The organism is Salipiger pentaromativorans (assembly GCF_024721115.1).
Lineage (GTDB): Bacteria > Pseudomonadota > Alphaproteobacteria > Rhodobacterales > Rhodobacteraceae > Salipiger > Salipiger pentaromativorans.
Genome location: NZ_JAMDHK010000002.1, coordinates 275352 through 329760 on the forward strand (window position 1 = coordinate 275352; position 54409 = coordinate 329760).

58 protein-coding genes and 3 tRNA genes (2 of these 61 only partly in view) are annotated in these 54409 nt (G+C 67.5%); 31 read left to right on the top strand and 30 right to left on the bottom strand.

The window, feature by feature from the left end; genetic code table 11:
* The 4 genes from M4578_RS04460 to M4578_RS04475 form a co-directional block, all read right to left on the bottom strand.
* Window positions 1-55 carry the start of a DUF3307 domain-containing protein gene (locus M4578_RS04460; RefSeq protein ID WP_258092240.1) on the bottom strand. It extends 650 nt beyond the left edge of the window, so the window shows 55 of its 705 coding nt (coding positions 1-55); its start codon is at window positions 53-55; its stop codon lies beyond the left edge, outside the window.
* A 58-nt stretch (window positions 56-113) separates the two neighbouring features.
* On the bottom strand, window positions 114-734 hold the full coding sequence (locus M4578_RS04465; RefSeq protein WP_258092241.1) for a MarR family transcriptional regulator: 621 nt from the start codon (window positions 732-734) through the stop codon (window positions 114-116).
* Between the two features lie 51 nt (window positions 735-785).
* On the bottom strand, window positions 786-1142 hold the full coding sequence (locus tag M4578_RS04470; protein WP_258092242.1) for an SUF system Fe-S cluster assembly protein: 357 nt from the start codon (window positions 1140-1142) through the stop codon (window positions 786-788).
* A gap of 75 nt (window positions 1143-1217) precedes the next feature.
* Window positions 1218-2057, bottom strand: coding sequence for a LytTR family DNA-binding domain-containing protein (locus tag M4578_RS04475; protein WP_258092243.1), 840 nt, complete (start codon window positions 2055-2057; stop codon window positions 1218-1220).
* A 566-nt stretch (window positions 2058-2623) separates the two neighbouring features.
* Between M4578_RS04475 and M4578_RS04480 the strand changes: the two genes are divergently transcribed.
* Window positions 2624-2836: a DUF3632 domain-containing protein gene (locus M4578_RS04480; RefSeq protein WP_258092244.1), complete on the top strand. Its 213-nt coding sequence runs from the start codon at window positions 2624-2626 to the stop codon at window positions 2834-2836.
* On the opposite strand, the gene M4578_RS04485 is transcribed toward M4578_RS04480, so the two are convergent.
* A complete protein-coding gene (locus tag M4578_RS04485; RefSeq protein ID WP_258092245.1) occupies window positions 2833-3591 on the bottom strand; it encodes a polysaccharide deacetylase family protein in 759 nt (252 codons plus the stop codon). The two genes, M4578_RS04480 and M4578_RS04485, sit on opposite strands and share 4 nt — an antisense overlap.
* 245 nt (window positions 3592-3836) lie before the next feature.
* Between M4578_RS04485 and M4578_RS04490 the strand changes: the two genes are divergently transcribed.
* The 5 genes from M4578_RS04490 (at window position 3837) to M4578_RS04510 (ending at window position 7893) form a co-directional block, all read left to right on the top strand.
* Window positions 3837-3913 (top strand) — tRNA-Asp (locus tag M4578_RS04490).
* Between the two features lie 33 nt (window positions 3914-3946).
* Window positions 3947-4023 (top strand) — tRNA-Asp (locus M4578_RS04495).
* 265 nt (window positions 4024-4288) lie between these two features.
* Complete coding sequence (gene obgE / locus M4578_RS04500) at window positions 4289-5320, top strand: GTPase ObgE (RefSeq protein WP_258092246.1); 1032 nt, start codon at window positions 4289-4291, stop codon at window positions 5318-5320.
* Complete coding sequence (proB, locus tag M4578_RS04505) at window positions 5308-6414, top strand: glutamate 5-kinase (RefSeq protein WP_258092247.1); 1107 nt, start codon at window positions 5308-5310, stop codon at window positions 6412-6414. The genes obgE and proB overlap by 13 nt, the downstream gene beginning before the upstream one ends.
* A gap of 213 nt (window positions 6415-6627) precedes the next feature.
* Window positions 6628-7893 carry a glutamate-5-semialdehyde dehydrogenase gene (locus tag M4578_RS04510; RefSeq protein ID WP_258092248.1) on the top strand — a complete coding sequence of 422 codons (1266 nt, stop codon included), beginning with the start codon at window positions 6628-6630 and terminating at the stop codon, window positions 7891-7893.
* Between the two features lie 12 nt (window positions 7894-7905).
* Here M4578_RS04510 and M4578_RS04515 read toward each other — a convergent pair whose 3' ends face one another.
* Window positions 7906-8508 carry a histidine phosphotransferase family protein gene (locus M4578_RS04515; RefSeq protein ID WP_258092249.1) on the bottom strand — a complete coding sequence of 201 codons (603 nt, stop codon included), beginning with the start codon at window positions 8506-8508 and terminating at the stop codon, window positions 7906-7908.
* A 27-nt stretch (window positions 8509-8535) separates the two neighbouring features.
* On the opposite strand from M4578_RS04515, the gene M4578_RS04520 reads away from it, so the two are divergent.
* From M4578_RS04520 to olsA, 3 genes are all read left to right on the top strand, one after another.
* Complete coding sequence (locus tag M4578_RS04520; RefSeq protein ID WP_258092250.1) at window positions 8536-8718, top strand: DUF3553 domain-containing protein; 183 nt, start codon at window positions 8536-8538, stop codon at window positions 8716-8718.
* 122 nt (window positions 8719-8840) lie between these two features.
* A complete protein-coding gene (olsB, locus tag M4578_RS04525) occupies window positions 8841-9599 on the top strand; it encodes an L-ornithine N(alpha)-acyltransferase (protein WP_258092251.1) in 759 nt (252 codons plus the stop codon).
* Window positions 9596-10420, top strand: coding sequence for a lyso-ornithine lipid O-acyltransferase (gene olsA, locus M4578_RS04530; RefSeq protein WP_258092252.1), 825 nt, complete (start codon window positions 9596-9598; stop codon window positions 10418-10420). Before olsB ends, olsA begins: the two co-directional genes overlap by 4 nt.
* Window positions 10421-10427: 7 nt before the next feature.
* Here the strand turns inward: olsA and M4578_RS04535 are convergent, their stop codons facing one another.
* Window positions 10428-11048, bottom strand: coding sequence for a thiamine phosphate synthase (locus M4578_RS04535; RefSeq protein WP_258092253.1), 621 nt, complete (start codon window positions 11046-11048; stop codon window positions 10428-10430).
* 62 nt (window positions 11049-11110) lie between these two features.
* Entirely contained in the window at window positions 11111-11440 is a 330-nt protein-coding gene (locus M4578_RS04540) for a TfoX/Sxy family protein (protein ID WP_258092254.1), read from the bottom strand.
* A 135-nt stretch (window positions 11441-11575) separates the two neighbouring features.
* Between M4578_RS04540 and M4578_RS04545 the strand changes: the two genes are divergently transcribed.
* The 3 genes from M4578_RS04545 (at window position 11576) to M4578_RS04555 (ending at window position 15078) form a co-directional block, all read left to right on the top strand.
* The gene (locus tag M4578_RS04545) at window positions 11576-12319 is read left to right on the top strand and encodes an RNA methyltransferase (protein WP_258092255.1); all 744 of its coding nucleotides are present in this window, start codon (window positions 11576-11578) and stop codon (window positions 12317-12319) included.
* A 141-nt stretch (window positions 12320-12460) separates the two neighbouring features.
* Window positions 12461-13606, top strand: a complete 1146-nt coding sequence (gene ctaA, locus M4578_RS04550; RefSeq protein ID WP_258092256.1) for a heme A synthase — start codon at window positions 12461-12463, stop codon at window positions 13604-13606.
* Entirely contained in the window at window positions 13603-15078 is a 1476-nt protein-coding gene (locus M4578_RS04555; protein ID WP_258092257.1) for a carboxypeptidase M32, read from the top strand. The genes ctaA and M4578_RS04555 overlap by 4 nt, the downstream gene beginning before the upstream one ends.
* 168 nt (window positions 15079-15246) lie before the next feature.
* On the opposite strand, the gene M4578_RS04560 is transcribed toward M4578_RS04555, so the two are convergent.
* From M4578_RS04560 to M4578_RS04580, 5 genes are all read right to left on the bottom strand, one after another.
* The gene (locus tag M4578_RS04560) at window positions 15247-15639 is read right to left on the bottom strand and encodes a hypothetical protein (RefSeq protein WP_258092258.1); all 393 of its coding nucleotides are present in this window, start codon (window positions 15637-15639) and stop codon (window positions 15247-15249) included.
* A gap of 99 nt (window positions 15640-15738) precedes the next feature.
* A complete protein-coding gene (locus M4578_RS04565) occupies window positions 15739-16599 on the bottom strand; it encodes a LysR family transcriptional regulator (RefSeq protein WP_258092259.1) in 861 nt (286 codons plus the stop codon).
* A gap of 332 nt (window positions 16600-16931) precedes the next feature.
* The gene (gene purL / locus M4578_RS04570; RefSeq protein ID WP_258092260.1) at window positions 16932-19091 is read right to left on the bottom strand and encodes a phosphoribosylformylglycinamidine synthase subunit PurL; all 2160 of its coding nucleotides are present in this window, start codon (window positions 19089-19091) and stop codon (window positions 16932-16934) included.
* A 94-nt stretch (window positions 19092-19185) separates the two neighbouring features.
* On the bottom strand, window positions 19186-20049 hold the full coding sequence (locus M4578_RS04575) for a class I SAM-dependent methyltransferase (RefSeq protein ID WP_258092261.1): 864 nt from the start codon (window positions 20047-20049) through the stop codon (window positions 19186-19188).
* Between the two features lie 241 nt (window positions 20050-20290).
* On the bottom strand, window positions 20291-21196 hold the full coding sequence (locus M4578_RS04580) for a LysR family transcriptional regulator (protein ID WP_258092262.1): 906 nt from the start codon (window positions 21194-21196) through the stop codon (window positions 20291-20293).
* 165 nt (window positions 21197-21361) lie between these two features.
* Here M4578_RS04580 and M4578_RS04585 point away from each other — a divergent pair, with 165 nt between their 5' ends.
* From M4578_RS04585 to ccmE, 3 genes are all read left to right on the top strand, one after another.
* Window positions 21362-24784, top strand: coding sequence for an indolepyruvate ferredoxin oxidoreductase family protein (locus M4578_RS04585; RefSeq protein ID WP_258092263.1), 3423 nt, complete (start codon window positions 21362-21364; stop codon window positions 24782-24784).
* Between the two features lie 103 nt (window positions 24785-24887).
* A complete protein-coding gene (gene murI / locus M4578_RS04590; RefSeq protein ID WP_258092264.1) occupies window positions 24888-25700 on the top strand; it encodes a glutamate racemase in 813 nt (270 codons plus the stop codon).
* Window positions 25701-25822: 122 nt separating this feature from the next.
* On the top strand, window positions 25823-26272 hold the full coding sequence (gene ccmE / locus M4578_RS04595) for a cytochrome c maturation protein CcmE (protein WP_258092265.1): 450 nt from the start codon (window positions 25823-25825) through the stop codon (window positions 26270-26272).
* A 76-nt stretch (window positions 26273-26348) separates the two neighbouring features.
* On the opposite strand, the gene M4578_RS04600 is transcribed toward ccmE, so the two are convergent.
* The 5 genes from M4578_RS04600 to xth form a co-directional block, all read right to left on the bottom strand.
* A complete protein-coding gene (locus tag M4578_RS04600) occupies window positions 26349-26852 on the bottom strand; it encodes a GNAT family N-acetyltransferase (protein WP_258092266.1) in 504 nt (167 codons plus the stop codon).
* Window positions 26853-26944: 92 nt separating this feature from the next.
* Entirely contained in the window at window positions 26945-27307 is a 363-nt protein-coding gene (grxD, locus tag M4578_RS04605) for a Grx4 family monothiol glutaredoxin (RefSeq protein ID WP_258092267.1), read from the bottom strand.
* A 30-nt stretch (window positions 27308-27337) separates the two neighbouring features.
* Window positions 27338-27517, bottom strand: a complete 180-nt coding sequence (locus M4578_RS04610; protein WP_258092268.1) for a hypothetical protein — start codon at window positions 27515-27517, stop codon at window positions 27338-27340.
* Window position 27518: 1 nt separating this feature from the next.
* Window positions 27519-27761 carry a BolA family transcriptional regulator gene (locus tag M4578_RS04615; RefSeq protein ID WP_258092269.1) on the bottom strand — a complete coding sequence of 81 codons (243 nt, stop codon included), beginning with the start codon at window positions 27759-27761 and terminating at the stop codon, window positions 27519-27521.
* A gap of 78 nt (window positions 27762-27839) precedes the next feature.
* The gene (xth, locus tag M4578_RS04620) at window positions 27840-28622 is read right to left on the bottom strand and encodes an exodeoxyribonuclease III (protein ID WP_258092270.1); all 783 of its coding nucleotides are present in this window, start codon (window positions 28620-28622) and stop codon (window positions 27840-27842) included.
* Window positions 28623-28939: 317 nt separating this feature from the next.
* Here xth and M4578_RS04625 point away from each other — a divergent pair, with 317 nt between their 5' ends.
* From M4578_RS04625 to M4578_RS04640, 4 genes are all read left to right on the top strand, one after another.
* Complete coding sequence (locus tag M4578_RS04625) at window positions 28940-29527, top strand: DUF6749 family protein (RefSeq protein ID WP_258092271.1); 588 nt, start codon at window positions 28940-28942, stop codon at window positions 29525-29527.
* Window positions 29528-29599: 72 nt separating this feature from the next.
* Entirely contained in the window at window positions 29600-30661 is a 1062-nt protein-coding gene (locus M4578_RS04630; RefSeq protein WP_258092272.1) for a DUF6902 family protein, read from the top strand.
* Complete coding sequence (locus M4578_RS04635; RefSeq protein WP_258092273.1) at window positions 30658-31536, top strand: DMT family transporter; 879 nt, start codon at window positions 30658-30660, stop codon at window positions 31534-31536. Before M4578_RS04630 ends, M4578_RS04635 begins: the two co-directional genes overlap by 4 nt.
* A gap of 108 nt (window positions 31537-31644) precedes the next feature.
* Window positions 31645-32880, top strand: coding sequence for an Hsp70 family protein (locus M4578_RS04640; protein WP_258092274.1), 1236 nt, complete (start codon window positions 31645-31647; stop codon window positions 32878-32880).
* 6 nt (window positions 32881-32886) lie between these two features.
* On the opposite strand, the gene M4578_RS04645 is transcribed toward M4578_RS04640, so the two are convergent.
* Window positions 32887-33210 (bottom strand): HesB/IscA family protein, encoded by a 324-nt coding sequence (locus M4578_RS04645; RefSeq protein WP_258092275.1) that lies wholly within the window; start codon window positions 33208-33210, stop codon window positions 32887-32889.
* A 103-nt stretch (window positions 33211-33313) separates the two neighbouring features.
* On the opposite strand from M4578_RS04645, the gene M4578_RS04650 reads away from it, so the two are divergent.
* The 10 genes from M4578_RS04650 (at window position 33314) to M4578_RS04695 (ending at window position 44301) form a co-directional block, all read left to right on the top strand.
* Window positions 33314-34495 carry a deoxyguanosinetriphosphate triphosphohydrolase gene (locus M4578_RS04650; RefSeq protein ID WP_258092540.1) on the top strand — a complete coding sequence of 394 codons (1182 nt, stop codon included), beginning with the start codon at window positions 33314-33316 and terminating at the stop codon, window positions 34493-34495.
* Window positions 34496-34602: 107 nt separating this feature from the next.
* On the top strand, window positions 34603-35250 hold the full coding sequence (locus tag M4578_RS04655; protein WP_258092276.1) for a hypothetical protein: 648 nt from the start codon (window positions 34603-34605) through the stop codon (window positions 35248-35250).
* A complete protein-coding gene (locus M4578_RS04660) occupies window positions 35237-37093 on the top strand; it encodes a cation:proton antiporter (RefSeq protein WP_258092277.1) in 1857 nt (618 codons plus the stop codon). Before M4578_RS04655 ends, M4578_RS04660 begins: the two co-directional genes overlap by 14 nt.
* Before the next feature lie 157 nt (window positions 37094-37250).
* Window positions 37251-38993 carry an arginine--tRNA ligase gene (gene argS / locus M4578_RS04665; RefSeq protein ID WP_258092541.1) on the top strand — a complete coding sequence of 581 codons (1743 nt, stop codon included), beginning with the start codon at window positions 37251-37253 and terminating at the stop codon, window positions 38991-38993.
* Between the two features lie 84 nt (window positions 38994-39077).
* On the top strand, window positions 39078-40091 hold the full coding sequence (locus M4578_RS04670; protein ID WP_420854795.1) for an SPOR domain-containing protein: 1014 nt from the start codon (window positions 39078-39080) through the stop codon (window positions 40089-40091).
* Entirely contained in the window at window positions 40067-41092 is a 1026-nt protein-coding gene (locus tag M4578_RS04675; RefSeq protein WP_274705548.1) for a glycoside hydrolase family 3 N-terminal domain-containing protein, read from the top strand. Before M4578_RS04670 ends, M4578_RS04675 begins: the two co-directional genes overlap by 25 nt.
* Entirely contained in the window at window positions 41093-41890 is a 798-nt protein-coding gene (locus M4578_RS04680; RefSeq protein ID WP_258092279.1) for a segregation and condensation protein A, read from the top strand. It abuts the gene before it with no gap.
* On the top strand, window positions 41883-42566 hold the full coding sequence (gene scpB / locus M4578_RS04685) for an SMC-Scp complex subunit ScpB (protein ID WP_258092280.1): 684 nt from the start codon (window positions 41883-41885) through the stop codon (window positions 42564-42566). The genes M4578_RS04680 and scpB overlap by 8 nt, the downstream gene beginning before the upstream one ends.
* 72 nt (window positions 42567-42638) lie before the next feature.
* The gene (locus tag M4578_RS04690) at window positions 42639-42860 is read left to right on the top strand and encodes a hypothetical protein (protein WP_258092281.1); all 222 of its coding nucleotides are present in this window, start codon (window positions 42639-42641) and stop codon (window positions 42858-42860) included.
* 100 nt (window positions 42861-42960) lie between these two features.
* Window positions 42961-44301, top strand: coding sequence for a GGDEF domain-containing protein (locus tag M4578_RS04695; protein ID WP_258092282.1), 1341 nt, complete (start codon window positions 42961-42963; stop codon window positions 44299-44301).
* Window positions 44302-44385: 84 nt separating this feature from the next.
* Here the strand turns inward: M4578_RS04695 and M4578_RS04700 are convergent, their stop codons facing one another.
* From M4578_RS04700 to M4578_RS04735, 8 genes are all read right to left on the bottom strand, one after another.
* Window positions 44386-45462 carry a 2'-deoxycytidine 5'-triphosphate deaminase gene (locus tag M4578_RS04700; protein ID WP_258092283.1) on the bottom strand — a complete coding sequence of 359 codons (1077 nt, stop codon included), beginning with the start codon at window positions 45460-45462 and terminating at the stop codon, window positions 44386-44388.
* A gap of 118 nt (window positions 45463-45580) precedes the next feature.
* Window positions 45581-45657 (bottom strand) — tRNA-Pro (locus tag M4578_RS04705).
* 77 nt (window positions 45658-45734) lie between these two features.
* Complete coding sequence (locus M4578_RS04710; RefSeq protein ID WP_258092284.1) at window positions 45735-46919, bottom strand: MerR family transcriptional regulator; 1185 nt, start codon at window positions 46917-46919, stop codon at window positions 45735-45737.
* Window positions 46920-46925: 6 nt separating this feature from the next.
* Window positions 46926-47228: an integration host factor subunit alpha gene (gene ihfA, locus M4578_RS04715; protein WP_258092285.1), complete on the bottom strand. Its 303-nt coding sequence runs from the start codon at window positions 47226-47228 to the stop codon at window positions 46926-46928.
* A 107-nt stretch (window positions 47229-47335) separates the two neighbouring features.
* Window positions 47336-48307, bottom strand: coding sequence for a beta-ketoacyl-ACP synthase III (locus tag M4578_RS04720; protein WP_258092286.1), 972 nt, complete (start codon window positions 48305-48307; stop codon window positions 47336-47338).
* Window positions 48304-49422: a phosphate acyltransferase PlsX gene (plsX, locus tag M4578_RS04725; RefSeq protein WP_258092287.1), complete on the bottom strand. Its 1119-nt coding sequence runs from the start codon at window positions 49420-49422 to the stop codon at window positions 48304-48306. Before plsX ends, M4578_RS04720 begins: the two co-directional genes overlap by 4 nt.
* A gap of 24 nt (window positions 49423-49446) precedes the next feature.
* Window positions 49447-49653 carry a 50S ribosomal protein L32 gene (gene rpmF / locus M4578_RS04730; protein WP_258092288.1) on the bottom strand — a complete coding sequence of 69 codons (207 nt, stop codon included), beginning with the start codon at window positions 49651-49653 and terminating at the stop codon, window positions 49447-49449.
* Between the two features lie 169 nt (window positions 49654-49822).
* Complete coding sequence (locus tag M4578_RS04735; protein WP_258092289.1) at window positions 49823-50401, bottom strand: YceD family protein; 579 nt, start codon at window positions 50399-50401, stop codon at window positions 49823-49825.
* Between the two features lie 96 nt (window positions 50402-50497).
* Here M4578_RS04735 and M4578_RS04740 point away from each other — a divergent pair, with 96 nt between their 5' ends.
* Window positions 50498-50950, top strand: a complete 453-nt coding sequence (locus M4578_RS04740; protein ID WP_258092290.1) for an outer membrane protein assembly factor BamE — start codon at window positions 50498-50500, stop codon at window positions 50948-50950.
* A gap of 10 nt (window positions 50951-50960) precedes the next feature.
* Complete coding sequence (locus M4578_RS04745) at window positions 50961-51728, top strand: GNAT family N-acetyltransferase (RefSeq protein ID WP_258092291.1); 768 nt, start codon at window positions 50961-50963, stop codon at window positions 51726-51728.
* Window positions 51729-51737: 9 nt separating this feature from the next.
* On the opposite strand, the gene M4578_RS04750 is transcribed toward M4578_RS04745, so the two are convergent.
* The 3 genes from M4578_RS04750 to M4578_RS04760 all read right to left on the bottom strand — a co-directional run.
* Window positions 51738-52670 carry a phosphoadenosine phosphosulfate reductase gene (locus M4578_RS04750; protein ID WP_258092292.1) on the bottom strand — a complete coding sequence of 311 codons (933 nt, stop codon included), beginning with the start codon at window positions 52668-52670 and terminating at the stop codon, window positions 51738-51740.
* A 120-nt stretch (window positions 52671-52790) separates the two neighbouring features.
* Window positions 52791-53861 carry a glycosyltransferase family 2 protein gene (locus M4578_RS04755; RefSeq protein ID WP_258092293.1) on the bottom strand — a complete coding sequence of 357 codons (1071 nt, stop codon included), beginning with the start codon at window positions 53859-53861 and terminating at the stop codon, window positions 52791-52793.
* A gap of 4 nt (window positions 53862-53865) precedes the next feature.
* Window positions 53866-54409 carry the 3' portion of an FkbM family methyltransferase gene (locus M4578_RS04760; protein ID WP_258092294.1) on the bottom strand. It continues 152 nt past the right edge of the window, so only the last 544 of its 696 coding nucleotides appear in the window; its start codon lies off the right edge, out of view; its stop codon occupies window positions 53866-53868.

The window sequence follows — 54409 nt, forward strand, 5'->3', positions numbered from 1 at the left end:
GCACGAAATCCGCCAGCATATGCGCCAGCAGAAGGGCGGCGAAGCTGTGGATCATGGCGTATCTGGCAAGCCGGTTCGCTTGCTCTTGCCGAAAGAAAGCGGATCTGCCTGCGTCATGCGACGGTCTCGAGATAGGAGAGCGCCTCGTCCAGCGCCGGAAAACCCGCGCTCCAGAGCGCCTGATTGACCGCCTGCCGGGTGATTCCCAGCCGCTCCGCCGCCTCGGCCCGGGGGCCGGTACCGGGGGGCAGCATCTCGCAGAGCGCGCGGGCCTGTGCCGGGGTCCAGCCCTGGCTGATATGGTCGGCCAGCCGCAGCGCCGCCGCTTCGGCGCCACCGCTGGCATGGGCCATCAGCCGGTGGCCCGAGAGCGACTCGAGCAGGCGTCCGGAGGTGGTGAAGACGGGACCATGCGCGCTGTTGGGATCGTCGAGATCGGTCGGGGACAGGCTTCCCGCGCCGACGGCCAGCGCAATGCGCGTCGCGCGGCTGCGGTCGAGCCGCCGCAGGCTGGCCTGAAGATAAAGCGCCGCGCGCATGGCCCGTTCGGGCCGGTCGCAGGCCATCTGCCAGCCATCGCCGCCCCGCCGGGCAAAACCCGCCGCCACCGGGCCGGGCCAGGTGGAGATATCCTGTACCGCGACGCGCAGCGCGGCCATGGTCGCATCGAGCGCGCTGGCGCTCAGCTCGGACGAGTCGACGATGTCTCCGGTCAGGACGGCAATGCGCTGCATGAGAAAGTAATATCACTTTCTTTGCGAAAAAGCAAGTGAAAGCGCTTTCTCTTACATGAAGCCCAGTTCGAGCCGCGCCTCGTCGGACATCATGTCCATGCCCCAGGGCGGATCGAAGACCATATCGACATCCACGTCCTTGACCCCGGGCACCGCGCCCACCGCGTCCTGCACCCAGCCGGGCATTTCGCCGGCCACCGGGCAGCCCGGCGCGGTCAGGGTCATGATCACATTGACCAGATTCTCGGCGTCGATCTCGATCGTGTAGATCAGACCCAGATCGTAGATGTTCACCGGAATTTCCGGATCGTAGACCGAGCGGCACGCCTCGACCACCGCATCGTAAAGCGGGTGCTCGGTGCTGGAGGGCGCAATCAGCGGCGCGCCTTCGAGCGGTGCATCATCCATGGTCTGTCCTTTGCCGTCGTTTCCTGACGGAATATATAGGAAATGCGGCGGCAGGGGTAAAGGCCGCAGGCACGATCAGCCGAGATAGGTGTCGATCCAGTCCCGCACCTCGCTCAGCCGCCCGCGCGCGACGGGCACGAGGCTGTCGTCGGTGAGTTCCAGAACCGGCTTGCCGGCGTCGCGCCCGAGCCCGCGCACCGCTGCCCGCGCCACCCACCACGAGCGGTGCGGCTGGACACCGTCCTCGGGCCGGGTCTGGGCGACGATGTCGGAGAGCCGCGCGCGCTGCGTCAGCGCCCGGTCTTTGAGATGCACATGAACGTGGTGTTCGCGGGCCTCGATCATCCGGACCTCCTCCAGCCCGATCGGCTGGCCGCCGATATGCAGCAGGCGTTCGGCCCCATCCTCGGTGGCGGGCGCCGGGGCAGGGGCGGCCTCGACCGTGATGTCGGCCTCGGCCTCGGCCTCGGCGGTCCCGAGCCGTGGCAGGACAAAGCGCATGTAGATGGTCTCGAAGACGATGATCGTGATCGCCACATAGACCATCCGCTCGAACAGCAGCGGGTGCAGCGCGTCGCCGACCAGCAGGGACAGCGCGGTTTCGACCACCATCAGCGTGGGGGCGAAGCTGCACAGGCTGATGACCGGCCAGTAGACCGCCGGCCGCGCCCAGATCTGCCGCAACGCCGCCAGCGCCAGGATCAGCACGCTTTGCAGGCTGAGATAGAGCGCGAAGGCCAGAAGCCATGTCACGAAGAACAGACCGAAGGGCAATTGCCCGGCCAGCCCGCTCGGATCGGCGGCGATGAGAATCACCAGAACGAGACTCATGTAGCGCCAGGTCAGACGATGCCGGAACAGACCCAGAAACTGCTGTGCGGACAGGTCGATGGGTTCGAACAGCGTGGCGCGCAAATTGAGTTTCTGGCGAAGAAAATCGGGCAATGTGGCAGCACTCGGCTCTGACGCTCGTCCGCAACAAGTGCCTTCTATCTGCTTGGGATTCAAGAGCTTCGGTCACATATTGTGTCGGTTTGGGCGGTATTTGACGCGCATTCGCTTCAGGGTGGCAAGGGCCGATTCGTTTAAAGCTATATCCGTTTTATCAATTTTGACGTGTTGTGCTATGGTTCCAGTACCGGATCGGGTGATCCGGCCGGCACGCAGGGCGCTTTCGGGGAGGCTCCTTCGGGAACGGAAGGCGCGTTGCAGAAGGCCGGAAGACGAGTGCCGCGCCATGTATTTCCGGCGCGGAAAATCGGTTGGGACCGGCATCTTGCGGCCGCTGGACGGGGCGGGGCGCCCGGGGAACGGGGCGACGCCAAGGACCGCGCAGCCTGTGTCGGCACCACCGCAGAGGTTGGACTGGGGAATTTGTGATCCGGGTGGCCAGTGGTGAGGATTGAATAGGGGTTGGAGTAAGAATTGTGGCTCAGGGAGAGAGAGACATTCTCGCGGCATTGTTGCGCGAGATTCCAAGGGTGTCGGGCGGTGATTCCATTCCGCGCCTGTTGCGGGCGGCGGCGGTGCTGGTCGAACATGCCGGCTACGAGATCGCGCGCTCCGACACATCGGTGCGGGTAACGCAGATCATCCTGATCGCGGCGGAACTGGAGCGTCTGGGCGAGACGTTCGAACGGGCGCGGCCCCGGCCGGGGTTCTCGATGGGCCGGAGTCAGCCGGAAGGCGGTTAGCCTGCGCTGACCCGCCGGAAGCGGCGCGACTGCCAGAGCGGCCAGCCCATCATCTGCGACATGGTGCCAAAGCTCATGCCGCGCGCCGCCAGCCCGTCGAGCGTTTGCGGCATGGCCTGAACGGTGCCTTTCTGGATGTCGTGGCTGAGGATGATCGCACCGGGGCGCGAGCCCTTGAGGATTCGGCTGGCCACCACATTGGCGCCGGGCCGGCGCCAGTCCTGCGGATCGACCGACCACAGAATCGTCGGCAGGTTCCGCTGTTGGTACAGCATCATCCGCTGGCGCCGGGTGAAGGCGCCATAGGGCGGGCGGAAGGTGACCGGCGGGCGCCCGGTGACGCGGAAGATCGCATCGGTGGTGCGGTCGATCTCGTCGATGACCTGCGCGTCCGAGCGGCGCGACAGGTCGGGATGGCTCCAGGAATGGTTGCCGATCTCGTGCCCTTCGGCGACGATGCGGCGCACGATGTCGGGCCAGGTCACCACCCGGTTGCCGATGAGATAGAAGGTCGCGCGCAGCCCGCGCGCCTTCAGCAGATCGAGCAGCCGTGGCGTAAGCGTCGGGTGCGGCCCGTCGTCGAAAGTCATGGCGACCACCGGCGTGGGGGTGCGGATGGCGGTGATGGTGGCGGCGTCCCGGGTCGCGATGTCGGGCGGCAGCGCGATCACGGGGGCGGCTTGGGCCGGCCGGGCGGCGAAGGCGCAGGCGGCAGCGCCCGCGGACAGAAAGGTCCGGCGATCGAAAACGGTCATTTTACTCAGCATTCAGGCAGTGGAAATCAAGCAGACCTGCCGACAGAAGCCGCTCAGCCCCTTGTCAGGCAAGGATAATTTCCTTCGGCGGATTTTCGCGCAGCGGCAACGTGTCCTTCCGGTCACGGTTTTGCGAGGATTTCCGCGAAAATGCCGCGCGGCGGGTGCCAAAAGCGCTTGACGGGGCAAAGAGGCCCGCCTAGAAGGGCCTCCACGTTCGGGGGTGCACCCCTCGGAGGCAGTGAGCGGTTGTAGCTCAGTTGGTTAGAGTACCGGCCTGTCACGCCGGGGGTCGCGGGTTCGAGCCCCGTCAACCGCGCCACCACTGCCCCGAAGAAAGCACCCCGTGCGATGCGCGGTTGTAGCTCAGTTGGTTAGAGTACCGGCCTGTCACGCCGGGGGTCGCGGGTTCGAGCCCCGTCAACCGCGCCACTTTCTCCCTCTTCTCCGGCAGTCCGGCGGCGTCACCGTCGCGCCGTTCGCGTATTTTGCAAAGAGAAGAAGGGCAGATGGTCGGCCAAGGGGGCAGCTCCGCGACAGAGACACTCCCCCTGATCTTCTTCTCTTCGGCAAATACGCGGGGGAAGCGCGCCCCGGCGCGCGAGGGGCAACGCCCCCGCAAACCGCGCCGCTTGAGAAGCGCCGGGACTCGCTGTAAACCGCGCCGCATTGCCCTCGCGCCCAGGACCCATCCGTCATGAAATTCCTCGACCTCGCCAAAGTCTATCTTCGCTCCGGCAGCGGCGGGAATGGCTGTATCTCGTTCCGGCGGGAGAAATATATCGAATTCGGCGGACCCGACGGCGGCGATGGCGGCGATGGCGGCGATGTCTGGGCCGAGACCGTGGACGGGCTGAACACGCTCATCGACTTCCGCTATCAGCAGCATTTCTTTGCCGACAACGGCCGCCCGGGCATGGGGCGCCAGCGCACCGGCAAGGACGGTGACGACATCGTGCTGAAAGTGCCCGTGGGGACCGAGATTCTCGACGAGGACGAGGAAACGGTGATCGCCGATATGACCGAGCTGGGCGAGCGGGTGCTGCTGGCCAAGGGCGGCAATGGCGGCTGGGGCAACCTGCATTTCAAGACCGCCACCAACCAGGCGCCGCGCCGGGCCAATCCGGGTCAGCCGGGGGTGGAGCGCACGGTCTGGCTGCGGCTGAAGCTCATCGCCGATGTGGGGCTGCTGGGCCTGCCCAACGCGGGCAAGTCGACCTTCCTCGCCGCCACCTCGAACGCGCGGCCGAAGATCGCCGATTACCCGTTCACCACGTTGCACCCCAATCTCGGGGTCGTCGGCGTGGACGGGAAGGAGTTTGTCGTGGCCGATATTCCGGGGCTTATCGAGGGCGCGCATGAGGGGCGGGGTCTCGGCGACCTCTTCCTCGGCCATGTGGAGCGCTGCGCGGTGCTGCTGCATCTGGTCGATGGCAGCTCGGGCACGCTGCTGGAGGATTACGACACGATCATCACCGAGATCGAGGAATACGGCGCCGGGCTGGCGGACAAGCCGCGGATCACCGTGCTGAACAAGATCGACACGATGGATGCGGAGGAGCGCGTCTTTCTGCGCGAGGAGCTGGAGGCGCGGTCGGGCGGCAAGGTGCTGCTGATGTCGGGCGCCTCGGGCGAGGGCACCACCGAGGTGCTGCGCGCGCTGCGGGCGTTTATCGACGACAAGCGGCTGCGCGAAGCGCCCGAGGACGACACCCCATGGCGACCCTGAGCGCGGCGCGGCGTCTGGTCGTCAAGATCGGCTCGGCGCTGCTGGTAGACAAGCATACGGGCGCGTTCCGGGGCGAGTGGCTGCGCGCGATGGCCGCCGATATTGCGCGGATCCGGGCACGCGGCGTGGATGTGGTGCTGGTCTCGTCGGGCTCCATCGCGCTGGGGCGGGGGCTCTTGCATCTGCCGCCGACGACGCTGCCGCTGGAACAGTCGCAGGCCGCCGCCGCCGTGGGCCAGATCCGTCTTGCCCGCGAGTGGGAGGAGGCGCTGGCGCCGCACGGCATTACCACCGCGCAGGTGCTGGTGACGCTGGAGGACAGTGCCGACCGCCGCCGCTACCTCAATCAGCGCGCCACGATGGAGACGCTGCTGGGCTTCGGCGTGGTGCCCATCGTGAACGAGAACGACACCATCGCCACCGACGAGATCCGCTATGGCGACAACGACCGGCTGGCGGCGCAGGTGGCGGTGACGGTGGGGGCGGACCAGCTTATCCTGCTCTCGGATGTGGACGGGTTCTATTCCGCCAACCCGTCGCAGGACCCCGGCGCACACCGCTATGAGGTGATCGACGAGATCACCCCCGAGATCGAGGCGATGGCGGGCGACGCGGGCTCGGGCCTGTCGAAAGGCGGCATGAAGACCAAGCTGCTGGCGGCCAAGACGGCGACGGCGGCGGGCTGCGCCATGGCGATCACCGAAGGCTCGGTGCTGCACCCGCTTTCGGCGCTTGAGGCGGGGGCCAATGCCACCTGGTTCACCTCGCGGCTCGATCCGCACGCGGCGCGCAAGCGCTGGATCGCGGCGATGAAGCCCTGCGGGGAGGTGACGCTCGACGCGGGGGCCGCGCGGGCGCTGGCGCAGGGGCGGTCCTTGCTGCCGGTGGGGGTGACGGCGGTCGCGGGCGCGTTCGGGCGCGGCGATCCGGTGGTCATCCGCGATCCGCGCGGCGCGACGCTGGGGCAGGGGCTGACGCGCTACACCTCGGAAGAGGCGCGACAGATCCTCGGGCATCACTCCTCCGAGATCGAGGAGGTGCTGGGCTATCCCGGCCGCGCGGTGCTGATTCACCGGGACGATATGGCGCTTTAGGCGGATCGCGCCGGGGGCGGTGGGCAAATTGCCCACCCTACCTCTTCGCAAACGCCGCGCCCTTGGCGCCGCTCTTCCGGGAAAGCTCCTGTAGGGTGGGCAATTTGCCCACCGCGCACCGCCTTGAGGTCACGGCTGCATGCGCCCACTGTCCTCCGTTGCAAGGCGGCGCTATAAGGGGGCTCCTGACAACGCACCACAAGGGTGAAAGCGATGAAAGACATGAGCGATATTCCCGCGATCATGACCGAAATCGGCCGCCGCGCCAAGGCGGCCGCAGCCGAGCTCGCCTTCACCCCGCCAGCCCGCAAGACCGAAGCGCTGGAGGCTGCGGCAGACGCGGTCTGGGCGCGCCGGGCCGAGATTGTCGAGGCCAACAAGAAAGACCTCGAATTCGGTCGCGAGAAGGGGCTGACCGAGGCGATGATGGACCGGCTGCTTCTGAACGAGGAGCGGATCAAGGGCATCGTCGGCGGGCTCCGTGCCATCGCCGCGCAGAAGGATCCCGTGGGCGAGGTCATCGCCGAATGGGATCAGCCCTCGGGGCTGCATATCAAGCGCGTGCGCACGCCGCTGGGGGTCGTGGGGGTGATCTATGAATCGCGCCCCAACGTCACCGCCGATGCCGGGGCGCTCTGCCTCAAGGCGGGCAATGCGGTGATCCTGCGCGGCGGCTCGGAGAGCTTTCATTCCTCGCGCGCGATCCACGATTGCCTGATCGCGGGTCTGCAAAAGGCGGGGCTGCCGGAGGACGCGATCCAGCTCGTGCCGACGCGCGACCGTGCCGCCGTGAGCGAGCTGCTGACCATGACCGATTATGTGGACGTGATCGTGCCGCGCGGCGGCAAGGGGCTCGTTGGGCTGGTGCAGCGCGAGGCGCGGGTGCCGGTCTTCGCGCATCTCGAAGGCATCGTGCATATCTATATCGATCCGTCGGCGGATCCGGTGAAGGCGCTGAGCGTGGTGCTGAACGCCAAGACCCGCCGCACCGGCATCTGTGGCGCGGCAGAATGCCTGCTGATTCACGAGGATGCGGTCGATACCATCGGTCAGGGCGTGATCCGCGCGCTGATCGAGGCGGGGGTCGAGGTGCGCGCCGACGAGACGCTGCAAGCCATCGCCGGCACTGCCCAGGCCACCGAAGAGGACTGGGGGCGCGAGTATCTCGACAAGATCATCGCCGCCAAGGTGGTGGCGGACGAGGATGCGGCCATCGCCCATATCCGGCGCTACGGGTCCAATCACACCGACTGCATTCTGGCCGAGGACGAGGCGGCCATCGAGCGCTTTGTCGAGCGGGTGGACAGCGCCATCGTGATGGTCAACGCCTCGACGCAATTCGCCGATGGCGGCGAATTCGGGATGGGGGCCGAGATCGGCATCGCCACCGGCAAGATGCATGCGCGCGGCCCGGTGGGGGCCGAGCAGCTCACCTCGTTCAAATACGTGGTGCAGGCGGATGGCGCGCTGCGCCCGTAATGCGGGGCGCGGTCAGGCGATCTCGATCGTGACCGCCGCGTCGCCGGCATGAACCGTGAGCTTGCGCCCGCGTTCGGGCGCAAGCCGCGCCAGACAGGCGAATTGCACGCGCGCCGGGGTCAGATCGGCCCCGAGCCGCCGGCTCGAAAGCTGCTCCCACAGCGCGGGCTCGACGGCAAGCCGGGCGCCGGTGCCGCTGATCCGCCAGATCCCGGATTCTTGCGTGATCTGCACCCGCCCGCCCTGCGGCAGCGCGCTTTCGCAGCAGAGCATGGCGAGATAGGCAAGCTGCACCTCGGTGCGTTGCGAGTCGGTCTGCGGCAGCCAGTCCACCGATAGCCGGGTGCCGTTGCAATAGTTGCGCAGCACCTTCGCGGCCTCGCGCGGGCCGATCTTCTGATCGTCCGAGGCGCTGCCAAAGGCCACGCGGAAGAAACTGATCCGCGCGGCGGCCGAGGCGCAGCTCTGTTCGATGAGCGACATCTCTTCCGGGCCGGGCGTGCCGGCCAGCGCAATCAGTTCGAGCCCGTTCGAGATGGCGCCCACCGGGCTGACCAGATCGTGGCACAGGCGCGACCCTACCAGGGTGGCGATTCTGGCGGTATCGTCGGGCATCGGTGGCTCCTTCAGAACGGAACGGCAATGGAAGACCTTAACGCATTACTCGAACCCGGCATGCTGGTGTCGCATCCCGACCGTCCCGAATGGGGGATCGGGCAGGTGCAGTCCAACATTGGCGGGCGCATCACCGTCAATTTCCGCGAACAGGGCAAGGTGGTGATCGACGGCCGGCATGTCACCCTCCTGCCGGTGTTCGACGACTAACCTAGGCGCCGAGGTGTTTCGGAAAGGTTAACCCTCATCCCGCAACGAGGCGAGGACCGAAATCGGTTTCCCTCGGGCCCGGGGCGCATTATGAACCCGCGCAGGCGGGGCAAGAGGCAGGGATGGCGCTGGACGAGACGGATTTCACGGTGCGGCTTGCACGCGACGCGGCGGATATCGCGGCGGCCCAGCGGCTGCGCTACGAGGTCTTCGTCGAGGAGCTGGGCGGCAGCGGCGCGCTGGTCGATCACGAGAACCGGCTGGAGCGCGACCGGTTCGATCCGTTCTTCGATCATCTTCTGCTGACCGATGCCCGGCGCGGCGGCGCCGTGGTGGGGGTCTACCGGCTGCTGCGCGACGACCAGGCCGCGGCGGCGGGACAGTTTTATTCCGAGGACGAATACGATTTGACCCTGCTGCGCCGCTCGGGGCGGCGGCTGCTGGAGCTGGGGCGATCCTGCCTGCATCCCGATTACCGGGGCGGCACGGCGATGATGCATCTGTGGCAGGCGCTGGCCGAGTATGTGCGCGACCACGGGATCGAGCTGTTGTTCGGCACCGCCTCGTTCCACGGCACCGATGTGGCGCAACTGGCGCAGCCGCTGTCGCTGCTGCATCACCGCCATCTGGCGCCGCCGGCGCTGCGGGTGCGCTCGCGCCGGTTCCAGCGTATGGATCTGGTCCCCGAGGCCGAGATCGACCGGCGGCAGGCGATGCTCGAGGTGCCGGCGCTGATCAAGGGCTATCTGCGGCTTGGCGGCGTGGTGGGCGAGGGCGCCTATGTGGATCACGATTTCAACACCACCGACATCTGCCTGATCATGGATACCGCGCGGCTCAACGCCAAGGCGGCGGGGCTCTACACGCGGGGGCGCGGGTGAGCGGCCCGACCTGGCGCGGCGCGGCGCCGCCGGAAACGCGGCTTCGCGCTGCCGACTGGGGGCGGGTGATCTGGCGCGGCGGGTTGTTGGCGGGGGTGATCCTGCTGGGGCTGGCGCTGAAGCTGCTGCTGCGGCTCGTGGAGGCGCCGCTTTTCGGTCGGCGCCGTCCGGTGACGCCGTGGATCACCCAGGGCGTCTGCCGCGCGGCCTTTGTCATCCTGCGGATCCCGCTCGAGACGCGCGGGCCGCGTCTGGCCGGGCCGGGAGCGCTGGTGGCGAACCATTCCTCCTGGCTCGATATTTTCGCGCTGAACGCGCGGCGCAATGTCTATTTCGTTTCCAAGGCCGAGGTGGCGCGCTGGCCCCTGATCGGCTGGCTGGCGCGGGCCACGGGGACGGTGTTCATCACCCGTGACCCGCGCGAGGCCGCGGCCCAGAAGCGCGTCTTCGAGGAGCGGCTGCTGCACGGGCACCGCCTGCTGTTCTTCCCCGAGGGAACCTCGACGGACGGACAGAGGGTTCTTCCATTTAAGTCAACGCTTTTCGCGGCGTTCTTCACAGATAACTTGAAGCATGAAACGCAGCTTCAAGCGGTGACGGTGCTGTATCACGCGCCGCCGGGAGAGGATCCGCGCTACTATGGCTGGTGGGGCGATATGGATTTCGGCCCGCATCTGCTCAAGCTGCTGGGCGCGCGGCAGCGGGGCCGTGTGGAGCTGATCTATCATCCGCCGGTGCGGGTGGACGAACATCCCAACCGCAAGACTCTGGCGGCGCATCTGGAAGCGCAGGTGCGCGCGGCGCATCCCTACGGCAGCTAGCCGGGTCTCAGCCCATCGCGGCGATGAGGGTCTTCAATGCCGCCGCGGCGTCGTCCTCGGCCCAGATCTCCTCGCCGATGCCGAAGAAATCGGTGACCGGGGTGAGCGCGGTCACAAGCTCGGGGGTCAGCCCGCCCTCGGCGACCACGGGCAGTTCGATCATCTGCGACCACCACTCGAAGAGCTCGGGCGCGGCCAGCGTGCCATCGCCCAGCGAGGCGCCGCCCACGGGGCCGAAGGACACGTAATCGGCGCCGTTCTCGCCGGCGGTCATGCCGTCATGTTTCGAGGCGCCGCAGAAGGCGCCGACGATGGCATCGGCGCCCAGCTCCTTGCGCGCATGGCGCACCGAGCGCGACCCGTCGGTCAGATGCACCCCGTCGAGCCCCAGCCGCTGCGCCAGCACCACATGGGTGTCGATCACCAGCGCCACGTCATGGGCATGGGCCACCTCGCGCACCGCATCCGCCGCGCGCAGCAGCTTGTCTTCGTCGCGTGTGGCGAGCGCCAGGCGGATGCAGGCGATCTCGGCCGTGTCGAGCACCGCGGAGAGCCGCGCAGGAAAGGCGCTGAGATCGAACTCCGGCGGGGTGATGAGATAGAGCTGGGGCAGGTCGGTTTCGGCCATGGCGGGGCTCCTCGGGCGTGGTCCGGCCCCTATATCGCGTTAAACGGCGCGGTGCCAAGGGGTTACTTGGGCGGCAGGGTTGCCGTGAAATCCAGCGCCATGGTCAGAAGGCCGTCGCGGATCGCGTCGTCGGCCATGGCGTCTTTGCCGGCCTCGATAAAGCCGCCCATGCGCCGCCCGCCCATGATCGCGGGACCGACGCCGGGCAATGCCTGGGCCACGTCCTGCGCCGCCTTGCCGACCCGAAAGAGCCCGCCGGCGTTCCGGACGCCGCAGATCATATTGCCGTCGCGCAGAAAGCAGAGCGCGCCGAACATGCGTTTCTCGTCAAGCCCCGGAAGCCCGTCGAGCGCGTCGCGCAGGGTTTCGGCCAGCCCTTCGTCATAGGCCATAGGCGCTCCTGTCATCCGTTTGCACCGAGCTTAGCCGCCGGATGCCTCCGGCGGGGATATTTTCAGGCCAATGGAAGCGGGCTTGCCCTCGTTTTGCGGGGCCTTTACTCAGGCGGCGTTGATCATGGAGGGGCGATGCCCGGCGAACAGAGACAGCCTGCCTTTGTGCTGGTGCGGCCCCAGATGGGCGAGAATATCGGCGCGGCGGCGCGGGCGATGTGGAATTTCGGCCTCGACCGCATGCGGCTGGTGAGCCCGCGCGACGGCTGGCCCAACCCGTCCTCGGTGGCCATGGCCTCGGGCGCGGGGCGGTTGCTGGACGCTGCGGTGCTGAGCGAAGACGTGGCGGGCGCCCTGGGCGATTGCGATCTGGTCTTCGCCACCACGGCCCGGCAGCGCGGCATGACCAAGCCGGTCTATTCTCCGGAAGAGGCGATGCGCGAAGCGGCGGCGCGGATCGCTGCCGGAGGCCGGGTTGCGGTGATGTTCGGGCCCGAGCGCGCGGGGCTCGAAAACGCCGATGTGGCGCAGGCGAATGCGATCATCTCGGTGCCGGTGAACCCGGAATTCCCCTCGCTGAACCTTGCGCAATGCGTGCTGCTTTGCGCCTATGAGTGGCGCCGGGCGAGCACCGAGGTCGCCGCGCGGCGCGACGAGATGGCCGGGGCGGAATGGGCCAGCGGCATCGAGGTCGAGAAGCTCGCCGAGCATTACGAAGAGCGGCTGGAGGAGGCGGGGTTCTTTTTCCCCGACCACAAGGCGCCGGCGATGAAGCTGACGCTGCGCAACCTCTGGAGCCGCATGCCGCTGACGCGCGAGGATGTGCGCACGCTCCACGGGATCATGCGCCAGATGGTGCGCTGGAAGGAGCGCGGCTGAGCCTCTGGCCCCGGACCGCACTCCGGGGCGGGTTTCATCGCCGGGCCTGCGGCGATGCGGCCCCGGTGCGACGGCCGGGGCGGGGTTGAAGCGCCACGGGGGCGGCCCTATCGTCCGCCTTGGATCAAGGAGAGGGACATCATGGCCGAAAAGCGCAAGCTCTTCGAGGAGGTCGGCGCCGAGGCGCCCAGGGCACAGCCTGCGGGCGGCATGATCGACAAGGGCCGGGGCGGCGCGCGTGGCGCCATCCGGCTTTGGCTAATGGCGATCTTTGCGCTGGTCATGGCGATGATCGTGGTGGGCGGGCTGACCCGGCTCACCGATAGCGGGCTGTCGATCACCGAGTGGAAGCCCTTTACCGGGGCCCTGCCGCCGATGACCCAGACCGACTGGGAGGCGGAATTCGCGCTGTATCAGGAGATCCCGGAATTCCAGTTGCAGAACAACCAGATGACCCTGTCCGAGTTCAAGGGAATCTACTGGTGGGAATGGGGCCACCGGCAGCTTGGCCGGGTGATCGGGCTGGTCTGGGCCCTGGGCTTTTTCGGCTTTCTGGCGGCGCGCAAGATCCCCACGGGCTGGGCGGGGCGGCTGTTCGGCATCGGCGTGCTGGGCGGGGTGCAGGGCGCCATCGGCTGGTGGATGGTCTCCTCGGGGCTGCAAGGCGAGATGCTCGACGTGGCCTCTTACCGGCTGGCGACGCATCTGGGGCTCGCCTTCGTGATCCTCGGGCTCATTGCCTGGTATGTCTTCGCGCTTGGCCGCGAGGAACGCGATCTGATGCAGGCGCGGCGCGGGCGCGAGGCCAAGCTGTTCTCGATGGGCACGGGGCTGATGCATTTCGCCTTCTTGCAGATTCTGCTGGGCGCGCTGGTGGCGGGGATCGACGCCGGGCGCAGCTATACCGACTGGCCGCTGATGGCGGGCGGGGTCTTTCCGCCGCAGCCCTTCGATCTGGTGCCGCTCTGGCGCAACTTCTTCGAGGATCCGGGTCTGGTGCAGTTCATGCACCGCATGGCGGGTTATCTGCTGTTCATCTTCGGCCTCGTGACCTGGCTCAGGGCGCGCAAATCGCCCAATGCCGACACGCGGTTCCGCTTCAACGCGGTGATGGCGATGCTGGCGCTTCAAGTGGTGCTGGGCGTGGTCACCGTGCTCTATGTGGCGCAGATGCATATCGCCATCACCCACCAGATCGGCGCGATCGCGCTTTGGGTGCTGATCATCCGCGCGCGGTTCGGCGCGCAATATCCCAAGACCCAATCCATCCGGGGGAGTGTGAAATGAGTGCTTTTGATGCGTTGATGAGCTTTCAGCGGGAAACCGGCGCGCTGGCGCAGGTCGCTGGACGGCTGGGCTGGGATCAGGAGACGATGATGCCGCGCGGCGCCGCGGATCAGCGCGCCGAGGAGATGGCGGCGCTGGAATCGGTGCTGCACGCGCGCCGGACCGATCCGCGCGTGGGGCAGTGGCTGGAGGCCATCGACCCGGCGGCGCTGGACGCGGACGGGGCGGCGCAGATCCGGCACATCCGGCGGTCCTTCGAACGGGCGAACCGGGTGCCGGCCAGGCTCGCCGCCGATCTCGCGCGGCTCACCAGCCGGGCGCACCGGATCTGGGCGGAAGCCCGGGCCGACGACGATTTTGCCGCCTTCGCGCCGGTGCTCAAGGAGGTGGTGCAGCTCAAGCGCGAGGAAGGCGCGGCGCTGGCGGCGGGGGGCGATGTCTATGACGCGATGCTCGACGATTACGAGCCGGGCGCCACGGCCGCACAGCTTGAGGAGATGTTCGGGGCCCTGCGCCCGCGTCTCGTCGCGCTGCGGCAGGCGGTGCTGGAAAGGCCGCAGCCCAAGCCGCTGAGCGGGACTTTCGACGAGCAGGCGCAGATGAAGCTGGCGCGGCTGGTGGCCAAGACCTTCGGCTATGAGATGGCGCGCGGGCGGCTCGACAAATCGGTGCACCCCTTCACCTCGGGCTCTGGCGACGACGTGCGGATCACCACGCGGACCAATGCGCTCGACCCGTTCAACTGCCTGTATTCGACCATCCACGAGGTCGGCCACGGCTGTTACGAGCTGGCGATCCGCGGCGATTATCGCTTCACGCCGCTGGGGCAAGGCGTGTCCATGGGCGTGCATGAAAGCCAGAGCCGGATCTACGAGAACCAGCTTGGCCGTTCGCGCGCCTTCACCGCCTGGCTGTACGACCGGATGACCGAGCTTTTCGGCGATCTCGGTCTGGACGGGCCCGGGGCGTTCTATGCGGCGGTGAACCGGGTGCAGAACGGCTTTATCCGCACCGAGGCGGACGAGGTGCAGTACAACCTGCATGTTCTGCTGCGCTTCGATCTGGAGCGGGCGCTGATTTCGGGCGATCTCGAGGTGACCGATCTCGAAGCCGCCTGGAACGAGCGGTTCCTCAAGGATTTCGGCTTTGCGGTGGACAGGCCCTCGGACGGGGTGTTGCAGGATGTGCACTGGTCGGCGGGGCTGTTCGGCTATTTCCCGACCTACTCGCTGGGCAATGTCTATGCCGGCTGTCTGCACAAGGCGCTGCGCGCGGCGCAGCCCGATCTGGATGCGCAGATGGCGGCGGGCACGCTGTCCGGAGCGACGGACTGGCTGCGCGACCATGTGCAGCAATTCGGCGGGCTTTACGAGCCGCGCAGCGTGATCGAGATGGCTTGCGGCGAAGCGCCGACCGAGGCGCCGCTGCTCGATTATCTCGAAGAGAAGTTCGGCGCGATCTACAGCCTGTGACGGCGGTGCCCCGGCTCTTCCGGGGTGCGTCCTTTGTTCAACGCATCAGGAAGGTGGCGCAAGAGGTCATTTCAAAACAAAAAAAGGGCGGCCCAAAACACGGCCGCCCAGTCTTCGGGTGTTATCCGATTTTTGCTGCCGCGGGTGGCAGGGACGCAGATGGGGGCATCAGATCGCCCCGCGCCATCCCGCGCGCAGCATGCTGAACTTGCCGCCGCCAAAGATCACCAGAGGCAGGGCAAGCAGAACCACGAAGGCACTGTTGAGCAACGTGTCGGTGCTGGCCTGGTTCAGACCCGGGTTGACCACCTCGAGTCCGATATAGAGCGCCAGCCCCATGAGAGCGACAATGCGGGTGCGCACGCCGAACAACAGCCAGATGCTGACGGTTGCGAGAAGCGTGCAGAGCAGAGCGGTGGTCAGGCCGACATGGCGAGGAGAGATATACCAGCCGATCTGCATGGCGTCGGTGCGAAAGAATTCGCCCGCGACGGTATAGCCGAGGATCGCGGCCAACGCGACGCGCAGCGCGCACTGAAGCACGGAGAGTGTTTTGGTCATTGCCTGCTCGAATTTCTTCTTTTGGTTGTAGGCAACCTGTGCCAAAGCGTCGCAAGAGCCAAGATCGAATTCCGAAACGCTGCGCTTGCAAAAATGGAACTACTCGTTTGCGGCGCTCGCGGCGGTTGAATCCGCCAGATCCTCGAAACAGCAGACGATCCAATCCAGCGCGCGGCGGATGCCCGGATCGTTGCGGCGGCTTTCGTGGTAGAACAGCCAGAAATCCGAGATCCACGGCGCCATATCGGGGTCGAGCGGAACCATGCCGGGGATTTTCGCCGCCAGCAGATCGGGCAGCGGGCCGGGCAGGCGGGTCTCCTGCACGATTCTGGACAGGGCGACCAGGCTATCGACGCGAAGCTGGGGCGGGCAGCCAAAGGCTTCGTGTCCGAAGCGCATCTGCGGCGAGGCATCATGCGCCTCGCTGAGCCCGGCCCAGTCCGTCGTCAGTTCACGATCACGAAAGCGGTAGAAACGCGAGGCCATGCTGCCGATCTTGCGCGTGACGATCCGGCCCTGATCGGGGCGAGTTGTCTGGATCACCAGATCGTTTTCGCCCAGCCCCTCCTTGAACATCCGGTCGGAGAAGGTCAGCCGGACGCCCTCGAGCATCTTGTGATGCCGGGTCAGCCCGGGAAACAGGATGGCAGCGGTGACGACCGGCAGGCTGCCGATATTGATCGTGACCGGTTCCGAGGCGTTGTCCACCGCCTGGCTGTTCAGGGTCGCCTGAAGCTGGCCGTCGAAATGCTGGGCAAGCTGGATCAGCGACGAGACTGCGTCCGAGGGGCGCCAGCCGTCGCCGGTTTTGACGAAGGCAGGTTTGCCCAGTGTCTCCGACAGGCGGTCGATCCGGCGCGACACGGTGGCCGTGTTGGTGCCGAGGATCTTCGCGGCAGCGGTCATGGTTCCGGTTTTGGACAGCGCCACCAGAAAGCGCAGATCGTCCCAGTTGTTCATGTCTCGCGGTCGTTTTCATACGGTGAGAGGAGGCACACACAGAACACAGACCGCGCAACAGAGCGCGGCGAACGGAAAAACGCTTTTAAAGGGAGGGTCGGGGAGGGTTTTCCCCTAAAAGATGTTCCACTCGTAAACGTTTAGAGTGGGGTCGGCATTTTTGCAATCACGTTTTTTCGCATCTGCAAACAGGCGAAAACACGCCCTCGCCACGGCCTTGCGACCGGTGACTATTTTATCGGCAATGCGGGTGGCAGGAGGCAAGGGTGACGTGGCTGCCACCCCGCCGCCGCGGCGCGGGGTGTTGCAAGTCAGACCCGCCTGGTGGGATCTCAGCCGAACTGGGCGCCAAAGCTCTGGCGGTAGAGGGCCGAGAGCTCGTCAAGCGCGGCCTCGCTGCCGCCGAACTTCACCGACTGCCCGACGAAGCGCCCCACCGTCTGAAGGGTGACATCGGCCCGGCCGGCGGCGATCATCAGCGCCTCGGCGGCGTCGAAGCTGCAAGAGATCAGGTAGCGGCCCTGATCCTCGCCGAACAGCTCGGCGGTGTCGGCGCTGTCGATCTGCACGCCCACGCCCGAGGCTTCAGCCATCTCGAACGCCGCGAGCGCCAGCCCGCCGTCCGAAAGATCGGTGCAGCACTTGATCCAGTCGCGATTGGCGCGGATGAAGTCGCCGTTGCGCTTTTCCTCGGCCAGATCGACCGCGGGGGCGTCGCCTTCCTCGCGGTTGAACACCTCGGCCAGCAGGGCCGACTGGCCCAGATGGCTGCCGGTCGCGCCGAGTAGCAGCAGCACATGACCGTCGCGGGCATAGCCGAGGATCGGCTCTTCCCCGGCGGCGATGAGCCCCACCGCGCCGATGGTCGGTGTCGGCAGGATGCCCACGCCGTCGGTCTCGTTGTAAAGCGAGACGTTGCCCGAGACGATCGGCATGTCGAGTGCCTCGCAGGCCGCGCCGATGCCTTGCAACGCCTGAACGAATTGGCCCATGATCTCGGGCTTTTCGGGGTTGCCGAAGTTCAGGTTGTCGGTGGTGGCCAGCGGCAGCGCGCCCACGGCGGTCAGGTTGCGATAGGCTTCGGCCACCGCCTGCTTGCCGCCCTCGACCGGGTTCGCCTTGACGTAGCGCGGGGTCACATCCGAGGTGAAGGCCAGCTTCTTGTCGGTGCCATGCACGCGGATCACACCGGCGCCAAAGCCGGGGATGCGCATCGTGTCGGCCATGACCTGGCTATCGTATTGCTCGTAGACCCATTCGCGCGAGCAATAGTTGGGGCTCGCCAGAAGCGCCTTGAGCGCGTCGATGGGATCGACCTGCGGCACATCGGCCAGCTCTGCGGCGGGCTCGGAGGGCTCCCAGGGGCGGTCGTATTCGGGGGCGGAGGAGCTGAGGCGGGACAGCGGCACATCGGCCTTGCAGACGCCGTTGTGCATGATCAGGAAGCGGTCTTCGGCGATGGTCTCGCCGACCACCGCGAAATCCAGATCCCATTTCTCGAACACCGCGCGCGCCTCGGCCTCTTTCGAGGGGTCCAGCACCATGAGCATGCGCTCCTGGCTTTCCGAGAGCATCATCTCATAGGCGGTCATGTTGACTTCGCGCTGCGGGACCTTTTCCAGATCCAGCCGCACGCCCAGGCCGCCCTTGTCGCCCATCTCGACCGCCGAACAGGTGAGGCCAGCGGCCCCCATGTCCTGGATCGAGATCACCGCGCCGGTCATCATCAGCTCGAGCGTCGCTTCCATCAGGCGCTTTTCGGTGAACGGGTCGCCGACCTGAACGGTGGGGCGCTTTTCCTCGATGGTCTCGTCGAATTCGGCCGAGGCCATGGTGGCGCCGCCGACGCCGTCGCGGCCTGTCTTGGCGCCCAGATAGACCACCGGGCGTCCGACGCCGCTGGCCGCCGAGTAGAAGATCTTGTCCGTATCGGCGAGCCCCGCCGCGAAGGCGTTCACGAGGCAGTTGCCGTTATAGGCCGGGTGGAACCGCACCTCGCCCCCCACGGTGGGCACGCCAAAGCAGTTGCCGTAACCGCCCACACCCTCGACCACGCCATGCACCAGGCGCCGGGTCTTGGGGTGGTCCTTTTCACCGAAGCTGAGCGAGTTCATCGCCGCGATGGGCCGTGCGCCCATGGTGAAGACGTCGCGCAGGATGCCACCCACACCGGTCGCCGCGCCCTGATAGGGCTCGATGTAGGAGGGGTGGTTGTGGCTCTCCATCTTGAAGACCACCGCCTGACCGTCGCCGATATCCACCACGCCGGCGTTCTCGCCCGGGCCGCAGATCACCTGCGGGCCTTTGGTCGGCAGGTTGCGCAGATGGATCTTGGAAGATTTGTAGGAGCAGTGCTCGTTCCACATGGCCGAGAAGATGCCCAGCTCGGTGAACGAGGGCTCCCGGTTGAGAATTTGCAGGATGCGCGCGTATTCGTCCGGCTTGATGCCGTGCGCTTCGATCAGCTCTTCGGTGATGGCCGGTTCCTGCATGATCTTCCCCTCTGGCAGACTTGGCCGCTCTTTAAGCCATGGCCGGGGCAGGGGGAAGGGGGCGCGGGCGATCAGACGGCCATGGCGCCGAAGATCAGGGGCGCGTGGCGCTGAAAAGGTTCACCCGGGCGGGGATATGGCAGCCGTTTCCGTCGTCGAAGCGGCGGAACGCCTCTTTGACGCCCCGGTGAATCGCCGCGCGGTCGGCATCGGTGCCGCCCTTGTCGCGCAGATGGCGCGAGATCGGGCCGACGAACTGCGTCAGCTCCGCCGCCGCCTTATAGCCTTCGGGCACCTCCAGCGTCGTGTCGACGGTCTGTGCCGAGATATCCTTTGCCCCGGCCTCGGTCAGCAGGTCGATCACCCGGGCGGTATCGGCAAAGGCGGTGGGGCCGGGGCCGTGCGGATCGCCCGGGGCGGCCGGGCCCAGTCGCGCGACGGCAAGCTCCATGGGGATTCGGAACCAGGCGTTGTGCTCGGACGCGGCCCAGGCCGCAAAGACCAGCCGTCCGCCGGGGCGCAGATGCGCCAGGATGTTGCGGAAACCGGCGATGGGATCGGCAAAGAACATCAGACCGATGCGCGACACGCAAAGATCGAAGGGCGCGCCCTCATGCGCCCAGGTCTGGGCGTCCGCCACCAGGAAATCGGGGGCGCAGATCTGCACCGCCTCGGCGCGGTCACGCCCGACCCCGATGAGCGGCGCCGAGATGTCGAGCCCCAGCACATAGCCCGCTTCGCCCACATGCTGCCCCGCCGCGATGGCCACCGCGCCGGCCCCGCAACCGATGTCGACCACCCGCTCGCCGGGCTGCGGCTGCGCGGCCTCCAGAACGATCCGGGTGAGGTTGTCGTGCAGCGTGTCCAGCTCGCGATGAAGCCGCACCCAGTGCTGCCCGGGGCCGCTGCTCCAGAAGGCTTCCTGCGCGGCATTCGGGGCGGTGTCTGTCTCAGCCATGGCGAGTCTCCCTGTTGGCGCCAAGTCTACCCACGAATCCGGAGCCCGGCGCAAAAAAAAAGGCCGAGCACAAAGCTCGGCCGTAGTCCAACAGGGAGGTATGAAGATGATGCGCGCTAGGGCGCTTCAACCTTCATCTGCCGAATATGTTATCAGTTATGAGTCGATCAAGGACTAAGATGCCGCAACCGCAGCATTTCCGGTATGCGTGTGGCGCATGCCCCACACTTTTTGCGCGAAATCAGTCCGCGCCCATCGCCCGAAGTTGCCGGCGATGGGCAAAGATCTCGTCCTGCACGAAGTCGCGGAAGGCGGCCACGCGCTTGGAATGACGCAATTCTTCCGGGTAGGCGAGAAAGACCGGCACCTCGGTGCTTTCGACATCGGGCAGCACCCGGATCATCGAGGGGAAGTCCTCGATGATGTAATCGGGCAGCACGCCGATCCCGAGATTTGCGATCACCGACTGGAGCACACCGAAGTAATTGTTCACCGTCAGCGCGGTCTTGATGTCGTAGGTCAGCAGCTCCTGCACCAGCAGCTTGCCGGCGCTGACCTGGGCCGAGGCGGGATTCTGGCAGATCAGCCGGTGCTCCGAGAGCTCGTCCAGCGTCTGCGGCTCGCCGCGCTGCGCGATATAGTCGGGCGCGGCATACATGCGCATCTTGACCGACATCAGCCGCTTGCGGATCAGGTCCGCTTGGCTGGGTTCCTTCATGCGGATCGCCACATCGGCCTCGCGCATGGGCAGGTCGAGCACGCGCTCTTCCAGCATCAGGTCGATCTTGAGATCGGGGTATTTCTCGTAGAGCTTGGTCAGGCGGGGGGCCAGCCACAGCACGCCGAACCCGTGGGTGGTGGTGACCTTGAGCTCGCCGAACACCTCCTCCTCGCTGTCGCGGATGCGCGCGGTGGCGGCGTCGATGCGTTTGACCATGGCGGCGGTGGCGTCGAACAGCAGCTCGCCCTGTTCGGTGAGAATCAGCCCGCGGGCATGACGGTGGAACAGCGTCGTGTTGAGCGATTCCTCCAGCGAGCGGATCTGCCGTGACACGGCCGATTGCGACAGATGCAGGGCGTCGCCCGCATGGGTCAGACTGCCGGCATCGGCCACCGCGTGAAAGATTCTTAGCTTGTCCCAGTCCATAGCTTTACCAATTCCGGATTGCGGGCCCTGTATACGACACAATGCACTAATGGGAACCTATGGTTTCGTAAGCGGGCAAATTCACGAAAAATTCCCTGTTATGGTCAGCTATTTTGACCTATTCTTGCGCTATACTGCCCAAGTGATGAGCGTTGGGAGGCGCACATGACCAAGCAAGACATCTCACTCGACGACCGCTTCAACCTTGAGAAGAGCCCGGTGCTGCTGAACGGCACCCAGGCCCTGGTCCGGCTGATGTTGATCCAGAAGGCGCGCGACCGCGCGGCGGGGCTCAACACCGCGGGGTTCGTGACCGGCTATCGCGGTTCGCCGCTGGGCGCGGTGGATATCCAGATGCACCGCGCGGAAAAGTCTTTGAAGGCCAATGACATTCTCTTTCAGGAAGGGCTGAACGAGGATCTGGCGGCCACCGCGCTCTGGGGCTCGCAGCAGGCCGAGCTGCGTGGCGAAGGCAGGTTCGACGGGGTCTTCGGGCTCTGGTACGGCAAGGGGCCGGGGGTGGACCGTTCGGGCGATGTGATGCGCCACGCCAATATGGCGGGCACGTCGAAACATGGCGGCGTGCTGATGGCGATGGGCGACGACCATACCGGCGAAAGCTCGACGGTGCTGCACCAGTCGGAATGGGCGCTGGTCGATGCCTATATGCCGGTGGTCTCGCCGGCGGGCGTTCAGGAGGTGCTGGATTACGGCGTCTACGGCTATGCGCTGTCGCGGTTCGCCGGGGTCTGGGTCGGGCTGAAGACCATGAAGGACACGGTCGAGGCCACGGCGGTGGTCGATGGCCGCGCCGACCGGATGTCCCTGGTCGTGCCCGAGTTCGACATGCCGCCGGGCGGGCTGAACATCCGGCTTGGCGACACGCCGCACACGCAGGAAGCGCGGATCATCGACTACAAGCGCTTTGCGGCAGAGGCGTTTTCGCATGCCAACCGCATGGACAGGCGCGTCTGGGGCAAGCCCGGCGCCAAGATCGGCTTTGTCGCGGCGGGCAAGAACTGGCTCGATCTGCAACATGCGCTGGCGCTTCTGGGCATCGACGAGGCCGAGGCCGAGCGGCTGGGCATCACCACCTACAAGGTCGGGCAGGTCTTTCCGCTGGACATGCGCGGCTTTCACGACTGGGCCGAGGGGCTCGACCTCATCGTGGTGGTCGAGGAAAAGCGCAAGCTCATCGAGGTGCAGGTCAAGGAGGCGATCTTTGACGACCGCCGGGGCCGGCGGGTCTATGGCTGGCACAAGGGCGGCGGCGCGGGCTCGATGCACGGGCCGGAGCTGTTCCAGACCAAATCGGCGCTCGACCCGATCATGATCGCCGAGCGGCTGGGCACCATTCTCATCGAGGAAGGCCGCAGCACCGACCGCATCAAGGCGGCGATGCAATCGCTTGACGAGGCCCGGAAATCGGACAACGCCGAGGACATCGCGGCGCGGCTTCCCTATTTCTGTTCCGGCTGCCCGCACAACAGCTCGACCAAGGTGCCCGAGGGCAGCCGCGCCTATGCGGGGATCGGCTGTCACTACATGGTGCAGTGGATGGATCGCGAGACCACGGGCTTCACCCATATGGGCGGCGAAGGGGCGAACTGGATCGGCGAGGCACCGTTTTCGACCCGCAAGCATGTGTTCCAGAACCTCGGCGACGGCACGTACAACCATTCCGGCGTGCAGGCGATCCGCGCGGCGCTCGCTGCGGGCACCACCATCACCTACAAGATCCTCTTCAACGATGCCGTGGCGATGACCGGCGGACAGGCGAATGAAGGCGGGCTCACCGCCGACCGCATCGCCCATGAGCTGACCGCCATGGGGGTCAAAAACCTCGCCGTGGTCTATGACGAGAAGGAAGAGATCGACTTCGGGAAGTTCCCGCAGGGTATTGAAAAGCATGAGCGTTCCGAGATGGACGCGGTGCAGAAGCGCTTTGCCGGGATCGAGGGCGTGTCGGCCATCGTCTATATCCAGACCTGTGCCGCCGAAAAGCGCCGCCGCCGCAAGCGCGGCACCTTTCCCGACCCGGACAAGCGGGTGTTCATCAACACCGATGTCTGCGAGGGCTGCGGCGATTGCGGGGTGCAGTCGAACTGCGTCTCCATCGTGCCGGCGGAAACCGAACTGGGCCGCAAACGTGCCATCGACCAGTCGAGCTGCAACAAGGATTTCTCATGCCTGAAAGGGTTTTGCCCGTCCTTCGTCACGCTGGAGGGGGCAAAGATCCGCAAGGCGGAAACCGCGTCGCTGGATCTTCCGCACCTGCCGATGCCCAAGCTGCCGAAGATCGACGGCACCCATAACGTGGTGATCACCGGGGTCGGCGGCACCGGCGTGGTGACCATCGGTGCGGTGCTGGCGCAGGCGGCGCAGATCGCCGGCCTGGGCGCGGGCATGATGGAGATGGCGGGGCTCGCGCAGAAGGGCGGCGCGGTGCATATTCACCTGCGGCTGGCCAAACGCCCCGAGGACATCTCGGCGGTGCGCGTGGCCATCGGCGAGGCCGATGCGCTGATCGGCGGCGATCTGGTGGTGAGCGCCGGGGCCAAGACGCTGGGTCTGACCCGCGCGGGCCGCACCGGCGCGGTGGTCAACAGCCACGAGATCATCACCGGCGAGTTCACCCGCGACACCGAGTTCGCGCTGCCCTTCGACCGGCTGAAACTGGCGCTGGAGGCGCGTCTGCGCGCCCGTGTGATGCTGTTCGACGCGACCGAGCTGGCGCGCGCGACGCTGGGCGACTCGATCTTTTCCAACATGATGATCCTTGGCGCCGCCTGGCAGCGGGGGCTCGTGCCGCTGCCACATGACGCGATCACCGAGGCGGTGCGCCTCAACGGCGCGGCGGTGGAGCGCAACCTGCGCGCCTTCGAGATCGGCCGCTGGGCGGTGCTGCACCCGGAAGAGGCGGCGCGGCTGGCCGCGCCGAAACTTGTCGAGAAACCCAGGACGCTGGAGCAGAAGATCGCCTTCCGCGAGAACCATCTGATCGCCTATCAGGGCAAGCGGCTGGCAAAGCGCTATCGTCGGATGCTTGACCGGATCGAGGATCCGCGACTCCGTGAGGCCGTGGCAAAAGGCTATCACAAGCTCTTGACCTACAAGGATGAATACGAGGTCGCGCGGCTGCATCTCGCAACCCGGGAGAAGGCGCGGGCGAGTTTCGAGGACGGGTTCCGGATGTCCTTTCACCTGGCGCCGCCGCTGCTTTCGAAGACCGGCGCCGACGGGCGTCCGGTGAAAAAGCAATATGGCGAAGGGATGCTGCGGGCCTTCCGCCTTCTGGCACGGATGAAGGGGCTGCGCGGCACGCCGCTCGACCCGTTCGGACGCACCGCCGAGCGCCGGATGGAGCGGGCGCTGATCGCGCAATACGAGCGCGACATGGACGAGATCCTGCCGCATGTGACGCCGGAAACCCTCGAACCCGCCGTGGCGCTGGCGGCGCTGCCGCTGAGCATCCGGGGCTTCGGCCCGGTCAAGGAGGCCAACGAACGCGAGGCCGCCAAGCGCCGCGAAGAGCTGCTGGCGGCGATCCGCGCCGGCGGGGCGCCTCTGGCGCGCGCGGCGGAATAGACCCGCGGCGTCTGTCGGAATGGATTTTTCCGGCAAAGCCCCGTAAGAGCAGACCACGCCGCGCCCGAGTCGTGCGGCGCAACGACCGGCAGGAGGCAGGCGCATGGCGGTAGGTGTGTTCGATTCGGGGCTGGGCGGGCTCACGGTGCTGGATGCGGTGAGCAGGAAGCTCCCCGAGGTGCCCTTTGTGTATTTCGCCGACAGCGCCCATGCGCCCTATGGGGTGCGGGATGCGGATGACATCTACAACCTGACCACCGCCGCCGTCGAACGGCTGTGGGAGGCCGGCTGCGATCTGGTGATCCTCGCCTGCAACACCGCCAGCGCCGCCGCGCTGCGCCGGATGCAGGAAAGCTGGATCCCCCGTGACAAGCGCGTGCTGGGGGTCTTCGTGCCGCTGATCGAGGCGCTGACCGAACGGCAATGGGGCGACAACTCGCCCCCGCGCGAGGTGGGGGTGCAGCATGTGGCGCTGTTTGCCACGCCCGCTACCGTGCGCAGCCGCGCCTTCCAGCGCGAGCTGGCGTTCCGCGCCATCGGCGTGGATGTCGAGGCGCAGGCCTGCGGCGGTCTGGTCGATGCCATCGAGGAAGGCGACATGATCCTCGCCGAAGCGCTGGTGCGCAGCCATGTGGACGCGCTCAAGCGCAAGATGCCGGAACCCGAGGCGGCGATCCTCGGTTGCACCCATTACCCGCTGATGCAGGAGGTGTTCCAGGAGGCGCTGGGGGCCGATGTGGCGGTTTATTCGCAGGCCAATCTGGTGGCGGATTCGCTGGCCGATTACCTGGTGCGCCATCCCGACATGCTGGGCCCGGGGACGGAAAGCCGGTTTCTGACCACCGGCGATCCGCGCAGGGTCTCGGGCCATGCCACCCGGTTTCTCAAGCGCGAGATCACCTTCGAGGCGGCCTGACCGGCGGGCAGCCGCGTCAGGGCGCCGCAATGTGATCTGTTTCACTTACATCCGCGCCGGCAAATGCCATATAGTAACGAACGATAAAGCCATGCCGCAGAGTCACGTCAGGAGGAGATGACATGTCGCTCAAGTCGCTGAAAAAGCAGCGCCGCATTCAGGTGGTCGCGCTGGCTGCGGTGGCGCTGGTGGTGTCCACCGCATTGATCGGTTACGCCATGCGCGACGGCATCAACTTTTTCCGCTCGCCGAGCCAGGTGATGGAGGAGCCGCCGCAGCCGACCGAGACCTTCCGCATCGGCGGTCTGGTCGAGGAGGGCTCGCTGATCCGGGGCGACGGGCACGAGATCCGCTTCAACGTCACCGATGGCGGCGCCACGGTGCCGGTGGTCTTTGCCGGGGTGCTGCCGGACCTGTTTTCGGAAAACCAGGGCATGGTGGGCACCGGCCGCTACGAGGACGGGGTGTTCCGCGCCTCCGAGATTCTCGCCAAGCATGACGAGACCTATATGCCGAAAGAGGTCATGGACGCGCTGAAGGAGCAGGGGGTTTATAAGGATCCGAACAGCTAGGCGCGGGTTCGGACCCTCCTGAAGCGATGCGGGGCGCGCCGGTGCGGCGCGCCTTTTTGCGTTTTCCGCCCGCGGTTTACCTCAGCGGCATCTCGAAAAAGCACAGCGCCTCGGCCTCGCCCGGGGCGTAGGTCGCATAGGGGCCGCGTTCGCGGAACCCCATCGCGGCGTAAAGCGCGCGGGCGGCATGCAGCGTCTTCATCGTGTCGAGCAGGGCGCGGCTCTGGCCGCGTGCCCGGGCGCGCGTCAGAAGCTCCTGCACCAGCGCGCGGGCGGCGCCGCGCCCACGCCCCTCCGGCGCCACATAGACCCGCTTGATCTCGCAGCTTCCGTCGGCCAGCGCATGCGACATGGCGCAGCCCACGGGCCTGTCTCCGGCCAGCGCCAGAAGCACCGCGTCATGGCCTTCGGGCAGGCGGGCCAGGGTCTCGGCATAGGCGGCTTCAGGGTAGAAGCTGTCGACCAGCACACGCCCCATCGGGTCGTGTTCGGCAAGGTGCCGGCGGTAGTCCATGCACAGGGCGCGTACCGCCGCGAGCTCTTCTGCCGTATGGGCGTCGCGAATCTCGATCCTGGCCATCCGATCGTCTTTCCCTGTCGTTTCGGCTGCGCCCAAACGGAAAAAAGCAGCCCTTGGGCTGCTTTTCCCGCGCGCCGGGGGCTTGGGAGCCCTCAGGCGTTGGCTTCGCGGATCTTCTCGGCGGCGTCCTTGTTGTAGCTGACGCCGTTCTCCTCGAAGAGCTGGTCCAGCTCGCCCGACAGCGTCATCTCGGTGATGATGTCGCAGCCGCCGACAAATTCGCCCTTCACATAGAGCTGCGGGATGGTCGGCCAGTCGGAATAGTCCTTGATGCCCTGGCGGATCATGTCGTCTGCCAGCACGTTCACATCGAGGAAATCGACCCCCATGTAATTCAGCACCCCGGCAACGCGGCTCGAGAACCCGCATTGCGGCATGGTCTTGGTGCCCTTCATGTAGAGCACCACGTCATTGGCTTTCACCGTGTCTTCAATCGTCGTCTTCGCGTCGGTCATCTCTGTCTCGCTTTCATCGGAAAATCAGTCTCAATCGCCGCCGCCGTCCGAGCTGCCGCCGCCATCCGAGGCGATCCACCAACCCGGATCCCGCCCGTCCGCCGCGCTGCCACGCCGGCGGCGCGGCGCGCGGGGCCAGGAGATCCAGACCGCAAGCCCCAGGATCAGCGCGGCAATGCCGATCCCGGAAAGGAGCTCGGCGGCGGACATCTCACTCCGGCGCCTTGGTGGTCAGCGCCAGCGCGTGCAGGTCGCCGTGGTTGCCGTCCATCTTGCCCTTGAGCGCCGCATAGACGGCGCGTTGCTGCTGGACGCGGTTCTTGCCACGAAAACTCTCGTCGATCACCTCGGCGGCATAGTGATTGCCGTCGCCCGCAAGGTCGGTGATGGTGATCTTTGCATCGGGAAAGGCGGCACGGATGAGCTGCTCGATCTCCGTCGCTTCGATGGCCATGTGGCGAAACTCCGCTGTCTGTATCGTCTCAGACAGATGTAAGCCCGGTGCCGCGCAGGCGCAAGCGCGCCGCGCGGGTCAGCATGCCAGGTCGACCCAGACGGGAACGTGATCGGAGGGTTTGTCGCGGCCGCGAATGTCGCGGTCGATCTGCACATCGGTCATCAGATCGGCGGCCTGCGGCGACAGCAGGACATGGTCGATCCGGATGCCGTTGTTCCGCTGCCAGGCGCCGGCCTGGTAATCCCAGAACGAGTAATGCCCGGGGCCGGGGTGGCGGGTGCGGAACGCCTCGGTGAAGCCGAGGTTCAGGATTCGGCGAAAGGCGTCGCGGGTCTGCGGCAGGTAGAGCGCGTCCTCGGTCCAGCTTTCGGGTTTGGCGGCATCCTCGGCCTGTGGGATCACATTGTAGTCGCCGGCCATGAGAAAGGGCATCTCCTCGGCCAGCAGCGCGCGGGCACGGGCTTCCATGCGGGCCATCCAGGCGAGCTTGTAATCGTATTTCGGCCCCGGTGCCGGGTTGCCGTTGGGCAGGTAGAGCCCGCAGAGCCGCAGCGCATGGCGGTCGCCCACCACCGTCGCCTCGATCCAGCGCGCCTGTTCGTCGGTGTCGTCGCCGGGCAGCCCGCGGGTCACGTCCTCGAGCGGCAGTTTCGACAGGATGGCGACGCCGTTGAAGCCCTTCTGCCCGTGCGTCTCGACCTGATAGCCGCGCTCTTCCAGAAGCTCGCGGGGGAAAGCCTCATCGACCGACTTGATCTCTTGCAGCAGCGCCACGTCGGGCTGCGCCTCGTCGAGCCAGTCGGTCAGGGCGCCGATGCGCGCCTTGATGCCGTTGATGTTGAACGTGGCGATCTTCATGGGCCCCTCCGCTGCGCTGGCCAAGCTATCGCCCAAGCACCGCCCATGGGCAAGCCCGCAGCCCGTTTTGAGGCAGCGATTCGAGGATTTCGCGGCGCGATTCGGCAAAATCGGCAGGCCGCAAAAATTTATCCACAGAAATTATTCTTCTGTGGGTAAGCAGAATTTTGATTGTTTCAGGTCTTCTTAGCGGTGTCTTTGCATGTGGATAACTTATGTATTATTCAACCTATGGCAGAAAGCATATTGTCAGAAACAAGCATCGGCGGAAACCCTGAAGTGGCAAAGACTGCACAATCACACACAGGGGAAGCCCAATGACCGCTCAACTTAAGCACGTAATCTCTGAAGAAATTCTTGATGATCGCGGCGCCGATCTGTTCGGCGGCGACGCGGTGGAAATGTTCACCTCGGGCGCCGCGCCGATGGCACAGGGCGATGCGCTTCTGGGCGATGCGGTCGAGATGTTCACCTCCGGTGCCGCACCGATCTCCAGCGCCACAGCCCTCGGCGACGCCACGGGTCTCTTCACCTCGGGTGCCGCACCCATGAGCACCGCCGCGCTGACCGGCGACGCCGTGGAAATGTTCACCTCGGGCGCCGCACCGGTGACCTCCGATGCCTCGCGCGGCGATGCGGTGGAAATGTTCACCTCGGGTGCCGCTCCGATGACCTCCGACGCCTCGCGCGGCGATGCGGTGGAGATGTTCACCTCCGGTGCCGCTCCGATGACCTCCGATGCCTCGCGCGGCGACGCGGTGGAAATGTTCACCTCGGGTGCCGCTCCGATGACCTCCGACGCCTCGCGTGGCGATGCGGTGGAGATGTTCACCTCGGGCGCAGCCCCCAAAGGCACCCGTGCCGCCGCCGGCGAGGCCACCGGTCTCTTCACCTCGGGCGCCTGATCGTCCGATGACCAAGCTGCGGGCGTCTTGGGGATGAGACGCCCGCCTGCGCAGAGAAGGGAAAGGCCCGCCATGACCAATGTGATCGCGCTCCGCCCCAAGGCCCGTGTCGCGGCGCCCGAAACCGGCGCCGCCGCCTTGCTCTCGAGCTTTGCCGCCTGCCGCCGCCGCGAGGACGATGTCTTCTGGCTCAAGGAAAACGCCGAGCTGCTGAACATTCTCGAATGCACCGGCGCCGAGGTCGCCCCCGAAGCGCTTGCGGTGCTGCGGGGCTTTTACGACACGGTCGAGGACCGGCTGGCCTTCTTCCCGCAATACTATCGTTTCCTGATTTCGATCGCGCTCGATCTGGAAGACCTGGGCATGCCCGGCGACACCGGCGTGCGGCTGACCGAACGCGCGGCGCGCGAGGATTTCGCCGGCGCGGAGCTGTCGGACCTGCAACGCATGGAGGCGCGGCGTCTGCTGGCGCGGCGCGGGCAGGCGGGTCCGGCGGATACAGCGCTCGAGGACCGGCTGCGCGCCTTTTGCGCCCGGTCGCAGACCTTCGCTCTGCCAAACAAGAAAGCCGCCTATGAGCTGACCCATATTGTGTTCTACCTCAGCGAGTACGGGCGCCGCGACCCCGGTCTTGACGAGAAGACGGTAACCAGCCTGCATTTCGCCGGCAACCTGGCATTTCTTGATCAGAATTCGGACCTTCTGGCCGAAATCTGCATCGCGCTGTGCTATGCGGGCGAGACGCCGCCGGCGCTCTGGACCGCCTGGCTCACGCGGGAGACTCACCTGTTCTCGGTGGAACAGGGCGAGGGACTCTCGGTGGCCGACGATTATCACGACTTCCTCGTCTGCAACTGGCACGCGGCGGTGAGCGGCGCCACGCCGTTCCGCAAGCCGCTTGCGGCCGAGCGGATGCGCTTTACCCGGTCGCAACGCAGCGCGGCGCCGCTGCGCGAGCTGTCCGAGGCGCTGTTTGCCGAAGGCGCGGCGCGGCGTCCCGACTGGGCGGCGATGCGGGCGCGGATGGGCGCGCGGCTGTCGGCGCAGACGCTCGACGTGGTCGATACGCTGGCCGGGCAATCGGCCCATTTCGACGCCTTCTTCGAAGGCTTCGCCCGCGCGGGGCGGGGATGAGCGCGGCGCGCAGCGCTCTGGCCGGCGCCGGGCTGGTGGCGGTCTATACCGGCGCCATCGCCGCGGCGGACGGCATCACCAAGCTGATCGCCGGCGGCTATGCCGCGCCGCAGCTCTTTGCGCTGTCTTCGGGGCTGGTGATCCTGCTCTCGCTCGTCGCCGCGCGCAAAAGCGGCGAGGGGCTGCGCACGCGCTGCCGGGGCACGATGGCCTTGCGCAGCCTGCTGACGGTGCTGGCGGCCATCGGGTTTTTCCAGGCCTTCCGGCTGCTGCCCTTCGCCGATGTCTTCATCTTCATCGCGCTGATGCCGCTGATCGCGGCAGCGCTGTCCGGCCCCGCTCTGGGCGAGCCGGTGCGTCCGGCGGTCTGGCTGGCGCTGACGCTTGGCGCCGGCGGGCTGCTCTGCCTGATGCCGGCGGGGCATTTCGCGGTCGATCCCGGCCATCTCTGGGCGCTCTTCGCGGTCTCGACCGGGACCGGCTCGATGGTGGCCGCGCGCTATATCGCGCGGATCGAGCGGGTGCCGCTGGCCCAGGTCTTCTGGCCCAACCTTGCACTCATGCTTTGCATGGGCGTGGCACTGCCCTTTGTCTGGCAGCCCATGGGGCTGGCCGATCTGGGCTGGGTCGCGGGCTATGCGCTGTTCCTCTTCGCCGCGCGCTGGCTTTGTGCCGAGGCGCTGCGGCTGCTGCCCGCCTATGTGGCGACGCCGCTGATGAACCTGCAATTCGTCTGGATGGTCGCCATCGGCTGGTGGGGCTTTGGCGAACTGCCGGGGACGGGCACGATGCTGGGCGTGGCGCTGGTGATCGGCTCGGGCCTGTGGCTGGTCGCCGACGAGGCGCTGCCCGAGCGCCGCGCCGCCCGCGCCTGACCGCGTTTCTCTGACCACGATTCCGGCCCGGGACACCCCGGGTCGGCTCTTGCGCCCTGCGGGGCTTTGCGGTAGCTGCGGCGCCTTCCCCCGGAAAGGAGGCCGCCCATGTCCGCCACGCTCGCTGTCGATTTCGGAACCTCGAACTCCGCTGCCGCGCTGCTGGAGCGCGGAGAGGTGCGGCGCATCCCGCTCGAACCCGGGGCCGAAACCCTGCCCACGGCGGTCTTCTTCCCGGCCGAGGGCGGCGCCATGCGCATCGGCTCCGCCGCCGCCGAGGCGCTGATCGCGGGCGAGGACGGACGTTATATGCGGGCGCTGAAAAGCGTGCTGGGCACGCCGCTCTTTCACGAAAAGCGGCTGATCGCCAAGCGCCGCCGCACCCTGGCCGAGATCGTCACCGCCTTTCTGATCGAGGTGAAGACCCGCGCCGAGGCGCAGACAGGCACGCCGCTGCGCCGGGTGCTGTCGGGCCGCCCGGTGCATTTCCACACCTCCGACACCGAACGCGACGCGGCGGCGATTGCCGATCTGCGCGGCTGCTACGAGGCGGCGGGGTTCGAGGAGGTGGATTTCCTCTTCGAGCCGGAGGCGGCGGCGCGCGCCTGTCAGGAGACCGACCGCCCCGGCGAACTGGGGCTGGTGGTCGATATCGGCGGCGGCACCTCGGATTTCTCGGTCTTCCGGGCCTCCGCGCAGGGCATCGAGATCCTGGCCTCGCACGGCATCCGCCTCGGCGGCACCGATTTCGACCGTTCCGTCTCGCTTGGCCACGCGATGCCGCTGCTGGGGCTGGGCGGGCAGTTGCGCCGCCCGCTGGGCGAAGGGCTGCTGCCGGTGCCGCGGGCGCTGTTCGTCGATCTGGCGACCTGGGCGATGATCCCGTTCCTTTATACCGCCGAAACCCGGCGTTCCGCCCGCGAGATGGAGCGGCTTGCGGTCGAGCCGCAAAAGCTCGGGCGGCTGGCGACGGTGCTCGAGGACGAGCTGGGCCACGAGCTGGCCTTTGCGGTCGAGCGCGGCAAGATCGCCGCCAATGGCGGTGCGGCGGGGGCGGTCATCGACATGGGGGTGATCGAGACGGGGCTGTCCGCGCCGGTGAGCCCCGGCTCGCTGGCCTCGGTGCTGGGCGAAGCGGGCGAGCAGTTGCGCCACGCGATGTTCGAGACGCTGTTCCGTGCCCAGGTGGCGCCGGCGCAGATCGGCGCGGTGGTGCTGGTGGGCGGGTCGAGCCTCATGCATCTGGTGGCGGACGAGGCGCGCGCGGTCTGCCCCGGTGCGCGGCTGCGCCGGTCAGAGGCGTTTACGGCGGTGATCGACGGTCTGGCGCTGGCCACCGCCTGAGCGGCGTCACATCGAGAAGCTGGTGCCGCAGCCGCAGGAGCTGGTGGCGTTCGGGTTCTCGATGGTGAAGCGCGCGCCGATCAGCTCTTCGGAAAAGTCGATGGTGGCATTGGCGAGGAAGGGCAGGGAGATGGAATCCACCACCACCCGTTCGCCGGCGCCTTCCAGCACCAGATCGTCCTCGGCGGGCTCGTCGAGCTTGATCTCGTATTGAAAGCCCGAACAGCCGCCGCCCTCGACGGCCACGCGCAGGGCCTTGCCCTGGGCGCCGGCGCCGATTTCGTTCAGGCGGGCAAAGGCGCGGTCGGTGACTTTCGGAGGCAGGTTCATGGCAATGGGTCCAACGGTTTATCTTGGCTCGCAGCCGTAATATAGGAAGGGCAGGGACAGGCGGCAACCGGGCGCGACGATCCGGCCCGCAGTAGCAAAAGGCATCAGGCGCATGGCGATCTACGCTTGCGATCCGGTACAGGCGCGCCCGCGGCGCGTGATCGAAGAGGAAAGCGCGTTCCGCTCCTGTTTTCAGCGCGATCGCGACCGGATCATTCACTCTTCGGCCTTCCGGCGGCTCAAGCACAAGACCCAGGTCTTCGTGGAGCACGAGGGCGATTTTTTCCGCACCAGGCTCACCCATTCCATCGAGGTGGCGCAGGTGGCGCGCACCATGGCGAATGCGCTGGGGCTCAACACCGATCTGACCGAGGCGGTGGCGCTGGCCCATGATCTTGGGCACACGCCCTTTGGCCATACCGGCGAGGATGCGCTGCACGAGTTGATGGCGCCCTATGGCGGCTTCGATCACAACGCCCAGGCGCTGCGCATCGTCACCTCGCTGGAGCGGCATTACGCGGAATTCGACGGGCTCAACCTGACCTGGGACACGCTCGAAGGCATCGCCAAGCACAACGGCCCGCTCTTGCCTCTGGCTGAGGGCAAGGCGCTGCCGGTGACGCTGGCGGAATACAATGCCGGGCACGATCTGGAGCTGCACACCCATGCCAGCGGCGAGGCGCAGGTGGCGGCGCTGTCGGACGACATCGCCTATAACAACCACGATCTTCAGGACGGGCTGCGCGCCGGGCTTTTCACCGAGGCGGAAATCGCCGAGCTGGGGCTGATCGCCCCGGCCTATGCCGAGGTCGATGCGCTGTATCCCGGGCTCGATCCCTATCGCCGCCGGCACGAGGCGCTGCGGCGGGTCTTTGGTTACATGGTGTCGGATGTGATCGACACCAGCCGCGCGCGGCTGGAGGCGGCGGCGCCCGACTCGGCCGAGGCGATCCGCCATCTCGGCCGCCCGGTCATCGCCTTTTCCGATGGGATGTGGGGGCAGCTCAAGGAGATCCGCAGCTTTCTCTTCCGCCGGATGTACCGGGCGCCCTCGGTCATGGAGATCCGCAGCAAGGTCACGCAGGTGGTGCGCGACCTGTTCCCGATCTACATGGATCGCCCAGAGCATTTGCCGCAGCGCTGGCGCGCCGAGATCGAGGCGGCGCGCGACGAGGCCGAGCTGGCGCGGCTGGTGGCCGATTACATCGCCGGCATGACCGACCGGTTCGCGCTTCAGGCGCATGAACGGCTGATGGGCGTGGACATCCTGCACGATCTGACCTGACGGTGCCGCATCGCGGCGGGTTGATTTGTCTTGCGAAAGATGCAGGAATTCCGGCAGTGGCAAGGGGCTCTATCTCTTTGCCGATGCTGGTGTTTCTGGGGTGAACGGTGCGAAGCCTGTTCGGAGTTTCGGCGTTTTCCGGAAAGGTCGCGGTGCTGTCCGGGGCATGCCACCCGCTGGGCCGCGCGCTGGCGCGGCGGCTGGCCGGGTTCGGCGCGCTGGTGGTGGCGATCGACCGCAGGGCCGAGCCGCTTTACGCGCTGGCGAAAGACGCGCCGCAGCGGATCGAGCCGCTGGCGCTGGATCTGTCGAGCGCCGCCGCGCGCGGCATTCTGGCCGAAGCCTGGGAGCGCGAACCGGTGCATGCGCTCTACGATCTCTCGGCGCTGGCGGGAGAGGCGCCGCTGTCGGTTGCGCTGGAGCGGTCGGCGGGGATTCTGGAGGCGCTGACGCCGGGGCTGCGCGCCGGGCGCGGACGCGCCGTTCTGGCGCTGCCCGGGGCCGGCAAACCGGCGCTGGCGGCGGCTCTGGCAGCGCTGCTGAAGGATCGGGACGCGGCGCTGGCCCCGGCGCGGCTGCACGGTCTGCGCCTGCCCGCCGGAACCGAAGGCTGGACAGAGGCCCGCTGCATGTCATCTGGTGACCTCATGCTGGCCCTCACCCATCCGGTGACGCGCGGCCTCGCCGGAGGGCGCGTGCTGACGGAGCGGGCGGAGACCGGGACGACTGGAAAGGAACGTGATGGCGATGGCTGAGACCGCCGGGCTCGACCCGGTGCTGGGATTTGCGCTGGTGGGCGTGCTGGGGGTGGGCTCGCAATGGCTGGCCTGGCGGCTGCACATGCCCGCCATCGTGCTGATGCTGGTGGCGGGCCTGGCGGTGGGGCCCGGGCTGGGCCTGCTCGACCCGTCGCGCGAATTCGGCGCCATGATGCAGCCGATGCTGGCCATCGCCGTGGCGATCATCCTCTTCGAGGGTGGGCTGACGCTGAACGTCCACTCGCTGAGCGATGCCGCCACCGGGGTCCGGCGTCTGGTGTTCCTGGGCGCGCCGCTGGGCTGGGCGGCGTCGAGCGCGGCGCTGCACTGGGGCGCGGGGCTGTCGTGGGAGGCCTCGGCGGTCTTCGGCGGTATCATGATTGTCACCGGCCCCACGGTGATTGCCCCCTTGCTGCGGCAGGCGCGGCTGAAACGCCGCCCGGCAGCGCTGCTGCAATGGGAGGCGATCGTCAACGATCCGGTGGGGGCGCTGGCGGCGGTGCTGGCTTTCGAGGTGGTCGTGGTGCTGCACACCGCCTCCTCGCTGGGCGCGGCAGCGGGCGAGATGCTGCTGGGGATCGCCGTGGCCGTGGCGCTGGGGATCGCCGCCGGCTGGGGGTTGTCGCGCGCCTTCCGCAACGGGCTGGTGCCGGAATACATGAAGGTGCCGGTGCTGTTCGTGCTGCTGCTGGCGGTGTTCGCGCTGTCCGACGGGCTCTTGCACGAAAGCGGGCTTCTGGCGGTCACCGTCATGGGGCTCTGGATCGCCAATGCCGATCTGCCGAGCTATGTCGAACTGCGCCGCTTCAAGGAACATGCGACGATCCTGCTGGTCTCGGGCGTGTTCATCCTGCTTGCCGCCAATATGGACCGCGCCACGCTGGCCTCGCTCGACTGGCGGGCGCTGGTCTTTGTGCTGGCGGTGGTGTTCCTCGCCCGGCCCCTGCCGGTGCTGGCGGCGCTGGCCTTTTCCAACGTGCCGTGGCGCGAGCGCCTGCTGGTGGCCTTCACCGGCCCGCGCGGCGTGGTGCTGGTGGCGGTGGCCGGCCTGTTCGGCGAGCGGCTGGCGCAGCTCGGCATCCCCGATGGCGACCGGGTGGCGCCGCTGGCCTTTGCGCTGGTGGCGGCGACGGTGGTGCTGCACGGTTTCACGCTCACCCCGCTGGCACGGCTGCTGGGGCAGACCGCCACGGCGACGCCGGGGGTGATGATCGTCGGCGGTTCCCGCTGGGCGGCGGCGCTGGGGCTGGCGCTGAAAAAGCTCGATCTGCCGGTGATCGTGGCCGATCCGAACCACGCGCATCTGCGCCACGCCCGCGAGGCGGGGCTCGAAACCTTCTGGGGCGACGTGCTGTCAGAGGCCGCCGAGCACAATCTCGACTTCGTCACCTATGACAAGGTGATCGCGGCGACGGACAATGACGCCTACAACACGCTGGTGGCGACCGACCTCGCTCCGGAATTCGGACGCGAGCATGTGTTTCAGCTCAAGCGCGTGCGCCAGACCTCGGCCCGCCACGCGCTGCCGGCGACCCTGGGCGGGCGCAAGCTGGGCGCGGACGAGACCTATTTCGAGGCCAATGCGCGGCTGGCGGAGGGCTGGGAATTTCGCGTCACGAAGCTGAGCGCCGAGTTCACGCTGGCGCATTGGCGCGACAAGAACCCCGAGGCGGTGCCGGTGGCGGATCTGGGGCCGGGCGGGACGCTGCGGCTGCTGGAGCCGGAGGCCAAGCCCAAGGAGGCCGAGGGCACGCGGCTGCTGTTTCTGGCGCCGAAGCGCGAGGAACGGAAGGAAGACCGGCGGGACGGGAACGGCAACGATACGATGAAGAGCGGCTGACGGGCGCCGCCGGGGCGGGATCCGGGATCGGTCTTGGCCGACAGTGCCGCCTCGGAGACAGGCCCGACCCCGTGTTGCGCCGGCCCGTGCCCGTCCCCCATTTGACCCTGCGCGCCGAAGTGGTAGAGGAAGCGCCGACCGTATGGAGACCAGACCCATGAACCTCTTCACCGACATCCGCGCGCTTGTGCTACAGGCGATCGAGGCGCTGCAGGCCGAGGGCGCGCTGCCCGACGGGCTCAACACCGCCCCCGTGACGGTGGAGCCGCCCCGAGACCCGCTGCATGGCGACATGGCGACCAACGCCGCCATGGTGCTGGCCAAACCCGCCAGGCAGAAACCCCGCGACATCGCCGAGGCGCTGGCCGCCAGGATCGCCGCAGATCCGCGCGTGACCTCGGCCGAGGTGGCGGGCCCCGGCTTTCTCAACCTGCGTCTGGCGCCCGCGCTCTGGCAGAAACTGCCGCTGACCGTGCTCGCCGAGGGCACCGATTTCGGCCGCTCGCCGATGGGGCAGGGGCAGAAGGTCAATGTCGAATACGTCTCGGCCAACCCCACCGGCCCGCTGCATGTGGGCCATACGCGCGGCGCCGTTTTCGGTGACGCGCTGGCGAGCCTGCTGGATTTCGCGGGCTATGACGTGACGCGGGAATATTACATCAACGACGGCGGCGCGCAGGTCGATGTGCTCGCGCGCTCGGTCTATCTGCGCTATCTCGAAGCGCAGGGGCACGAGGTGGAATTCGCCGACGGCACCTATCCGGGCGATTATCTCATCCCCGTGGGCGAGAAGCTGAAAGAGCAAGTCGGCGACAAGTTCGTCGGCAAGGGCGAGCAATTCTGGCTCGAAGAGATCCGTGCCTTCGCCACCGAGGAGATGATGACGCTGATCCGCGAGGATCTGGCGCAGCTCGGCGTGAAGATGGACCGGTTCTTCTCCGAGAAATCGCTCTACGGCACCGGCAGGATCGAGGCGGCGATCGAGAGCCTCCACGCCAAGGGCCTCATCTATCGCGGCGTTCTGGAGCCGCCCAAGGGCAAGACCCCCGAAGATTGGGAGCCGCGCGAGCAGACGCTGTTCAAATCCACCGAGCATGGCGACGATGTGGACCGGCCGATCAAGAAATCCGATGGGAGCTGGACCTATTTCGCCCCCGACATCGCCTATCATTACGACAAGGTCAGCCGGGGCTACGATCAACTCATCGACGTGTTCGGCGCCGACCACGGCGGGTATGTGAAACGGATGAAGGCGGCGGTCTCGGCGCTCTCCGAAGGCAAGGTGCCGCTCGACATCAAGCTGATCCAGCTTGTGAAGCTCTTCAAGAACGGCGAACCCTTCAAGATGTCCAAGCGCGCGGGCACCTTTGTCACCCTGCGCGATGTGGTGGACGAGGTGGGGCCGGACGTGACCCGCTTCGTCATGCTGATGCGCAAGAACGACGCACCGCTCGATTTCGATTTCGCCAAGGCGGTCGAGCAGTCCAAGGAAAACCCGGTTTTCTACGTGCAATACGCCCATGCCCGCGTCTGCTCGGTGATCCGCAAGGCGACCGAGGCGGGGATCGACGTCTCCGATGCCGCACTGTCGCAGGCGGACCTCTCGGTGCTCGATCACGAGGCCGAGCTGGGGCTGATGAAAAAGCTCGGCGAATGGCCGCGTCTGGTCGAGATCGCCGCCAAGGGGCACGAGCCGCATAAGGTGGCGATCTGGCTCAACGAGCTGGCCTCGGACCTGCATGCGCTCTGGAACAAGGGCCATGACGAGCCGTCGCTGCGCTTTCTGCAGGACGATGCGGCCACCAGCCAGAGCAAAATCGCGCTGGCGCGGGCCGTCGCGGTTGTCATTTCCGCCGGCCTTGGTATCTTGGGCGTGACCCCGGCGGAAGAAATGCGCTGAGCCACGACGCCGCGCCGCCCCGGGGAAGACGGGCAGAGCAAGACACCGGGCGACGGGAAAACCGTCGCGGGCAGCGAGGCAGATATGGCGGATTTCACCTATGACGGGCCTGCGGAAACGCGGGCTCCGGCCGGGAACAAGGTTGCAAACATGGCCAACTGGGCCGGCGCGGCGGTGTCGCTGGCGCTGGTCGTTGGTGTGGGCGTCTGGGGCTACAAGCTGCTTGTGCGCGATGTGACCGGCATTCCGGTGGTGCAGGCGATGGAAGGGCCGATGCGGGTGGCGCCCGAGGATCCGGGCGGCACGCTGGCCGATCACCAGGGGCTGGCGGTGAACGATGTGGCGGGCACCGGCACCGCCGCGCCGGTGCCCGATACGCTGCTGCTTGCGCCCCAGGCCGCCGGGCTTTCCGACGAGGATGTGCCGCAGGGCGATCTGGCCGCCGTGGCGCGGCCCGCCGGGCGGCGCGCGCCCGCAGCGGCGCCCGGCGGCGCAACGCTGGCCGAACCGCAGCCCGAGGTGGCGCCCGCCCCCGGGCCGGAGATCGACTCGATTCAGGCGCTGGCCGACCAGATCGCCGCCGGCGCCGCGCCTCTGTCGGAACTGGCGCCGGGCGAGGATTCCGAGGTCATGACCGCGCTTGGCGCGGCGGATGCGGCCGATGAGGGCGCGCAAGAGACCGAAGAGGTCGCTGCCGCCCCGGCGCCGGCGGGCGCCCTCGTGCGCTCGCTGCGCCCGCAATTGCGGCCCGCGGCGCTGCCGACCCGGCCCGCGCCCGAGGCCACGCTGGCCGCCGCGCTGGAGGCCCATGCCGGCCCGCGCGAGATCGACCCGGCCTCGCTGCCCGCGGGCACCCGGCTGGCGCAGCTCGGGGCCTATGACAGCCCCGAGACCGCGCGCAAGGAATGGGATCGTTTCGCCGCCCGGTTCGGCGAGTTCATGGACGGCAAGGCGCGGGTGATCGAACGCGCCACCTCGGGCGGGCGGGTGTTCTACCGGCTCCGCGCCGAAGGCTTCGAGGACATCTCCGACGCGCGCCGGTTCTGCGCCGCCTTCGTCGCGGAAAACGCCGATTGCATCCCGGTGACCACACGGTGAGCGGGCGGTTCGGAGCGGCGATCCTTGCGCCCGAAGGGCTGCGCCTGACCGGCGCCGAACGCCGCTTCTTTGCTGATGCCAATCCGTTCGGCTTCATCCTCTTCGCGCGCAATCTCGAAACGCCCGAACAGATCCGCGCCCTCACCGCCGCGCTGCGCGACAGCGTGGGCCGCGAGGCGCCGATCTTCATCGACCAGGAGGGCGGGCGCGTCCAGCGCCTGCGCCCGCCGCTGGCCACGGACTGGCTGCCGCCGCTCGACGATGTGGCGCTGTTCGGTGAACAGGCGCCCCAGGCGATGCGGCTGCGCGCGCTGATCACCGCCGCCGAGCTGCGCGGCTACGGCATCGACGGCAATTGCGCCCCGATGCTCGATGTGGCGCGCCCCGAAACCCATGCTTTCCTGCGCAACCGCTGTTATGGCGACAGCGCCGAGCGGGTGGCCGAGATCGGCATCGCCGTGGCGCAGGGGCTCATGCAGGGCGGCGTGCTGCCGGTGATCAAGCACCTGCCGGGCCACGGGCTTGCCCGGCTCGATAGCCATCGCGACCTGCCGCGCATCTCGGCGCCGCGCGACGAGCTGGACAAGGTGGATTTCGAAGCCTTCCGCCCGTTCCACAGCCTGCCGCTGGGCATGACCGCGCATCTCGTCTTCGAGGGGCTTTGCGACCGTCCCGCCACCATCGACCCGGGCATGATCCGGCTGATCCGCGAGGAGATCGGCTTTTCCGGCTTCCTGATGACCGACGACATCTCGATGGAGGCGCTATCGGGCAGCGTTGCCGAGCGCGGCGCGGCGGCGCTGGCGGCAGGCTGCGACTGCGTGCTGCACTGCAACGGCGAGATGTCCGAGATGGTTGCGCTCATGCGCGCGGCAGGAGAGATGAGCGACGCGGCACAGGCCCGCGCCGAGGCGGCTCTGGCCGCCCGCGGACCCGCGCCGCAGGTTGACATCGCAGCGCTCAAGGCGGAACGTGAGGCGCTTCTGCCCGGGCGCCGCTGAATGACCGACGAGTTCGAGAGCAATATCGAGACGCTCAGCGTCGCCGAGCGCCTCGCCGCCGAGGCGCTCATCGTCGATGTGGACGGGTTCGAGGGCCCGCTCGACCTGTTGCTGACGCTGTCGCGCACGCAGAAGGTGGATCTGCGCAAGATCTCGGTGCTGCAACTGGCGCGGCAATATCTCGCCTTTGTCGAGCAGGCCAAGGCGCTGCGCATCGAGCTGGCCGCCGATTACCTGGTGATGGCCGCCTGGCTCGCCTATCTGAAATCCCGTCTGCTGCTGCCGCCCGATCCCACCGAAGAGGGCCCTTCGGGCGAGGAGCTGGCGGCGCATCTGGCCTTTCAGCTCGAACGGCTCCAGGCGATGCGCGACGCGGCGGCGCGGCTCATGGCACGCGACCGGCTGGGGCGCGATTTCTTCGCCCGCGGCCTGCCCGAAGGCGTGGAGCGGGTGCGAAAGGTGCAATACACCGCCACGCTTCTGGATCTCATGCAGGGCTATGCCCGCATCCGTACCCGCGACGAATTCCGCCCCTTCGTGATGGACCGGGACAGCGTCTACACGATGGAACAGGCGCTGGAGCGCATGCGCGGGCTCATCGGCTTTGCCGGGCAATGGACGGATATTTCCTCCTGGCTGCCCGATGGCTGGGACGGCGATCCGGTGAAATGGCGCTCGGCCACGGCGGCGACCTTTGCCGCCTCGCTGGAGCTGGTGAAGGAAGGCCATGCCGAGATCCGCCAGTCCGAGACCTTCGCCCCGATCCAGCTCCGCAAACGGGAGAAACGGCATGAGTGACGCCGAAGAGACCGGCGCCGGGACCGAGACGGCGCCGCGTGAATCGCTGTTCGAGGCGCCGCCCATCGGCGAGCAGGAGCGCATGGTCGAAGCGATCCTCTTCGCCTCCGCCGAGCCGGTGACGGTGCGCGAGCTCGAGGCGCGCATGCCGCATGGCTGCGATCCGGCCGAGGCGCTGGTCTATCTGCGCAAGCGTTACGAGGGGCGCGGGGTGCGGGTGGTGAAGGTGGGCGATGCCTGGGCGATCCGCACGGCGCCGGATCTGGGCTTTCTCATGCAGAAGGAAACCGTGGAGACGCGGAAGCTCAGCCGCGCCGCCATCGAAACCCTGGCGATCATCGCCTATCACCAGCCGGTGACGCGCGCCGAGATCGAGGAGATCCGTGGCGTGAGCGTGTCGCGCGGCACCGTCGATCAGCTTCTCGAGATGGAATGGATCCGGTTCGGACGGCGCAAGATGACCCCGGGGCGCCCGGTGACCTTTGTGGTGACGCAGGATTTCCTCGACCATTTCGGGCTGGAAAATGCCCGTGATCTTCCCGGGCTCAAGGAGCTGCGCGCGGCGGGGCTGCTCGACAACCGCCCGCCGCCGGGCATGGTGCCGCTGGCGGGCGATCCGGAGGAGGAGGGTGGCGAGGACGAGGCGCCCGGCCAAAGCGAACTCTTCGAGGATTGACCGCGCGGGCGCCGCGAAATCTCCGCATTTTGTACTATACTCTCATGCCATGGGCCGAAGGAGCGTAACCGGATGAATGCGAACCAGATTGTGACGATGGTGCTGCGCATGGTGATGCGCCGGCTGGTCAATCGCAGTGTGAATGCCGGGCTGAACAAGGCCCTCGGCCCGACCCATCGCGCCACGCGCGAGGAGATGAGCCAGGCGGAGCGGTCGCAGGACCAGAGCGCGCGCCAGGCCGGGCGCCGCGCCCGGCAGGCGGCGCGTATGGTGCGCCGCATGACCCGCTTCTGACGCCGGGCTTCTTAACGAAGAATCAATGCTCCGCTTCTAGGCTTCTCTGACATCGCACGCCGTTTCCGGCGTGCGATCGGGGGTGGTGAGGAGTGGAGACATGCAAGCACAGCGTCAATGGCCCAGCGTCTTTTCCCGGAGCTTTACAGCTCCGGTGGACCGGCACGGCACGCCGCGATTGCGCGGGCTCGTCTGGGTCCGCTGGGCCTGTCTGAGCCTCGTGGCGCTGCTCTGCATCGTCGCGATCGAAGGGCATGTCTACGCGATCCCGAATTTCTACGCGCCCGCCGGCGGCAGCGTGTTTTCGATCCCGACCATCGTCGCGACGGCGCTCGCCTTCTCGGCCATGCTGCTGCAACGCCCCTTGGGGCGACCCAGCCGAACCGAAACGGGGCTCTGGGCCCTGGTGATCGCGGTGTGTCTGGGCGCGCGCTATGCCCATGGCGCGGGGCTGTCGCTCGGCACGGGCGAGATGGGGGTGAACACGGCCGTTTCCTTCGTGCTGCTGGCGCTGGGGCATCTGAGCTTCGGGCGGTTGCAGACGACCTCCTTCGCACTGTCGCTGCTGGCGCTGCTGCCGCCCTTCGTTGCGCTGTTCGGCTATCTGAACTGGCATGCGGGGTTCTTCGGCGCGATGTCGCTCTCGACCAGCGTGATGCTGCTTGCGCTCGGCACGGCGGGCATGGCGCGCTTCGCGCGGCGCCCGCTGATGCGCGCGCTGGTCAGCCCCTCGCCGGTTGGCCGGGCCACGCGCTTCATGCTGCTGCTCTGGATCGGCTGGCTGCTGGGCGAGGCGCTGATCATGAAACTGGTGCCCGGGTCCTTGCGCTCGGTCACGCTGATGGCGTTGCTGATGATCTCGGCGATTTCCTGTCTCGGGGCCATTCTCTATCTCGGGATGAATGCCGAGGTGCGGCGCCTGCACCGGCGCGGCGACGACCGCTGCCTTGCCCGGGCGATGCGGCGCGATGCGCTGACCGGGCTGCACACGCCCGAGATGGCCGGACTCTACATGCGCGGTTTCGGACCGAAAAACGCGGTCGGGCTCATCATGCTGGGGCTCGACCATGCGGAAAAACTGAACGACCGTCACGGCGCGGGAACCACCGACCGGATCCTGCGGGTGCTCAGTGCGCGGGTTGCGGCGGCGCTTGGCCCCGACGAGGTGCTGGTGCGCTGGGGCGAGGGTGCGTTGTTGGCGCTGACCAACGGGCTGGGGCAAGAAGCGCTCGAGGCGCGGGCCGAGGCGTTGCGGGCGCTGGGAACCGGGCTGACGGGCGAGGGGGCCGAGAGCCTGCCCGCCTTTACCCTGTCCGCCGGAGCGGTGCGGGCACGGCGCGGCGATGTCACGCTGGAACCGGCGGCGCAACGCGCCGAGGCAGCCTTGCGCGAGGCCGAGCGCGCGGGCTGCAACCGCGTGGTGCTGACCGTGGCGGCGTGACCGCGCCCGCTGTGGTTCAGGCTGCGAGCGGCATCGTGCGGCTGGTGGCGAGGCGCCGCGGCGCTGCTCCGGCGATCGGGACGGTCAGCTCCGGAAGTGTTTCGACAGTTTCAGCCCCTGTCCCTGGTAGTTCGAGGCGATGCCGGCCCCGTAAAGCTGCGCGGGCAGCGCCTCCATACGCTCATAGACCAGCCGGCCGACCACCTGCCCGTGCTCGAGCACAAAGGGCGCCTCGTGGCAGCGCACCTCGAGCACCCCGCGCGAGCCGGTGCCGCCGGCGCCCGCATGGCCGAAGCCCGGGTCGAAGAAACCGGCGTAATGCACCCGGAACTCGCCGACCATGGCGATATAGGGCGCCATCTCGGCCGCATAGGCGGGTGGAATATGCACCGCCTCGCGGCTGACCAGAATATAGAAGGCGTCGGGATCGAGGATGAGCTGGCCCCGGTCGCTGTGCAGCGGGTCCCAGAACTCGGCGGGATCGTAATGGCCGATCTTGTCGAGGTCGATCACGCCGGTATGGGGCTTGGCGCGCCAGCCCACCAGCGTGCCGGTCTGCGGCCTCAGATCGACCGAAAAGCCCAGCCCCTGGCCGATCACCGCCGGCCCGCCGGTCACCAGCGTTTCGGCGGCGTGCAGCGCCGACAGCTCGGCATCGCTCAGCACCGATTGTCCGTGGCGAAACCGGATCTGGTTCAGCCGCATCCCGGTGCGGGCCAGAACCGAAAAGCTGCGCGGGCAGATCTCGGCGTAAAGCGGGCCGGCATAACCGTCGCTCACCCGGTCGAATTCGGTGCCGCCGTCGGTGATGGTACGGGTCAGAAGATCCAGCCGCCCGGTCGAGCTCTTGGCATTGGCGACGGCGGTCAGACCCTCGGGCAGCGCCAGCCGCTCCATCAGCGGCACCACATAGACGCAGCCCTTTTCCAGCACCGCGCCCCGGGTCAGATCGACCCGGTGCATTTCGAACTCCGCCAGCCGGTCGGCAACGCTGCGCCCGGCGCCCGCGAGAAAGGAAGCGCGCACGCGGATCGCCTCGGTCCCCAGCCTCAGGTCGAGGCTGGCGGGCTGGATCTGCCCCGGCGCCGGCGGCGCGGCGGGCAGGATCGCTCCGGAGGCGATCAGCGCCTCGATCTGCTGGCTGGCGAGCACCCCTGTCATGCCTGTCTCCTTCGCTTCGGATGTCCTTAACAAGCGGCGCAGCGGAAGGGGAGGCAAAAAACGCACATCCATCGCCCCGCAGGGCGGTGTCCCGAAGGACCGGTGGATGAGGGAAATTTGGTCGGGCTAGCAGGACTCGAACCTGCGACCTTCCGTCCCCCAGACGGACGCGCTACCAGGCTGCGCCATAGCCCGACTTGTGGAGCTGTGTCATAGCGGTTTTCGCGGCAGGGGCAACCCCCATTTGCACGAAAATCGGGCGCGCCCGGCGATCAGAGGCGGCGGCCCTTGCCATGCGTGTCGATCCATTGCCGCAGCGCGGCCAGATGCGGCGCCAGCGCCTGTGTCTGTGCCGGCGTGAGCCGTTCGATCCGCGCCAGATAGGCCAGCGCACCGGGGCGCGGCGGCGGCAGATCGTCAAGCGACGGCACGGGAGGGATCGGCGCGGGGACAGGCGCGGCCGCTGCTTCGGAACCCTCTGCGTCGAGAGGCTCGGGCGGCAGGTCCGGCCTCGGGTCAGGCTCCGGAGCGGGATCGGCGGGATCGGAAAGGGAGTCCGATTCGGGGGCGATCATAGCCTCGGGCTCGGGACCGGGCGCCGTTTCGGCGCCGCTTTCGGGCATGGCCGCGCGCTCGTCCAGCGAGAAGCTGAGGAAATCGGGCAGGGGCGCCTCTGCGGTCTCCGACGCCTCTTCCGGGGCGGCCTCGGTGCCGAAGAGATCGGGCTGGTGATCCGTCTCGGCAGGCGTCTCCTCTGGTGCCTCCGGGGCGGTCGCGGCCTCTTCGAGAGCGGTTATCTCCATTTCGGCAGGCTCCGGGGCCTGCCAGATGTCGGAGGTCTCCTCGGCATCGGGCGCGGGGGCCTCCGCCAGATCGAGGGCGATTTCCGGAGCGTCGGCGTCGGGCGCCAGCGTTTCGGCGGTTTCCGGTTCCAGGGTTTCCGGCAGGTCCGGCGACGCCTCGGCGATCGGCTCCGGCTCTGTCGGCGCTTCTCCGGCGAGCGGCTGCTCAGCGGGCTCGGTGCCGATGGGCGGGTTTGCCTCGATGGTTTCGGCGACCGGTTCGGGCGCCGGCTCGGGGCTTGGCTCGACCGGAGCGAAGGGCAGGATGGTGCCGCTTTCGGGCTCGGCCTCGGTATAGGGCGCGTCTTCGATGGGCTCGGGCATGTCGGCATCCGCGTCCAGCGGCAGCGGCGCGAGCCCGGCGACGTGTTTCACCCCCTGTTCGCGCAGCACCTTCTGCACGCCCTTGATGGTCAGCCCGTCATCGTGCAGCAGCTTCTTGATCCCGGCCAGAAGGCCGATGTCGCCGGGGCGGTAATACCGCCGCCCGCCGGCGCGCTTGACCGGCTTCACCTGAGTGAACTTGCTTTCCCAGAACCGCAGCACATGGGCGGGGGTGTCCAGCAGCTCCGCCACTTCGCTGATGGTGCGGAAGGCGTCGCGGGACTTGCTCATGGCGGATTATCCTTTGTTGCCGGCGGCGACACGCTCTTTCATCAGATGCGAGGGCCGGAAGGTCAGCACGCGGCGCGGCTGGATCGGCACCTCTTCGCCGGTCTTGGGGTTGCGCCCCACACGCGCCGCCTTGTCGCGCACCGAGAAGGTGCCGAAGGACGAAATCTTGACCTGTTCGCCACGCACCAGCGCGTCGGACATATGCTGAAGCACCGCTTCGACCAGCTCGGCGCTTTCGTTGCGCGACAGCCCGACCTCGCGGAACACCGCTTCGCTCAGATCCATGCGTGTGAGAGTCTTCTCGCTCATACCCGTCCCTCCCGGTTTGCAGGCAGCATAGGCGCGGGGGAATTTCCGAGTCAATATCAAGCACTTGCGACGGCGCATTCAGAGCGTGAAAACGCCGCGAAAAGGCGCTACCAGCGCACCACCACCGCGCCCCAGGCCAGACCGCCGCCAATGGCCTCGGTCACGACCAGATCGCCGGGCTTGATCTGGCCCTCGGCCTTGCCCACCGACAGCGCCATCGGGATCGAGGCGGCGGAAGTGTTGCCGTGGTCCTGCACCGTGACGATCACCTGGCTCATCGGCAGGCCCAGCTTTTTCGCGGTGCCCGCGATGATGCGGATATTGGCCTGATGCGGCACGATCCAGTCGATCTCGGAGGAATCGACGCCGGCCTTCTCCATCGCCGCCTCGGCGGTGGCGGCGAGCTTGGCGACCGCGTGGCGGAACACCTCCTTGCCCTCCATGCGCAGGTAGCCGATGGAATTGGTGCTGACGCCGCCGTCCACATAGAGCAGCTCGCGGTAACGCCCGTCGGAATGCAGATCGACCGAGAGCACGCCGCGGTCGTCCTTGGTGCCGTTGCCTTCGCCGGCCTCGAGGATCAGCGCGCCGGCGCCGTCGCCGAACAGCACGCAGGTGCCGCGGTCGGTCCAGTCCATGATGCGCGAGAAGGTCTCGGCGCCGATCACCATGATGCGTTTCGCCGCGCCCGAGACGATGAGCGCGTTGGCATTGGCCAGCGCATAGACGAAGCCGGCGCAGACCGCCTGCACGTCGAAGGCAAAGCCGTGTTCCATCCCGAGCCGCGCCTGCACCATGGTGGCGGCGGAGGGGAAGGTGAGATCCGGGGTCGAGGTGGCGACGATCAGCGCGTCGATGTCGGCCACGGTCAGCCCGGCATCGGCCAGGGCCGCCTGCGCGGCGCGGGTGGCCAGATCCGAGGTGGTTTCCCCCTCGGCGGCGAAATGCCGGCGTTCGATGCCGGATCGGGAGCGGATCCACTCGTCAGAGGTGTCCAGCGTCTTTTCGAACTCTGCATTGGGGACGATGCGCTCGGGCAGATAATGCCCGACCCCTGCCACCTGCGCCCGTATGGTCATGGATCCGTTCCGTCTTTCTTCTGCTCGGCGTCGCTTGCCGCGACAGTGTCTTCCGCGGCGCTTGCCGCCGAGGCGATGCGGGCGGCGAGCCGGTCGCCGAACCCTGATTGCGCCAGATCGTAGGCGAGTTCCACGGCGGCGGCCACACCGGTGGCATCGGCGGCGCCATGGGATTTCACCACGGTGCCGTTGAGGCCGAGGAAGACCCCGCCGTTCTTGCGCCGCGGGTCGATGCGCGCCTGAAGCCGCTTGAGCGAGGTCAGTGCCAGCAGCGCGGCGATGCGCGACAGCGGCGAATAGGCGAAGGCTTCGCGCAGGAACTGGCCGATCAGCGAGGCGGTGCCCTCGCCGGTCTTCAGCGCGATATTGCCGGTGAAGCCGTCGGTGACGATCACGTCGCAGCGGTCGCCGGGAATGTCGCCGCCCTCGGCAAAGCCGACGAATTCGTAATTGGCGGTCTCGGCATGGGCGGCGATCAGCTCATGCGCCTGCTTCAGCTCGGCGCGGCCCTTGTGCTCTTCCGTGCCCACGTTCAGCAAGCCGATGCGCGGGCGGTCGAGCGAGAGCCCGTTGCGGGCGTAGGAGGCGCCCATGAGCGCGTATTTCAGCAGATCCTGCGCGTCGGCGCGGATATCAGCACCGACGTCGAGCATGACGTTGAACCCCTGCGGGTTCTTCGACGGCCAGAGCACCGCGATGGCGGGGCGGTTGACGCCCGGCAGCTTGCGCAGCCGCACCATCGACAGCAGCATCAGCGCGCCGGTATTGCCGCAGGAGACTGCCACGGTGGCCTCGCCGTTGCGCACCGAATCGAGCGTGGACCACATCGAGGTGTCCTGCCCGTTGCGCATGACATGGCTGGGCTTGTCCTCCATCGAGACAACGCCCTGCGCGTCGCGAATCTCGCAACGGTCCGAAAGGCGGCGTTTCTTCTGGACCAGCGGTTCGAGCTGCGCGGCGGGGCCGTGCAGCAGGAAACGCGCGCCACGGTTGCGGCGCGCAAAAATATCGAGGCCGGCAACGATGGTTGCCGGGCCGCGATCGCCGCCCATGGCGTCGATGGAAAGGACCAGAGGCCCGTTTGCCGACCGGTTATCCTGTGCGGAGGAACTCATGCGGCGCCCGGGCCTTCAGGACATTCAGGCTGCGTCTTCGTCCAGCTCGATCTCGTCGGCCATGGCGACGACTTCGCGCTCAGCGTAATGGCCGCAGGAGGGGCAGACGTGGTGCGGGCGCTTGAGCTCGCCGCAGTTGTCGCATTCGTTGGGGTTGCCGGCAACGAGAGCGTCATGCGCCCGGCGGTTGTTGCGGCGCGATTTGGATACTTTGTTCTGTTGGACGGCCATGTCTCAACCTCGATCTTTCGCGTAAGGGGGCATCTGTTTGCCCGGTTCCGTTCGGGCGTGCCCGGCCTCATAGTCGCAAGGCGGTGGCCGTGGCAACCCGGAATCCCGATGAAGGCGCGAAAATAGGTATTTATTGCAAAACCGCAAGCGCTATTTCGCCGCGCGGACGCTAGCCCGCGCCGTTTTCGCCGCCGTCCCCGCCATCGCCCAGCTTGTCGCGCAGCCCGGCCAGCGCCGCAAACGGGTTGGGGCGTGCCTCTTCGGCCTCGGGCGAGGCCTCCTCGGCCATGTCCGCAGCCGCCGCGGCACCCGCCTCGCTATGGGGATAAAGCGGCAGCGCCAGAGACAGCGCCTCGGAGAGCACCGCACCGAGGTCGATCACCTCGGGCAGCGGTTCCGCGTCCTCCTCGGGCGTCTCGGTTTCCGAGCCTTCCGCCGGCGCGGCGATTCCCTCGGCAGGGCGCCAGAGCCGCTCCACCGGTTCGTCGATGCGCGTGGTCACCGGCGCCAGCGTCACCACGCAGGGCTGGGTCACCGTGGCGCCCAGCATGCCCTCGAGCCGCCAGGACCCGCGCCCCTCGGGGCGAATCTCTCCCGACAGCCGCAGCTTGCGCAGCGACAGCAGCCCCAGCGCGTCCGCCAGCGCCGCGCGCGCCGTCTCGTCGGGGCGCAGATCGAACGCTGTCGGCGTGTTGTTGCGCAGCGCCGCCACGCGCAGTCTTTCCGTCGCAGAGTCGGATCTGCTCATCGGCCCGCCTTTCCTTTGCTTGAACGGCTTGGCTTGGTTATGTAATCCGGGATAGAAACCCGCAAGGGCCAAGACAAAGGGGCAGGGGCGCAGTCAATGGCAATACCCGGACGACACGCGATTGCGGCACTGGTGGCCGTGCTTGGGCTGACCGCCTGCACGGCGCAATATCGCACGCATGGCTATGCCCCCACCGAGGACGAGCTGCAGCAGATCGTGCCCGGGGTCGATACCCGCGGCACCGTCGAGGATGTGGTCGGCGTGCCGACCACCTCGGGGGTGCTGAACGAGGGCGGGTTCTACTACATCGAAACCGAGATGCGGCAATTCGCCTGGAAGGCGCCCGAGGTGGTGGACCGCGAGGTTTTGGCGATTACCTTCGACGATGCCGGCGTGGTGGATAATATCGTGCGCTACGGGCTCGAAGACGGTCAGGTGGTGCCGCTGTCGCGCCGCATCACCCGGACCAGCGATGGCGAGATGAGCTTTATCCGCAAGCTCTTCGGCAATATCGGCAGCCTGTCGCTTACCGATTTCATGGAACAGTAGGACCGCGACCATGGACCCCCGGCACAGCATCGACGCCGCGGGGGAGGGGCCGGATGTCTTGCTGCAACGCGGGCGCCACCGCGTGCGTCTGGCGCGCGACGGCGCCGATCTGGCGGCGGCGCAGGCGCTGCGCGGGCTGGCATTTTTCGGCCCTGGCGGCCCCAGCGACGTGGATTCCTTCGACCCGCTTTGCCGCCATGTGCTGGTCGAGGACACGCGCGAGGGGCTGACGATGGCCTGCTTCCGCTATCTCTGGCTCGACAGCGGTGCGCAGATCGGTGGCAGCTATTCCGGACAATATTACGATCTCTCGCGCCTTGCGGCCTTCGACAGCCCGATGCTGGAACTGGGGCGGTTCTGCATCCGTCCGGGCCGCAGCGATCCGGACATCCTGCGGCTGGCCTGGGGTGCGATCACCGGTCTGGTGGATTCGGGCGGCGCGGGGCTGCTGTTCGGCTGCGCGAGCTTTCACGGCACCGACCCGGCGCGCTATGACGCGGCCTTTGCCCATCTGCGCGCCCGCCACGCCGCGCCCGAGCGCTGGCGGGTGGGCGAAAAGGCGCCGGAGCGGGTGCGCTTTCCGGCCGAGGGGGCGGATGCGCGGGCGGCGATGAAACTGATTCCCCCGCTGCTGCGCACCTATCTGGGCATGGGCGGCTGGGTCAGCGACCACGCGGTGGTGGACCGCGAGATGGGCACGCTGCATGTCTTCACCGGCGTCGAGGTGGCGGCGATTCCCCCGGCGCGCGCGCGGGCGCTGCGGGCGATCGCGGTCTGAGATTTGGGCTCAGGAGGCTTCGCGCGGGGCGCGAAGCGCCTCGAGCCGGCGGCGGAAGCGCGGTGCGTCGAGCCGGGTGGTGACGTTCTGGCAAAGCGCCTCTGCCAGCGCCATCCGGTTGTCGGCTTCGAGCCGGGCCAGAAGTTTGCGCAGATAGGGCGCGTAATCGCGCCGGGCCCGCAGCATCCGCGCAAAGCTCAGCGTATCGAGCCGGTCCTCGGCGGCGGCGGCGAGAATCGGGATCAGAAGATCGAGGTCGAGCAGATCGCCCTGCAGCGCGCTGCCCATGAAGGGCAGGCGGAAGCGCGTCACGTTGCGGCGCTCGAACAGCGCCGAATGCATGGCGTCGAACCGCTCGTGCGGGTCGTAGAGCACATAGCCCTGCTGCGCCGCGTCCAGCATGTCGGGCGCATAGCCGTAGCGCGAGGTAAAGGTCAGGCGGCGCATCTCGGTAAAGCGGTCGTCCCATTCGGTGACGCGCGGATCGAGCGTGGCCTGCGGTTGCAGCATCACCACGCGGGCGCCGGGGGAGGCGACGGAATAGGCGCCGGCGGCATAGCCGCAGGGGCCGGCGCCGTAGAACAGCACGGTTTCGAACTCGTCGAAGAACCCGTCATCCTGCAATTGATCGAAGAACCCATAGACCTGGGCGTCGCGGAACCAGGTGTCGCGGGCCGAAATCACGCTCAGCGAAGACCAGCCCTTTTGCGCGGCAAGCTCCCAGCCCAGCGGTGTCGCGGTGTCCGAAAGCGCTTCGATCCCGGGCAGGGATTCGAAGCTCACCAACAGGGTGTCGCCGCGCTCGATGAACACCGCGTGATGGCGCTTGCCCAGAGGTTCGGTGAATCCCTCGGTCTCGCCGATCTTCGAGATTGCGTTGATCCACTGACCCCGCGGGAGTCCGGTGAGATCGACCGTCGAAAGGTCTGTCTGATCCTGCATTGACGCCTGCCATCCTGAAACACCGTGCTTTGCACACGTTTGATTGCCAGAAACAATGCCTGGGGTTTAGGGCGGAATTGTGCAGAAAGCGGGGAAACTTTCGCGACCCGGCGCCGGGGCTCAGTCTTCCCGTGCCCCGGCGGCCTGGGCCTGGGCGTTGCGGGCGCGGTTGGCGTGACCGTGCAGCAGCCGCGCCGCCTGCGGCGAGAGCGGCTGGCTGGGGGGCGTCATCATCAGGCGCCCGAGCAGCGCGCGGAAGGGCTCTTGCAGCATCAGCGCCTCGAACCGGGCCTGGCGCCAGGCCACCGCCGCATCATGCAGCGCCGCAAGCTGGGGGTCGGCGGCCAGCGCGGCCCGCTGCTCGGCCACCCGGGGCGCGAGCGCCAGAACCGAGCGGTCCTCGACGCTGTTGAAATTGCGCTCGACCCAATAGTCGAGCCCGAGCATATGATCGGAATGCACTGCCCGGCCGCGGTCGGCCTTGAGCACATAGCTTTCCATCGCGCCCAGCGGGTAATGGTTGAGCTGCGCCAGCGCATAGTTCGACCGACCGTAGTTCGAAAAGATCCGGCGGGTGCGGAACTGCCCATCCAGTTCCCGGCCCTCGCCATCGAACCAGCGCGCGGTGTCCACCCGGTCGGGATCCGGGTTGCGCGGGCGGTGAACGCCCAGCTTCCGGTAGAGGCCGCTGTTGCGGTAGAGCGTCTTGAACATGGCCGCGCGCCAGGGCCAGGACATCTGCACCGGCGCGGCGCGGAGAAACTGCTCGGTCACCGGGCGGTCCTGATAGCGCAGCACGCCGGCATTGCCGAAGAGACGCCAGGTCAGCGTGATCGCGTCGGCATCGGGCAACGCGGCGAGCAGCGCGGGCAGGGTGCGGTCGCCCACATGCACATTGACGAACTCGTCCACGTCGAGCGGCAGCAGCCAGTCGGCCGCTGCGACCGCCCCGCATTTGTCGGCCAGCTTCAGCCCGGTGAACTGGATGCCACCCTGATCGTAGGGGCCGTCGTTGCGGATATGGGTGACATGGCCCAGCTCGGCGAGACGGTCGAGCAGCGCATCGGTGCCGTCGTCGCAATCGTTCGACAGCGCCACCACATGGGTGATGCCGCAGACCAGATGATGCGCCAGCCAGTCGAGCAGGAAGGCGCCCTCGTTCCGGACGCAAAGAACCGCGACGATGGTCAACCGTTTACCAGCCTTTCCTGAAGGTGACGACCTTGGCCTCGGAGGCTTTGGGGAAATAGGTCAGCCCGGCGCGCTGCATGGCGTCGAACACCGCCTGAACGCCGCTCTGGCCGATCCATTGCGGGTGCAGCTCGATCACCGCGCAGCGCAGCGACGACCAGTCGCCCGCGGGGATCACCTCGGCCTCGGCGCCCTCGATGTCGCAGACCAGCACGGTCGGCGCCACCTCGGCCAGCACCGTGTCGAGCCGGTGGCGGTCGATCTTCACCGTCTCGACCACCGAGGCGGGATCGGCCTCGCGATCCATCGAGGAGCCGAGGAAATTCGCCCGCACATGGAAATCGACCGGATCGCCGCCCTCGGCGGTCAGCAGCGCGTTGCGGACCTCGACATTGCCGACCTCATTGGCCGCGTGCACGCGCTTGATATAGGGGATCAGCGCCGGGTTCGCCTCGTAGCTTACCACGCGCTTGACCTTCTTCTTGACCGACAGCAGCGTCGACATATAGCCGATGCCGCCGCCCAGCTCGAGCACCGTGTCGCCGGCC

Excerpts from the sequence above, each read along its gene's own strand:
- M4578_RS04465 (WP_258092241.1), bottom strand. The coding sequence starts at position 734 with ATGCAGCGCATTGCCGTCCTGACCGGAGACATCGTCGACTCGTCCGAG.
- M4578_RS04470 (WP_258092242.1), bottom strand. The coding sequence starts at position 1,142 with ATGGATGATGCACCGCTCGAAGGCGCGCCGCTGATTGCGCCCTCCAGC.
- M4578_RS04485 (WP_258092245.1), bottom strand. The coding sequence starts at position 3,591 with ATGACCGTTTTCGATCGCCGGACCTTTCTGTCCGCGGGCGCTGCCGCC.
- obgE (WP_258092246.1), top strand. The coding sequence starts at position 4,289 with ATGAAATTCCTCGACCTCGCCAAAGTCTATCTTCGCTCCGGCAGCGGC.
- proB (WP_258092247.1), top strand. The coding sequence starts at position 5,308 with ATGGCGACCCTGAGCGCGGCGCGGCGTCTGGTCGTCAAGATCGGCTCG.
- M4578_RS04510 (WP_258092248.1), top strand. The coding sequence starts at position 6,628 with ATGAAAGACATGAGCGATATTCCCGCGATCATGACCGAAATCGGCCGC.
- M4578_RS04515 (WP_258092249.1), bottom strand. The coding sequence starts at position 8,508 with ATGCCCGACGATACCGCCAGAATCGCCACCCTGGTAGGGTCGCGCCTG.
- M4578_RS04520 (WP_258092250.1), top strand. The coding sequence starts at position 8,536 with ATGGAAGACCTTAACGCATTACTCGAACCCGGCATGCTGGTGTCGCAT.
- olsB (WP_258092251.1), top strand. The coding sequence starts at position 8,841 with ATGGCGCTGGACGAGACGGATTTCACGGTGCGGCTTGCACGCGACGCG.
- M4578_RS04535 (WP_258092253.1), bottom strand. The coding sequence starts at position 11,048 with ATGGCCGAAACCGACCTGCCCCAGCTCTATCTCATCACCCCGCCGGAG.
- M4578_RS04540 (WP_258092254.1), bottom strand. The coding sequence starts at position 11,440 with ATGGCCTATGACGAAGGGCTGGCCGAAACCCTGCGCGACGCGCTCGAC.
- M4578_RS04545 (WP_258092255.1), top strand. The coding sequence starts at position 11,576 with ATGCCCGGCGAACAGAGACAGCCTGCCTTTGTGCTGGTGCGGCCCCAG.
- ctaA (WP_258092256.1), top strand. The coding sequence starts at position 12,461 with ATGGCCGAAAAGCGCAAGCTCTTCGAGGAGGTCGGCGCCGAGGCGCCC.
- M4578_RS04555 (WP_258092257.1), top strand. The coding sequence starts at position 13,603 with ATGAGTGCTTTTGATGCGTTGATGAGCTTTCAGCGGGAAACCGGCGCG.
- M4578_RS04560 (WP_258092258.1), bottom strand. The coding sequence starts at position 15,639 with ATGACCAAAACACTCTCCGTGCTTCAGTGCGCGCTGCGCGTCGCGTTG.
- M4578_RS04565 (WP_258092259.1), bottom strand. The coding sequence starts at position 16,599 with ATGAACAACTGGGACGATCTGCGCTTTCTGGTGGCGCTGTCCAAAACC.
- purL (WP_258092260.1), bottom strand. The coding sequence starts at position 19,091 with ATGCAGGAACCGGCCATCACCGAAGAGCTGATCGAAGCGCACGGCATC.
- M4578_RS04575 (WP_258092261.1), bottom strand. The coding sequence starts at position 20,049 with ATGGCTGAGACAGACACCGCCCCGAATGCCGCGCAGGAAGCCTTCTGG.
- M4578_RS04580 (WP_258092262.1), bottom strand. The coding sequence starts at position 21,196 with ATGGACTGGGACAAGCTAAGAATCTTTCACGCGGTGGCCGATGCCGGC.
- M4578_RS04585 (WP_258092263.1), top strand. The coding sequence starts at position 21,362 with ATGACCAAGCAAGACATCTCACTCGACGACCGCTTCAACCTTGAGAAG.
- murI (WP_258092264.1), top strand. The coding sequence starts at position 24,888 with ATGGCGGTAGGTGTGTTCGATTCGGGGCTGGGCGGGCTCACGGTGCTG.
- ccmE (WP_258092265.1), top strand. The coding sequence starts at position 25,823 with ATGTCGCTCAAGTCGCTGAAAAAGCAGCGCCGCATTCAGGTGGTCGCG.
- M4578_RS04600 (WP_258092266.1), bottom strand. The coding sequence starts at position 26,852 with ATGGCCAGGATCGAGATTCGCGACGCCCATACGGCAGAAGAGCTCGCG.
- grxD (WP_258092267.1), bottom strand. The coding sequence starts at position 27,307 with ATGACCGACGCGAAGACGACGATTGAAGACACGGTGAAAGCCAATGAC.
- M4578_RS04610 (WP_258092268.1), bottom strand. The coding sequence starts at position 27,517 with ATGTCCGCCGCCGAGCTCCTTTCCGGGATCGGCATTGCCGCGCTGATC.
- M4578_RS04615 (WP_258092269.1), bottom strand. The coding sequence starts at position 27,761 with ATGGCCATCGAAGCGACGGAGATCGAGCAGCTCATCCGTGCCGCCTTT.
- xth (WP_258092270.1), bottom strand. The coding sequence starts at position 28,622 with ATGAAGATCGCCACGTTCAACATCAACGGCATCAAGGCGCGCATCGGC.
- M4578_RS04625 (WP_258092271.1), top strand. The coding sequence starts at position 28,940 with ATGACCGCTCAACTTAAGCACGTAATCTCTGAAGAAATTCTTGATGAT.
- M4578_RS04630 (WP_258092272.1), top strand. The coding sequence starts at position 29,600 with ATGACCAATGTGATCGCGCTCCGCCCCAAGGCCCGTGTCGCGGCGCCC.
- M4578_RS04635 (WP_258092273.1), top strand. The coding sequence starts at position 30,658 with ATGAGCGCGGCGCGCAGCGCTCTGGCCGGCGCCGGGCTGGTGGCGGTC.
- M4578_RS04640 (WP_258092274.1), top strand. The coding sequence starts at position 31,645 with ATGTCCGCCACGCTCGCTGTCGATTTCGGAACCTCGAACTCCGCTGCC.
- M4578_RS04645 (WP_258092275.1), bottom strand. The coding sequence starts at position 33,210 with ATGAACCTGCCTCCGAAAGTCACCGACCGCGCCTTTGCCCGCCTGAAC.
- M4578_RS04660 (WP_258092277.1), top strand. The coding sequence starts at position 35,237 with ATGGCGATGGCTGAGACCGCCGGGCTCGACCCGGTGCTGGGATTTGCG.
- argS (WP_258092541.1), top strand. The coding sequence starts at position 37,251 with ATGAACCTCTTCACCGACATCCGCGCGCTTGTGCTACAGGCGATCGAG.
- M4578_RS04670 (WP_420854795.1), top strand. The coding sequence starts at position 39,078 with ATGGCGGATTTCACCTATGACGGGCCTGCGGAAACGCGGGCTCCGGCC.
- M4578_RS04680 (WP_258092279.1), top strand. The coding sequence starts at position 41,093 with ATGACCGACGAGTTCGAGAGCAATATCGAGACGCTCAGCGTCGCCGAG.
- scpB (WP_258092280.1), top strand. The coding sequence starts at position 41,883 with ATGAGTGACGCCGAAGAGACCGGCGCCGGGACCGAGACGGCGCCGCGT.
- M4578_RS04690 (WP_258092281.1), top strand. The coding sequence starts at position 42,639 with ATGAATGCGAACCAGATTGTGACGATGGTGCTGCGCATGGTGATGCGC.
- M4578_RS04695 (WP_258092282.1), top strand. The coding sequence starts at position 42,961 with ATGCAAGCACAGCGTCAATGGCCCAGCGTCTTTTCCCGGAGCTTTACA.
- M4578_RS04700 (WP_258092283.1), bottom strand. The coding sequence starts at position 45,462 with ATGACAGGGGTGCTCGCCAGCCAGCAGATCGAGGCGCTGATCGCCTCC.
- M4578_RS04710 (WP_258092284.1), bottom strand. The coding sequence starts at position 46,919 with ATGAGCAAGTCCCGCGACGCCTTCCGCACCATCAGCGAAGTGGCGGAG.
- ihfA (WP_258092285.1), bottom strand. The coding sequence starts at position 47,228 with ATGAGCGAGAAGACTCTCACACGCATGGATCTGAGCGAAGCGGTGTTC.
- M4578_RS04720 (WP_258092286.1), bottom strand. The coding sequence starts at position 48,307 with ATGACCATACGGGCGCAGGTGGCAGGGGTCGGGCATTATCTGCCCGAG.
- plsX (WP_258092287.1), bottom strand. The coding sequence starts at position 49,422 with ATGAGTTCCTCCGCACAGGATAACCGGTCGGCAAACGGGCCTCTGGTC.
- rpmF (WP_258092288.1), bottom strand. The coding sequence starts at position 49,653 with ATGGCCGTCCAACAGAACAAAGTATCCAAATCGCGCCGCAACAACCGC.
- M4578_RS04735 (WP_258092289.1), bottom strand. The coding sequence starts at position 50,401 with ATGAGCAGATCCGACTCTGCGACGGAAAGACTGCGCGTGGCGGCGCTG.
- M4578_RS04740 (WP_258092290.1), top strand. The coding sequence starts at position 50,498 with ATGGCAATACCCGGACGACACGCGATTGCGGCACTGGTGGCCGTGCTT.
- M4578_RS04745 (WP_258092291.1), top strand. The coding sequence starts at position 50,961 with ATGGACCCCCGGCACAGCATCGACGCCGCGGGGGAGGGGCCGGATGTC.
- M4578_RS04750 (WP_258092292.1), bottom strand. The coding sequence starts at position 52,670 with ATGCAGGATCAGACAGACCTTTCGACGGTCGATCTCACCGGACTCCCG.